Raw genomic sequence first — 53,601 nt, 5'->3', positions numbered from 1 at the left:
ATTGTGGTTACAATTACAGCGATGCCTCCACATGGCGTGCGGATTTCTTCGCTGTCGCCCCTGCGGTCGATGCTCATGTTGAAAACTCTTTCGCACCAGCACCTGATGACGATTCAGTTCCTTTAATTCAGCGTAAATAAAGATCAAGGGAATCTATACTTCAGCGCTGGACTGGGCAAGGCAACCTATTTAAGATCGCCTTCGTTTCGTACAAGTTCGTTGGGTTCTTAAAGTCGGCGTGAGAATCCGACTGTCTTTCCGGGAATGGCTCGCTCGGGTTCCCCTCGCTGCGCTTTATTTCCCTCCAAGAAAGTTGGATTCTTCGCCTACGCGACTCAGGATAATTTTATTTTTTCCGTGTTTCAAATTAACGTTTTTTTTTGCTGCTTTTACAGACAAAGTTAAACAATGCGCTTTGTTTCGCGATTTTTTTGAAAAAAAGTCTGCAGAGTCAGCGAAATAAAAACTTAGCACGGAGTTGAGAAGACTGGGCAAGATCTACCTTTTCAAGATCGTGAGAAACAGGATGTTTCGACCGAAGCCTACACGGATGTATTTACGGCGGTCTTGAAAAGGTTGTCTTGCCCAGTCCAACTCTTCAGATTTTCTTGAATTCTTCGATCTTTTTTGGTTTCGGCGAAAAGGCTGTCGGATTCTCGCGCCGATTATGAAAGCGGATTGAAAAATAAAAATTCTTTTTAATCAACGGATTACGAAGCGTCTTCTATAGTCACGCATGAGGATAAAAATCCATGGCCACAAAAGCCCCGTCGTAATCGACGGTATCCAAAACTGCCACGCCAAAGGCGCCTGCCCCATTAAACCCTGCATCCAAAACAACAACACCAAATAACACAACGACAACAAAACAATCACACCGACTTGCTGCCACATCGGAAACAACCTAATGCGCGTATACAACTTACTGATCACAAAAACCGCTACTGTCAAACCCAAGGCATTTTCACCCAACAATGTCCCCAACAAAACATCCAATAAAATTCCTACACACCACGCTGCCCCAATACTAAAACGCTCCGGCAATGCCAAAGCCCAATAAAAAACTACAGCCGGCACCCACAAGGGTCGGACCCACGCCGCCCAAAAGGGCAAAGGCAAAATCGTCAACATCATCGCAACGATAATCGACAAAATAATAAAAAACCAAGAACGAAAAATCATTGAATAACCCACTAAATTACCCACTCGGCCAGACTAACAAAACCTGACGACTACTATCCAAATGAGCACTCGGATAAACCGTAATCTGCGAAAAACGCTCCCCTGGTCTATGGACCACCTCAGAAACCACGCCTACAGGATAAGAAACAGGAAACCGATTTCCTAAACCCGAAGTCTCTAATGAATCCCCCACCTGAAAATCCGCCGTATCAGGCACAAACAACAACTGCAAATCATTACTCACACCCTGTCCTGCGGCAATTGCCCGACTGCCTGTTCGAGTGCTTTGCACAGGCACTGCGCTGCGAGAATCTGAAATCAACAACACCCGACTTGAATCATGATTGACCTCAATGACCTGCCCCATTACTCCGTAGGCATCCAATACCGCCTGGCCCACCACGACATGATCCTTTTGCCCTCTATTTAAAACTACCTGCCGAGTAAAAGGCGCTAAATCAACTGCTAACAATTCAGCGACCAGCATTTTACCACTGACTTTTTGCGAAGCACTCAGCAATGCGCGTAACTGATCATTCTCCTGCCGAAGCGCCCCCAACTTCTGAAGTTTTGCACGCAATATCAGCTGCTCTGTTTTCAAATGAATATTTTCAGCCGCATAATTTTGTTGCTCAGAAAAATTATTTCCAACCCAATTAATGAGACGTGCTGGAGCATCTACCATTGTCCGTATAGGTGAAATAAAAGAGGTTAAAACGGATCGAGATTGAGCAAGATATTGGTACTGATGATCAACTACCATCAGTACCAATGAGGCTATCACTAGAGCCACTAAGCGCACGCTAAGTAGCGAATCACGTTTGAATAAAACCTTAATGACGCTACTCCTTTTGTCTTACAGATCAATCGCTTGCAAGAAATCCTTCGCCCATTTTATCAATTAATTCTAGCGCTCTTCCACCCCCACGCGCAACGCAAGTAAGCGGATCTTCAGCGACGATGACAGGCAATCCAGTTTCTTCCATTAACAACCGATCAAGATCTTTCAGTAGAGCTCCACCACCGGTTAAGACCATACCCGTTTCTGCAATATCCGATGCTAATTCAGGAGGTGATTGCTCAAGAGCACTGCGCACTGCACCAATAATTCCCGACAAGGGTTCTTGTAAAGCTTCAAGTATTTCATTGCTATTCAACGTGAAACTTCGTGGCACACCTTCAGCCAAGTTTCGACCACGCACATCAATCTCACGCACTTCCGTACTAGGGAACGCAGCGCCTAATTCATGTTTAATTCGTTCTGCGGTTGCATCACCAATTAATGTTCCGTAATTACGACGAACATAATTTACGATGGCTTCATCAAATCGATCGCCACCAATTCGCACGGACGCAGAATACACAATACCGCTCAGCGATATGATAGCAACTTCAGTCGTACCACCGCCGATATCCACAACCATTGATCCGCGGGCTTCTTCCACAGGCAATCCAGCACCCATTGCTGCGGCCATTGGTTCTTCAATTAAAAAAACTTCTCTCGCCCCGGCGCCCATTGCTGATTCACGAATCGCACGACGTTCTACTTGAGTAGATCCGCAAGGCACACACACCAATACTCGAGGGCTCGGCTTTAAAAAGCGATTTTGATGCACTTTGCTAATAAAGTGCTGTAACATCTTCTCTGTAATATGAAAATCGGCAATCACACCATCTTTTAAAGGACGCGTTGCAGTAATATTTCCGGGGGTTCTGCCCAACATGCGTTTCGCTTCTAATCCTACAGCAACCACAACACTGCCCGAACCATTGCTACCATCTCCTCGACGAACCGCCACCACAGAAGGTTCATTCAGTACAATACCTTCGCCAGGTAAATAAATTAATGTATTGGCTGTACCTAAATCGATTGATAGGTCATTTGAGAATCTGCCACGTAATTTTTTCAACATTTTCGTACCTCTTTGTAAAACCCCGGTGTCCAGGCTGAGTGCAAACTCTAACGGAAAAAAAGCATAAAGAGAAGAGGAAAAGAAAGGGGTCACGTTTGAGCAAGGAGTCAGATCTAACCTTGAAACTAGCTTTCACTTCTGAATCTTATATCTCACATCTGAATGAACTGGTTTCAATGTTAGATCTTACCTAAGGAAAGCAAAGACCCGCCCCCTTCCCCTTCTTCCCAGGAAAATACTCACTGAATACGCTATAATAAAGTTATGAGAGGAAAAAATCATTAGCAAGCTGTAAACGCCCATAAATAGGGCTTTAGACAGGATACTTCTGACAAGTTATAGGTATATATAGTTGAGGAGATGTGTCATGAAAAGGTTAAGATTCCTTTGTTCCGTAGCGATCGCTATGCTTTGCATTCCGCCAATAACCTACGCCAAATCCATCGATTTACAAACACGCAGTTTCGATGATGGTCCGATAAATTCCTCGAACGTCGACAATCTGCAATTAAAATGGACTTACTTAACTGCTCCTGATACGGGCACCAACAACACCGCAATTGCCAGCATTTCATCTACACCTGCCATTAAAGGTAAGTTCATCTATTTTAATGATATGGCAGGAAATATTACCAAACTTAACCGCTTTACAGGCGCTGTCGTTTGGAAAAAAAATTACATAAATGATCTCTCAGTGCCAGGCTATGGAATTATCCAATCACGAAACACTCCGTACATTGTTGGTAACTTGGTAATCTCTGGCAGCAACTATTCATTACTCGCTCCATTATGCAAAGTTACCGGTGGCACACCTGTAGCAAACGGATGTCATACAGGTGATGGCGCAATCATAATTGCATTAGACAAAAATACGGGTAAGGTCGTTTGGCGAATAAAAGCCGATACTCACCCTGCTGGTAAAATTACAGGTTCGATCAGTGGTTATGGAAACACCATTTATGTTCCTGTTGGCAGCTGGGAAGAAGACTGGGCACGCGCCTATCCTAATATTTTCAAAAAAGATAAATATGGCAACATTGATCCTAAATCAAAATATCCGTGCTGTTCCGCAAGAGGTAGTTTGGTCGCCATCGATGTAACTAATCCAAAAATTCTTTGGAAAACCTATGTGGTACCAGGAGATGGAACATTCAATGATCCATTAGATAACAACCCAGCATTATCTTATAAAATGCAATCATTACTAACGCCAAGAGGATTCTTTGGAGCGTCCACCTACGGACATAACCCAACAATCGACGCTGATAGACAACAGGTGTATATCGCTACAGCACAAAATACCACGGCACCTAAAGTCGCTGAGGCTTGCGAAAAGTTTAGACGTGGAACGGGTTCATATCCATCATTACCTCCAGGCGTCACTTGCACTAATTTGAACGATCAATTACAAAATTACGCAAGTTCAGTGCTTGCTCTCGATATGAAAACGGGGATTATCAAATGGGTATTCCATAGTCGGCTTTATGACGCTTGGAATCACGCATGCGCTGCTCCAGACTTTTATGGATGGGGAACCGTTCCACCTTTTGTTTATCCAGTCCCATTAATTAATGCTAAAAACTGTTTTCAAGATCCTGTCGGTCCCGATATGGGATTTGGTAATCAACCAATTTTAGTTCAAGGTGTAAAATTATCTAATGGCATGACTGATGACGTTGTTATCGCTGGAAATAAAGATGGTCGATTATTTGGATTAGATCCTGATACCGGAGAACAACGTTGGGTCAGTAATGTGGATCCCGGTGGTATTTACGGTGGATTACAATTTGGACGAGCAACGGATGGAAAAAGAGTTTACTTCGGCACTACGAATTCATCGAATGTGAATCGTGATATTAATGTTCCTTTTAGATCTGCACAGACTTTCTTGGATTACAATGGGTTTAGTGCGCTAGGTGTACGGGTGGGTTTGTATAGTCAGGGCGATGCATCTCCCCTAGTTCATTACCCTGCACCTACAAGTCAAGTGATGCCATTCGTCGGACCTAATTTAGTGTTTGGAATTACTGACTACCCAGCAGATTATCCCACAACATTTCCTGATCCGAATGCGGGCCCACGAAGTCCTTTTCTCTCAGTACCTGCAAGTGGTCCACGAGAATTACGAACACTTATCAATCCACCAAGCGACGTGACTGCAGATGGAGTTACGGTGTTCAATGTTAGTGGAAAATTAAAAACGATTAACGGTACCGTCTCGGCTGTGGATGCAGGTACAGGCAAGATATTATGGCAAAGGCCTGCTAACGACGGGATTAAAGGCACATTAAACCCTGCCCAAGCCTTCGGCACGCTTACCGTGGGCAATGGTGTAGTTTACATCGGTTACTCGGACACTCGAGGTACGATGGTTGCACTGGATGCCGACACCGGGGTGAAACTCTTTCAATTTCAAAGCACTATCCCTGTAAACAACGTCATGACACCTGCCGGAGGTATTGAATCAGGCCCTCAAGTCGTGGGTCGACGGGTTTATTGGGGTATGGGCGCTGAAACTGCAGCAGATATACCCGATAAATTCGGTGAATTACACAATGGAGGTAACCGGTTATTTATGTTCATGTTACCTAATTGTTTAGATTCCCTCGAAGATTATTTGGATTTCTATACCAATTATTATGATTAACAGGGCGGGAAGGGGTCAGATCTAATGTTAGATCTGACCCCTTCCTTATAAAGCATGCCCCCCTTCCCTTGCTTCACCTAAATCCCTATACTCACTTTTTTATCAATGGAAATGGCCCATGGCTCTCACAGAATCCGATGTCAAACATGTTGCGCATCTCGCGCGAATTGCGCTGACCCCCGATGAAATTCCAGCGCACGTGAAAAATCTCTCTAAAATTCTTGAGCTCGTTGAACAAATGAATGCCGTCGACACCACAGGCATCGAGCCTATGGCACACCCCCAAGACATCACGCAGCCTCTTCGTGAAGACGTCGTCACCGAACCCAATCTCCGCGAAAAAATGCAACGCTGTGCACCGCTCACAGAAGCCGGACTTTATCTTGTTCCTAAAGTGATCGAAGATCGGATTGCTGAAACCATAGAATCTTAAGGATTATCATGAGCTTAGAAAACAAAACTCTAGCAGAACTTTCACATGATCTTGCAGCAAAAAAAGTTTCCAGCGTCGAAGTCACTCAATTTTATTTGGATCGAATTACTCAACACAATCCAACATTAAATGCCTTTATTACTGTATGCAATGAATCGGCATTAGCCTCAGCTAAAGAGGCCGATAAAAAAATCGCCAGCGGTCAAGCAAGCCCTCTCACGGGCGTACCTTACGCTCACAAAGATATTTTTTGCACGGACGGTATTAAAACATCGTGCGGATCAAAAATGCTCGATAATTTCATCGCCCCCTACGATGCAACCGTCACCACTAAATTCAAAGAAGCGGGCCTGGTCATGGTCGGCAAAACTAACATGGATGAATTTGCGATGGGTTCATCCAACGAAAATAGTTTTTACGGGCCCGTGAAAAATCCTTGGGATCTCAGCCGAATTCCTGGTGGATCGTCGGGAGGATCTGCCGCCGCAGTCGCAGCGCGATTAATTCCTGCAGCAACCGGGACAGACACCGGCGGCTCCATTCGTCAACCTGCGTCTATGTGCAACATTACGGGCATCAAACCAACCTACGGAAGAGTCTCCCGTTTTGGAATGATCGCTTTCGCATCCAGCCTTGACCAAGGCGGCCCTTTTGCTCAAACCGCTGAAGATGCCGCACTGCTTTTAAATGTTATGGCGGGTCACGATGAAAAAGATTCAACGAGTGTGAACCGTGATGTACCTGATTATACGGCTGATTTAAATAAACCCTTAACAGGCCTCACAGTGGGTTTCGCAAAAGAACATTTCGCCAGCGGACTTGAAAATGATGTTGCTGTTGTTATTCAAGAAGCCATCAACGAATTAAAAAAATTGGGCGCAACCGTAAAAGAAATTAGTTTACCTAATACACATCTAGCGGTTCCAGCCTATTATGTCATTGCACCTGCAGAATGCTCTTCTAATTTAGCGCGCTTTGATGGCGTCCGTTATGGTCACCGTTGCGAAAATCCCAAAAATCTCGAGGAACTGTATTGTCGCAGTCGCGGTGAAGGATTTGGTCAAGAAATTAAACGACGCATTATTGTCGGAACATACGCTTTATCTTCAGGTTATTACGATGCGTATTATTTAAGAGCGCAAAAAATTCGGCGGCTCATCTGCAATGATTACCAAAACGCCTTTAATTCTGTCGATATTATAGTAGGTCCAACAGCACCGTCCCCTGCTTTTAAACTGGGTGAAAAAGTGGATGATCCTGTGAGCATGTATCTTTCGGATATTTATACCATAGGTGTAAACCTTGCCGGATTACCCGGAATGTCGATCCCAGCAGGCTTCGTAAAAAGCTTACCTGTTGGTTTACAATTAATCGCTAACTACTTTGAAGAATATCGATTATTTAATGTCGCTCATCAGTTTCAACAAGCCACTGATTGGCACAGCAAAAGGGGTCAGATCTAATATTTATATATTCTTAGGCTTGCTGTCTGAAAAATAGAGATGTATCAGACATAGAATGTATTAATCTTAGATCTGACACCTTACTCCTAACATAGGGCATAGTTTATGGAATGGGAAACAGTTATTGGTTTAGAAGTGCACGTGCAATTATCTACGCACTCTAAAATTTTTTCTGGAGCAGCTACTGCCTACGGCGCTGATCCTAATACTCAAGCGTGCGCCATTGATTTAGGCATGCCCGGCGTACTGCCCGTTTTAAATAAAAAAACTGTTGAAAAAGCCATCATGTTAGGGCTCAGTATTGATGCTGAAATTGCTCACAAATCGGTTTTTGCACGAAAAAATTATTTTTATCCTGATTTGCCAAAAGGTTATCAAATTAGTCAATTTGAACTTCCTATAGTTGGCAAAGGTCATCTCGATGTTCAACTGGATGAAAATACTTCAAAACGAATCGGTATTACACGTGCGCATCTAGAAGAAGATGCGGGCAAATCACTGCACGAAGATTTTCACGGTCAATCCGGAATTGATTTAAATCGCGCGGGCACCCCTTTGCTCGAAATTGTGTCTGAACCTGATATGCGTTCGGCCAAAGAAGCAGTTGCTTATTTAAAAACCTTGCACAGTCTTGTGCGCTATTTGGATATCAGCGATGGCAATATGCAAGAGGGTTCCTTCCGCTGTGATGCGAATGTGTCGGTTCGCCCTAAAGGTGAAATAAAATTCGGCACTAGGGCCGAAATTAAAAATGTAAATTCATTTCGATTTGTAGAGCGCGCGATTAATTATGAAGTCGCTCGACAAATTGACTTGCTGGAAAACGGCGGAAAAGTTATTCAAGAAACGCGATTATACGATGCCGATCGAAACGAAACGCGATCGATGCGTGGAAAAGAAGAAGCCAACGATTATCGTTATTTTCCTGATCCGGATTTATTACCGCTGGTGTTGGATGATCAAACCATACAAGCCATTCGGACCACCCTTCCAGAGTTGCCTTGGCAGCGTCGTGAACGTTTTCAATCTGATTTCGGATTAAGTCATTATGATGCGCATAGCCTATCCATCTCTCGCGAAATGGCCGATTTTTTCGAATCCACCGTTAAAGCGACCAAGGCAACCCCTAAAATTACATCGAATTGGGTGCTGGGTGATTTCTCTGCTTTTTTGAATAAAGATCAAAAAGAAATTACTGAAAGTCCTTTGTCCGCTCAGCAACTAGCACAATTACTCGATAGAATCGCCGACAACACCATATCGGGCAAAATTGCTAAAACTGTTTTCGAAGCCATGTGGGCCGGTGAAGGCGATGCCGATAAAATCATTGCCGCTCAAGGACTTACTCAAATTACTGACACCAGTGCGATTGAAAAAATCATCGATGAGATTATCGCGAGCAATCCCGATCAATTAGCGCAATACCGTGCAGGTGCTGATAAATTGTTTGGGTATTTTGTGGGACAAGTGATGAAAGCCACCCAGGGTAAGGCGAATCCTCAACAAGTTAACGAATTACTTAAGAAAAAATTAGGGTGAGCGCCTTAAAATTCCTCTATTTTTTTGAACAACAGTTATCGGCCAAGGAAAATCATTTGAATTAAAGGTGTTACAAGACTTTCCTTACGCGATGAGGGGGTTTAGGGGAGAGAATCGTGATTCTCTCCCCTAAGTATATAAAAGGAAGCATCTCCCGGTTTTAAAATCAACCCTCATGGATACAGAAAATTGAGTGTCCAAAACACCTAAAATCCTTGACTGGGAGATGCTGTTATTTGAAAAAATCACTTTACCTCTTCAACTAGCCGTAATACAATGACGAACAATTTTTAACATAAATAGACAGGAGTCAATTATGTCCAAGCCACTAGTGGAACCAATATCCACTGCATCTTTGTCACCACTAACATGGGTGAGAAAACTATTTATACCTGATGCGATGACAGGTTATATCAGTCAAGAAGAGTTCGCAAAGTTCCAACAAGATATTTCTGAATCGGAAAAAATTGAACAAAGAAAAATCAAGAGAACAGCTGAAGACGGCAAAGAAGTAAAACTTGGTGAAGCCCCTAAGAAAGGCAGCAAAATTGAAGATGTATTTAATAGAAAGACCGATAATCCTGAAGTCTATCTCGCTTTCAGTTTTAAAGATCTTTTAAAAGCTGCAATACTTAAAGCCTATGGTTTTGATGGATATAATCGTGTAACGAATAAATATATCACTGCTAGAGGTGAAGAATACTCCTATAAAGATCACGCATTTAACAAATTACTGCATACTGTAGGATTTTTTGGCTTTCCGAATCGAGCTGACAACCGGGAGACCACCAAGAATAAAGCTAAGCTAGACAACGAAACTGAAGAAAAAGAATATCCCACCGCATTTAATTTTCCAAAACTCAGCGTTACCCAATTTTTGCTTAACTTCGTAGGTGGATGGCATCGAGATAGAATCATTATAGACGAAAATAAAAAGTTAAAAGGGATACGCGCAAACAAAGCGATCAAGTTAATACAAATACCAGCCTCATTCTTCAAGGTTGTTATATTTGCTCTTAAATGGGCGACATTCCCGTTTAAATTCGCACTTAATCTTGTTAAATTTATCACAGAGGTTTTTCCAACACTGATTTCGGATGCGACTGCTCAAGGCATTGGCTATCAAGTGAGACTAATTGATGAAAACAACAAAGCAGATGAAGACGCTAAAGGTTATATTATTGGTAATGTGGCCCTAATTGGTTTCTTAGGACTTATTTACCTCCCTTTTAAAATTGCAGCGATTGTCGGCACAGCCCTCACTTCTCCTGCGATCAGCGCCGAATTAGCTTTTGCTACCGGTCGATCATTTAAAATCGATAATAGGCCATGGGCTACTTCAATTCTTGGTATAACGTTCGGCAGCATTGGTATTGCTCTTAGTATTGGCTTAACCATAGCCTTATGGTCTTTAGGTATTCCGCTGGTAGTAGGTGGAGCAATGACTTTCGCTCCTGCGTTTTTCACTCCTATTGTCACCTGGTTCTTGCAACTCCCCTTGATAGGCACCACGATCGGGATGATTCATGGTTCTCTCATTCCTCTGAGCAGTGTCATTGGAGCGGCCTTCACTCCTTATATAACAGCCATAACAGGTTTAGCTGTAGGATTACAGATACCTGCTGAAGCTATTGCACTCGGTGCTACATTAGCGGTACTCGTTGCACCCTCAGCGTCCTTTTTAAGTTTTGTCGCTGGCAAACTCAGTGATTATTGGGCATTAGCCGGAAAATATGGAATGATTGGCGTGTTCAGACAGTACTATTTTCCTCCAGAAGGGTACAAACCACTGATAGAAGATGATAAACCTGATGGGGACACTGAATATCCGATGCTGAATTTATACGGTACTGAGAAAGACGGTGCTATTGCAAAAAATCCAACAACTGGGCTTTATGCTCCAAGCCCAGGTAAAGGTAAAGACAGATCTGGTCAACAAAAACAGGGCTCGCATTCAGCTAACGCGGGGTCTGGAACTCTTGAGATCTTTCCTGGTGCTGATGATGACAGACAGGCTTTCGAGTCTAGAACAATAACCGATGCAGAACTTCAAGAGGTTACAGAGGGTCTTCAACTAGACATCTCGCCTAGATCTCAAAAGGCAGCAGCACTTGCTCAACAAAGAAAAAGTAGCCTAGATGGCGCTGATGATGCTACCATCACTGCTGCGAACGCAGGTCGTGGAGCTTCTGTAGAACAGTCGGAACGTGCTACTAGTCCAACACGAGCCACCTCAGGTGGGCGCGGTAAAAACCTAACTGGCACTACCCCTTATATAGCCGGAGAAGTAGTTACTAATAAGTTTTAGTAGAATTTGTGCACAACTTATGATTCTGATTGAATTAAGGCTTTACTTTAACCTAAAGCCCATGTACAATGCCCCTTTAAATGTAAACACCGATAGGAGTGATATATGTCTATAATGAATTATTTACGCGCAGCTTCAATAGGAGGCTGGATAAAAGACTTAGTAATCGATAAATCAGCATCTTATACATACGCTATAAACAAAAGGTTAGATGCTAAGGCTAATGATCTTCAAACACTAGCCGGAGCGGTTCCATTAACAACACTTGGTTCAGAAACACTACCAGAATCTCCTACCCTTACTGCCGATGAGATAGCCGAAGTACAAGAATATGCTCGCCCTCCTCGTATAGACCCTGATCATATTTGGGCTGGTGCTTTCATAGAAACCTTTGGTTTCGATGGGTTCGATTTACCTTCTACAAAAGTAACCTATAGCACCGGTGATCATGATGTAAATGTTCGTACAGAAAAAGCTAGGTTCACTGGCAATAAGTTGTCTCCATTATTAGCTTTTATCATGTTTTTGGGCCTACCTTCTCGTGTTGTAGTCGTTAATAAAGAGGGAAATCCAAGGATTGACCCTAAACAATTACTAAGAAACTTGTTTGGTGGTTGGGATAATCCTGCGCGCAATCAAGATACGAGAAAAGCTGCCGCAAAGAAAAACTGGTGGAATCGAGCTTTTATCCCAGTTAAAATTATAATCGCTGTAGTTCACCTTGCTCTTTGGATTCCCAAATTAGCATTAAATGTTTTAAAAACCCCGTTCCTATTTTTCCCTCTAGTCATTACGAGCTATTTGGGTAAACTCAATGGTTATTTAGCGTATAGAACGGAAGCTAATTGGGTTAAACCTGGGGCACTCAATAATTTAGCTGCTGTTTTTATTCTAGCTCCAGCAACGGCTATTGTTGGCCTTCTTCATAACCCTTTTAGATTTGTCCCATTAATTACCCGAGCTTTTTTTGCTCCTGAACAAAGTGCGCGATTAGCGTGGACGTTTGGTAAGGCAATCAAAGGTCATCCTTATATAGGACTTATTGTAGGTACAATTGCTGTATTAATGAGTATCGCGTTATCAACCGCGCTATGGATCATTGCATTCCCAGTAATTATTACGCTGGCAGTTAAAGAAATACCTGCTCTTACTCCTTTACTGAATTCGATTGCTCAGCTACCTATTGTGGCTTCTAGCGTGACATTCATCAGTGGTAAGTTTGCGCTGGTTGTTGGTAGTTTACCTGCTGCATTCACTTCAGCTGCCGCATCACTCGCTAGTTTAGTAGGACTCACCTTAACAGCTCCTGCTGTTGCAGTGGGCGCTACAGTGGCTGCCGTATCTGCTCCTACTGCTATTATTGGTAGCCGATCTGCTGACGAACTCAGCAACTCTTTTGCGCGCTGGCAAAAAGGTGGGATCCTTGCTTGGGTCTACAGTGCGTTTACTAAGATTAACAACATGATTGTTGGTTCTAAAGGTAAGAAAGGATATGTTCCTCTACCAGATAATGACGACAACTCACCTAGAAAAGATGGCACTGATAAAGAAGACGGAAACAAAGGCACTGCTACTAATAAAGATGCAGAACCTGAAGTTGTATCTTCACCAGAGGCAAGAAGACGGGCTGCTGAATTAGCTAATGCTAAGAAAGATGCAGGCACTTCTGATGAAGAGGCTCTGAGGAAAGGAAAAACTGCAGCTGAGACACCTAATTCAGGCAGCAAATCTCCTGAAGCTGGTAAAAAATCTACCGCAGCAGAAGGCCACGAGGAAGAAGACCTTGTAAGCCGTGACTCTGCTAAAGGGCTTGGTAAAGAGTAACACTCTCCTCTAGAGACTACTGAAAAATATCCGTAGTTTCTAGATGCTCTCAAAATGGCGCGCTTTGACTAAATCAAACGCGCCATTTTTTTTGACAGCATCTCCCGGTTAAAGATTTTGGATGTTTTCCTCACTCAATGCCCTTTATTAGGAACTGTTGACTTTATAACCGGGAGATGCTTCCTTTAATATATTTAGGGGAGAGAATCACGATTCTCTCCCCTAAAACCCCTCATCGCGAAAGGAAAAGCTTTTACCCTAGATTTTACTTTACTTTTTCAATTAATAATCGTAAAATTCTCATAAATCCTTCACCGCTTTGGCTAGAATGGCTAAAACGTTTAGACTTTGTCCAGATTGTGTGAATAATTACAACGTGTGGAGCTAATTATTACATGCCTTTACTTATAGATCCCGCTAAACCCTACTCTAAAAGTCTTAGTGATTGGATTGCACAGTATTTCTTAGTTCCTACCCTTTGGTCTTCCGATAATGATACAACTCACATGTTGAATAATGTGGTGAACGGCGCTTTTCTGGTGACTTATGGGTTCGATGGATACGATCTCACGAAAAATGCCTACTACAACACTGAATCAAGTGAAATCATTGAGTATACATCACTCACATTAGATCCCTGGCTCGCCCTCGCTAGTTTCTTAGGCTTACCAACTCGTACCGATGTCGTTGAAGAAGAAGCCAATGAACAAAGTCAACTGACTGATACAACTCAGGATAATTCAATATCTGCTACTGTTGATTTCTTCACCGAATCTGCTCCTGTAGCGCCTACTAAAATTTCTTATCCCAAAATTTCCCTTACTCAATTTTTTCTGAAAAATTTTATTGGTGGATGGCAATGGTCGAACATGTCGACAGAGAAAAAAATAACGCAAATCATAGGGTTGTTGATAAAAGTTCCTGTTATTTTTCCTTTTAAAATCTTCACACTATTTCTTAAAATCCCGCTGAATATACTCAAATTTTTCACAGAATTTCTACCTTTAATACTGACCACTCTCACAATCGTTGCAGTGATATGGCTTGCTCTCAAAGTTTCTGAATACTCAGGGACGAAAGTTAAAAAGACTCATGGCAAGAAACCCTCGGAAGCGGATAAAAAACTGTCCGATCTTTGGAAAATTCCTGCTGTCTTTTTATCCATTATCACGGTCGCGCTGACCCTCATTTATCTTGCAATAAGAGTCTTTTATATTACCGGAAGAGCCCTAACTGCACCCTTACATAGCATGAGCATCGCTTTTGAATACGCTCAGGAACTCAAGGTTCCCTTTGTCAGTCAGCATACGAGTCAAAGGATTATGTTTTTCGTGGGCGGCCTCTTTGCTCTGGTCAGTCTTGCTTTTTCGGCCAGCCTCTGGGCCTTCGCTCTGCCCTTGTTATTCGGTTCGATTGTAGTGTATTTACCAAAAATTGCTCAACTCGCTACCACCGTATTGAATTGGCCATTTATGGCACATCTTATATCAAACCTATCAGTTGTTTTCACTGCTGTTGGTGGCGGGCTGAATGCAGTATTCGGCGCTCTACTCACGACTTCTTCTGGTTTGTTAGGCTTTCAACTCTCTACTACTTTTATAACGACCGGACTGACACTCGGTGCAATCGTTACTCCTATCGCCACGTTCTTAAGCCTAGCCGCTGATAAGCTCAGCGATAAATGGTTCACTTGGCATGAGGGAGGCTTTTTTACGTCTCTGCTATTTGCTCCCCCAGATTCAGAGGATACTTCTTATACTCCATTAATCGATCAAACCCCAAAACAAAGCCCGGTGACAGGGAATACTACTTCCCCTGGTGCGCAAGGTATCGTATCATCTGCTATAACTTCTGAATGGACTGCTCATGATGGACATATGGGTGCTGTGAAGTCTCAGAAACGCGCTGAGGGGCAAGAGGGCCTCACCACTTCAGGCACTGCTCCAACTAAAGGCTCAGGAGATCAGAACTCAGATAACCCTGACTATGGCCCCGATGGGCAACTACTTGCAGAGTTATAGCGTTTTTATTATGAGGATTTAACCATGTCTACACTAACGGTATTTGGAAATTACTCTAAAAAGCAACATCAAATGGCACGACTTGAAGATTATTCCCGTGCGATCGTTCATTTGGAAAATTCTATCGTGAAGGTAAAGGAAAATTACAAAAATGGTCTGGACTACATCAAAAAATTAGAAGCCGACAGAGAAATCACTACTGATGAATTACAACTACGACAAATAGACGTAGACATTAAATACCTTCGCGAACATTTTGACCCTACCGAAATGAATCAAAAAATTACCAACCTCGAAACCAAATTAAAAAATCATCGTATCCGCTTGAAAAAACTGTATGAAAAACACACGGTGAAAAAGCCAACTGAAACTGAAACTGCATAATCTCAAGCTAAGCAATAAACAGTTCTTTACATTCCTTCACTTCAAAAATACAATCACACAATATCAGACTTTTAGGTTAAGAATGCAGGGATAATACATTCACCCTAAATTCTGTTGTTGTTGCGTTGTAACCACTCACCACCTTGGCTAGAATGGCCAAAACGTTCAGATTTTGTCCAGGTTGGGTGAAAAAATTGATTTTAAAACCGGAGTTTACTCTTGATAAATGAGGATTTTAAAATCAATTTTTACGCACAAGATGGGCAAAATATGGACGTTTCCATCGTGTGGTGAATAGTTATGTTTAGTTATTTAAATAGGAAGGAACTCTGACATGGCCTTAGTCAAACCCTTAATGCTCAATAGCTTGTCCGTAAAACAATGGTTTCAACATATTTTTTTGTATGACCCCAAAAAATTCAATCAAGGATACTCTGCAATGCCTGAAGTCCACCAGGCGCTGCCCAAAAAAAGCATCCTTACTATTTTTAAACATCATCTCGATAGTACCTTCTTAGAGGTCTACGGCTTTGATGGTCTCGATGAAGTGACCAAAGAAATTACTACTGCCGAAGGTCAAATTAATAAAGAAACAGGTAAACATTATACTTACGACAGTGACAAACTTCCGTGGAAACTCGCTGTGATGTCATTTTTTGGCATTCCAAATCGAATCAAATATATCGAAGTTACTGATAAATCACTCGTTATCGATGGTAGACAAGTTGCAAAGAATTTTGTAGGCGGACTCAATGAAAAAGCCGGCGAAGAAAAATTGTTTTGGCAAAATCTTGCTTCCTTCACCATAAAGCCATTCATTTTTATCATCAAATCGGCTTTAATTTTCTTTAAAACACCCCTCAACATATTGAAATTACCAACAGAATTTTTGACCCTGTTAATTTGGCGTTTTTCTGAAGAAACCTTGAATCTTCTCGATCAAGAATTAGCACGTGAATGGGCAACTCCTCAAAAAGATACTGGCCCGTGGTTACTTAAAGGTATTAAGTTATTTGCAGAAGGTCTTGGATTAGCTTTATTAGGAGTTGCACTGGCCAGTTCACGAATTTTATCCATTGCAATCCGTGCCGTTTTATCACCTACACACAGTGCGAAAGCCGCCCTTGGATTTGGTCGTACGTTAGAGAATAAATGGTTAGGCTGGATAGTCGGTATTCTAGCCCTTGTAGCCAGCATTGCTTTCACACTAACTGTTTGGGCTATAGGACTGTCTCTGATAATCGGTGCGGTAACAACCTTAATTCCTGCGACAATTCCTCTACTCACTGCACTATCGAAATTACCTGTAATCGCAGCATCGATAGGCTTTATCAAGGGTAGCTTGGCCAGTATCTCTATTGGCATTGGCGCAGCCTTTGGCCCTTCTGCGACCGCTGTAGGCGCCTTGTTTGGATTAAAAATTTCAGTGAATGCTATTGCCGTGGGCGCTACTTTCGGTGTGATAGTGGCCCCTACCGCCACCTTCTTAAGCTGGGGTGCCGATAAGTTCAGTAACTCTTGGGCAGACTGGGTTGAAGGCGGACTTACTGACAATATCCTAAAAGCAATTGTATTATCGGGTGGTTATACTAAAGTAGCTGAACCTGATGAAATACCGTTACAAAAACAGCCGCAGCCTAAGCCTGGCGCCAATAACTCCACACCCACTACGCCCTCAGGTAAAGCACGAAGTGCAGTTAAGAAGAAAGACGGTGATGAAACGGTTGCCGGAAAAGCCTCTCATTTTGATTTCGACGATTCTACTGAACTAGGCTCCGGTAAAAAGAAAGCACCGACTCCTGTTAAACCTCATGTCAACTCTTTCAAGGACGATGATAGTGAGCTTGCCTATTAATAAGGCGTCGCGTTAACCCTGGATATTGCACAAACACTCTACTGCGAGCCCTTCAGGCGCAAGAAGTGACGCCCTTCAATGATTCACATTGATGATCTTTCATGATATAATGGCCCGTTTATAAATAAGAGTAGTGTAATGAGTACGATTAAAGAAGAAGCGCAAGATTCACCCCTTATTAAGCCGGGAAAGCCTGGGTCATTAACATTCAAACAATGGGCATCTAAACACATACACTCACTCTTCTGGGGAGATGCAGCTAGTTTTGAGAAATTAGTAAAGCAGTATCAAAATCCACACGACACGCCCGCAAACACCGATAATTTCAGTTTCTTTAGCTCAACATTCTTAATGGTGTACGGCATCGACGGATACGAGCCTACTACTCACATGATAACCCCGGCTCACCGTCATTCTGCTGGGGAGTTACAAGAAGCCTATGAATATAAGGGCGAAGCTTTATCGCCTTGGTTAATGCTAGCATCCTTTGTTGGTCTACCAACGCGAACAGGCTGTAGTGAATCTGCATCACCACCCTCATCGCCAAGCTATAAAAAACGTATAGAAGAAACTAGCCCACTCACTGAAGATGAAACACCTCCGACTGTGACTCTGTCCAAAATGCCAAAACTGACCGGTTTGGGAATTCTTAAAAATATGATCGGTGGTTGGGACACATTACCTGACGAAGATAAATATCAAGAAAAAAAAATATGGCAATGGGTTGTTTTATTTCCCGTTAAATTACCGATTATTTTTCCAATCAAATTTATTTCTATTTTTTTCAAGCTACCCCTTAATATCATCAAAACATTTACCGAATTACTTCCCTCTTTTGCAACTTACGGTCTACATATTGCGATGGCAAAAATTTATGCAAAAATCGCTACACTTGATGAAGCCGACGACGCAGACGAAGTGTGGAAAATCCCTAAAATATTGGCTTTATCAATCCTATCAGTTTGCTTAGCTCTGCTGCATATGAGCTTCAAAGTACTTACCATAATCGGCAGAGCACTCTTCTCTCCCCATAAAAGCTCTAACTTGGCGAGCGCGTATGGTGGTGAAGTGAACAAAAAATTAGGCTTTCTTGTCTATTATTTAAACAAACTTATTACGGGACTTTTTTGGGCTACTGCTATTCCTTTAGCACTTGGCGCTGCAATTATTTATTTCCCGAACATCGTTGTCCCTATCATCACTTGGTTTGGAAATCTTCCACCCGTTGCAATAGCACTTCATGCAATGAACGGAGCCTTAGTTTCGTTCACTACTGAATTTTTTGCTTACGATATTACACCTACCGTTGCTGCTCTGGCCACATTACTTCATATTCCAGTTCCTGAAACTATAGCTCTTATCGGTGCCACGCTCGGTTTTTTTGGTTCTACCATCATCGTGATTATAATGACCTGGTTTGCCACGCCATTCAGTGACAAATGGGCAGCATGGCATGAAGGCGGACCTTTTACCACGTGGTTACCGTCAAAATGGAATGCGATCACCACTTATCTATCGCCTTTAGTTAATAGTCCTGCCCCAAAAGAAGAGACTGAACTTAAAATAGTCACCTCAGGAAAACCAGACGGTTCTGGAGCTGATCCTAGCAAAAAAGCTACAACACTCGTAGACAATAAAACTAAGCTTCACGGTGCCGCAAATGATGGATCAACATCGGCTGATGGAATGATTGCTCGAGTGGAAGGTGAACCACTTTTAAGTCCGCGACTGGGTCGACCTCAGCATACTTCAGCGCCATCGTCACTCACTTCAACAAATGATACTGTTATCGATTTTGGTTTCGATAACAAATAAGAGACTTACAAGAAGTATTATTGCTAGAGTATTTATATAGAGAGTGCTCTGTTAAGAAGTTTATAGTTTTTAGATTAATTTAGACTGTTAAGATTTTGGATACATCTACCAGTCATACTGTTGTGAGGAATGCGATATGAAACATCATGGTGAATTAGAGAAAAAGCCCAAAGTTGAAGAAAAAAAAATCAGCTTTCTAACACGTTATAAGCAAAAGTTTACAACTCTATTTAAATCAAATTTTTTTCCTGATGGCTATGATGAAATAAAAGGGAAATACACTTACCCAAACATCCCCACTGAAATAAAAAATGATACTTCAGAATTTTGGATGTACTTCGTCGCTTTTTTGGGACTCCCTTCAAGACCTAAAGCATTTTTAAATAGAGAAAGAAAAGTCGTTCATCAACTCACGTGGGGACAGTTCTTAAAAAATCTTATTGGTGGTTTGGATTTTGCAAAAGATACCAGTTCAACCAAAAAATACTTACAATTAATAGGGATATTTCCGATTCCAATAAAGATTGGAGTAATTTTACTATTTAAACTTGTGACATTCCCCTTTAAGTTTCTTTTGAATATTGTAAAACTCATGATATTAGTTCTCGTACCTATATTATTAGATATTCTCGATGAAATTGGTGGCTCATTTATAGGAATATTCGATTACCTTGCAGAAAAATTACCTTTGCCGCTTAATTATATACTTACGTTGATTAGTTTTATCTTAACGTTAGTCCTTTTTTTGGTATTATTACCATTATACGTAGCGTCCTTTACCTTGAGCCTCGTTGCTGGAATTGCTTTAGCTCCACTTTCATGGACAAGAACTGTTTATAATTATTTTAGTTATACTATAATTGCTAGTATTTTCGCGCTATTTACTCTGGCTGTTGCAGCCACGGTTTGGGCAATTGCATTACCCTTCGTGATTACCGGCATCCTCGCACTATTCCCTTCTTTAATGGGCGTCGTCACTTTTGTTACTCACATTCCTGTTATTGCGTCAGTGTTAGCTGCTTACACTGCAACGTTTTTAGGCGTAAGCGCCTCAATTGGTACACTTTTTCTCCCTTATATCACAGCACTCACTGGTCTGTTCGGAATAACACTGTCTACTGCAGTCGTTTCCATCGCTAGCGCAGCAACTATCGGCATTATGGCTGCTTTAATTGCAGTTCCAGCCTGTTATATCGCGGACACGCTGAGCGATCGATGGGCAGATTGGCATACTGGCGGACTTTTATATGCAATTTTAGCTGCAAAAGCTCCAAAAACTACAAGAATCACTTACACTAGACATTATTCAGACACTGAATTCGTTGAATTAGTTGAAACTGGATCCAAGAAAACCCAACAGTGGCAACAAATTCCTGTTCCTTCGGAATCAGAAGAAGCTGTAAATCTTAAGCGCGCTCAGCAGCGCGGATTTGGAAAAGCAAATGGTGCTGATACCGGAGCCTCAAAAACTTGGCAAAGATACGACACTGGTGATTTCGAAACTGGCGATACAGAATTTGATGCGATGGCTAACCATTTTCTATCCGGACAAACTGGCAAAGCGCCAATGGGCCAGAGGGTCGAAGTACTCGATGAAGACGCAGCACAAGCTAATGATTTTAACTAACCTTGTGATTCTGTATTTTTTCACTTGACAGGAGTAGCTTGACCAACACCCAGGCTAATTACACACGTTGATTTGATCGTGTGACGAAATTAGCACCGCAATCAATTCATCACCTGAATAAATCAGCGGAACGCGATCTCGGCGCCAAGGTAAAACACTCCATTCTTGAAATAACTTTTTCAATTCATGTCTGCCTTCGCGCCCTGGAAGTTTCATCACTTCTCCACCCTGCCTAAATCGAACTATCGCTGGCCCTTCAATAGACGATAATGATCTTCCTATTATTCGGTCATCATTTATTTCGATCACACCTAAATCGGCAGGTAATTTTAAAGACGCTTGCCTATCCCAAACGATTTCCACACTGGAATCAAAATCCGATACTGGCGGCATCGCAAATAAAAACCCCTTAAATCGCCGCACTTCTGCACCAGGCCATTGCACACAAGGAATTTTATCATCGGCAGCGTGCACTCCTTCACGCAATAAACAATCTAAATGCACCGTTGAAGGCAAGGGTAATTTTTGCTTTTCAATCCAATAACGCAGCACATTTTTTTGTCGTTGAATAGAGTGTTGTAATAATTTTTCAATATTCATGGCGTGATATTTTTGATCTAATACGTTATCTAAATCTTCATGCGCTAATTCATCAAGCATATCACTCGCACTTGCACAATGCTCAGCACTTCGTGATAGTGTTTTTTCGATACTGGGCCAGCGATCAGCTAACAAAGGAAAAATCGTTTGACGCAGAAAGTTACGATCAAAATGTGTATTTTCATTGCTAGGATCTTCGATCCATTTCAAGTGAAAAACATTAGCGTAGTTTACAATCATCGCACGAGAAATTTCTAAAAAAGGTCTATATAAAATCCCTTGATTAAAATCGGCATTCAGAGGCATCGCAGCTAATCCTTTAACACCCGCACCTCGAATTAATTGTAATACTATTGTTTCGGCTTGATCGTTTTGATTGTGCGCAGTGACTAACACATCACCTGGCTCAATTATCTCAGAAAATGCGGTATATCGCGCTTCTCGAGCAGCAGCTTCAGGGCTTTGACCTTTTGCCGGTTTTGCATTGACGTGTTTAATTTCTAGAGAAACATTAAGAATCTGAGCTTGGCGAATACAATGCTCACGCCATGCGTCTGCCTGAGTTTGCAATCCATGATGAACATGAATAGCACTAATGTCGTGCGAAGAATTTTTATGGTGAACTAAAGCATGCAGCAGTACATGCGAATCTACTCCACCACTGTACGCCACCCAGATTTTTTTTTGCTCTTCACATTTTGCAAAGAATTTTTTAATGACATCATCAACAATCTTTACAATGTCATTCATACTATTTTCCGGAACGACCCACTGCCATTAATCGTTGATAACGCTGCTCAACTAATTTTTCAATAGACATCGATTGTAATTGTTTTAATTGACGTGCTAACACTGATTTAAGTGTTTGAGACATGGCTTCCATGTCACGGTGTGCACCGCCGAGTGGCTCAGGCACTATTTCATCGATGAGTCCAAGTTTGAATAATCGATCAGGTGTTACTCCCATCGCTTCAGCAGCTTCATCGGCTTTATCAGCGCTCTTCCATAAAATTGAAGCACAACCTTCAGGTGAAATAACAGCGTAAATACTGTACTGCAACATAATGACTCTATCGCCAACACCAATTGCCAAAGCACCACCCGAACTTCCTTCCCCAATTACCGTACAAATAATAGGTGTTCGTAATGAGGACATTTCAAATAAATTTCGAGCGATTGCTTCACTTTGGTTTCGTTCTTCCGCATCGATACCCGGATAAGCACCCGGTGTATCGATAAAGGTAAAAATGGGCAATTGAAATCGCTCTGCTAATTGCATTAACCGTAGCGCTTTTCGAAAATCTTCAGGTCTTGGCATTCCAAAATTGCGTTGTACTTTTTCTTTAGTTGTACGCCCTTTTTGTTGGCCGATAATCATAACGGGTTGATCGTTAAATCGCGCAATGCCACCAACAATTACTGCACCGTTAGAAAAATGGCGATCGCCATGAAGTTCATCAAAATCGGTAAAAATGTGTTCGATATAATCGAGTGTATAGGGTCTTAATGGATGTCGAGCCATCTTAACCACTTGCTGAGAGGTTAATGAGCTAAAAATCGATTTGGTGAGATCGCGACTTTTAGCATCCAGCTTTTCAATTTCTTCGATTAAGTTGAGCTCAGTATCGGTGCCTACTCGACGTAATTCGTCAATTTTGGCCTCGAGCTCTGCGATAGGCTTCTCAAAATCAAGATGTGTCATATTCATTGGATTACCTTAGTTGAATCTATGGCTATTCTACCAATAAAGGGGTCAGATCTCAATTTGTCGAATTAGGTAAAGGTCAGGATGGGTCAAGTCTTGCCCCCCCTTCACACCCAGATGGCCACAACCCCCATCGATCCAATGCCCGTGATAAGAGCCATAAGCTCTGCAAAACGGTCTAGGAGCGGTTTTGGATGAAAGTGGTTATCGATTACATTGAGGGTCCCAATGTAGAGGAAAGATCCGGCTGCAAAGGCATTGAATACAGCCTCGGCAAGGGTGCCTGACCCGCTCTGTAAAAAACTACTGACCAAGGCCGCTAAAATAACGCCTATCGGTGACATTAAGGAAAACCCAATCAACATCATCGTCGCTCTAACATACGAAGAATAACCTCTTACAATCGTCACACCCAACGCAAAAGCTGCGGTACTTTTATGAGCCATAATCGCAATAAAAATCACTAAGGCGTTATTGAATAAACTGTTGATACCTAAAGCCGCACCTTCGATCAGTGAATGCAACGATAACATCACCAGTAATAATAAAGCGGTTAAACGGTGTGCGTGCATCCGATCTGCATGAGAATTCACCACACGTTCGATGAGGAGTAAAAATAAAAAACCCACCACACAAAACAAAATAGCATACGGATACGAAGCTAAATTTTGTGCTTTAAACGAAAGTTGCGCGGCCGGTAGCATGTGAAATAATGCAGCACCTAAAAAAACACCTGCAGCAACCGCTTCAAATAAACAGAGGGCGCGAGGGTGACGATCTCCCACCAGCAATGGAATAATACCTGCGATAATCGCAGCGAAAAAAAGTGCAATTGCACAAATAATTTTAAACGTCAATAATTCCATACTTGTTTCTTCTAAAACTAATCAGAAATTAATCCCAATTCTTTGACCGTATCTCTCTCACTTCGTAATTCGTTGAGCGTTGCTAACAATTTTGTTTGAGCAAAATCATTATGCTGAATTCCATCAATTACTTCTAATTTCCCACCCACAGTTCTGCATGGGAAAGAATAAATTAATCCCTCTTCAACACCATAGTGTCCCTGAGATGCAAGTGCCATTGAAAATGATTCGTTGGCAGGTGTGTCGTGTACTAAATTGTAAACACTATCAATAATTCCGTTCGAAGCTGAAGCAGCTGAAGAAGCACCTCGTGCTTCAATCACAGCAGCACCTCTTTTTTGAACTGTGCTGATAAAATCATTTTTCAACCAATTTTCATCTGAGATGACTTCATTCACGGATTTTCCATTAATATACGCATGATAAAAATCAGGATATTGGGTTGCAGAGTGATTTCCCCAGATATTCATTTTTGTGACGGCCGTGATAGGAACATTGGCTTTAATTGCAAGCTGAGCGCGCGCACGATTTTCATCGAGCATCGTCATCGCATAGAATCGATCTCGAGGAACATCAGGGGCATTGTGCATGGCAATTAAACAGTTCGTATTGCAAGGATTTCCTACTACTAATACTCGCACATCCTTTGCCGCATTATTATTAATCGCTTGACCTTGCCCTGTAAAAATTTTGCCGTTAATACCGAGTAAATCGCCTCGCTCCATACCCGCTTTGCGAGGTACAGCGCCGACTAAAATTGCCCAATTGATGTCACGCATTCCTTCATTTAAATCGGTAGTGCAAACAACATTTTTCAAAAGAGGAAATGCACAATCTTCCAATTCCATTACGATACCACGTAAGGCAGCTATAGATGCAGGCAATTCAATTAAATGCAAATCAACGGTGGTGTCTTGACCAAACATATCACCACTTGCAATTCTGAATAACAGCGCATAACAAATTTGACCACCAGCACCTGTGATCGCTACTCGTACATGTTTCATAATTTCCCCTGTATTAGATGAAGGTATTTTAACAAACTATCTAAATCGCCGGTTGCAAAAAAGCCCGGATTCACCATATCTTCCTTGGTGTTGTAACGTAATGCAAGTCCCTGCAAATCCACAACTGCCCCACCGGCTCCCGTGAGTATACATTGCCCTGCGGCGGTATCCCACTCACTGGTTGGCCCTAGACGAGGATACAAATCCGCTTTTTGCTCTGCAATTGCGCAAAATTTCAAGGAGCTGCCCATTGTCAGCACTGAATAATCGCCAATCTGACTCATTAACTCTGCCATTCGTTCGGCGTTATGACGTCGACTTGTCGCAAGAGAGAGCCGATGATTCGGCAACCACTTCCGCGTCGTCAACGATTTCACATTCCCTTTTGCATCTTTAAAAAAAGCCCCTGATTCAACACTTGCATAATACGCTGTCTGACGACAAGGAGAAACAATCACTCCTAAAATCGGCTCATGATTTTGTATCAATGCAATATTCACAGAAAATTCATCAGTGTGGGCAATAAACTCTTTGGTTCCATCCAATGGATCCACTAACCAAAAAAGTGGCCATCCTTTTCTTTCTTCAAATGAAGGAGAAAATCCTTCTTCAGAAATGAGTGGAATATCTGGCGTTAATTTTGATAAATCTTCCTCAATAACCTCATGAGCCAAAATATCTGCCTGTGTAACAGGTGATGCATCATTCTTCGTTTGAATAGCATACGATTCTTGCTGATAAATTTTTAATATTGCATCACCCGCAGAAAACGCAATTTGCATCACTCGAGGTAACAATGTATCGAAAGCAGAACTCATTGTGATTCAGGTGTCTTCGGTTTTTCAATAGGTTTTAAATATTGTTTTTCATAATCTTCAGATTGTTTTTGAATTGCCTCAAAAACACCACCCATTGTTGAAGCAGAACTTCCCATTACTTTCGCCTGATCTCCTGCGCGCTGAGAAATATTTCCGTAACCTACCGTTTTAGGCGCTAAAACATTCGTATTTTTTATTTGTGCGCCGCGTTTTACAAAGGCTAATCGCTTTGTAACAAGTGAGGTAATTTGAGAATCAATCATATCCATATTAGCTTGAATACAATCCAAATCGTTGCATTGCTTGGCTAACCAATCATATCCTTCAGCAACATTCGACGTTTGTGCAGATACGAACATCGGAAATAGAAATAATAAAACCAGAATAAAATAACGCATAGTAGACTCCTTTCAATTTTTAACAAGCAATAGATCCCACACTCCATGCCCCAACTTTTGTCCACGCCGCTCAAATTTTGTGACCGGCCGACTGTCAGGTCGTGGGATAAATTGACCAACTCCCCCCTTATTATCAAGCTGATGACAGTTTGATGCAACCTGCAACATGTGCTCTGCGTAATTTTCCCAATCTGTCGCCATATGAAAGTACCCGCCTCTTACTAACTTACTGGCCACACAGTTTACAAATTCGGGTTGAACCAAACGACGTTTGTGATGGCGTAATTTGGGCCACGGATCTGGAAAAAACAGCAAAACACCGGCCAAAGATTCTGGAGGTATGTGTTTTTCCAAGACGTCTTTTGCATCAAACATCATTATACGAACATTACTGACAGCGTGCTCAGCCAAATCAGCTAATAAGGCTCCTATGCCTGGTTTGTGGACTTCTATACCCAAATAATTAATCTGCGGATTTTGCTTAGCTAACGTCAGCAAGGATTGCCCCATCCCAAACCCTATTTCAACAACCACGGGAGCCTCTCGTCCAAATAGGGCCGCCAAATCAAGCTCTCCCGGCGGAACCTCGACCCCAAATTCTGCCCAAAGAGCTTCCAAAGCGTGCTTTTGACGTGGCGTCATTCGTCCTTCGCGTCGTACGAAGCTACGAATAGTTCGCAGATAGGTTTTCTCAGGCTGTTGCTCAATCACGGTACCGGCTCTCAAGTTTGTTAGACGTAAACACCATTCGAAGTCTATAATAGCAGAGGAGGATATCCAATATATATGATAGAAGGATCTAGTTTATGAAAGCAGTGCTTAAAGTAGTTGTAGGATTAATGAGCTTATTGCTCTTAATTGCGATCACAACCGCAGTTCTATTTACGACGATGGTAAATAGCGACGTGATAAAAAATCAAATTAGTCAGTACGTTAAAACTTCTACGGGCCGCGATCTCATTATCAAAGGACCTCTACATGCTTCATTCTGGCCACGACTGGGAATTACTGTTGATGATGTCAGTTTGAGCAATCCGGCTGGATTTAAAGATGACACTTTTCTTTTTGCACATAAATTAACCATATCAGCAGAGCTCGCCCCACTGCTACACCGACAACTTGCAATTAATCGAGCTTCATTGACCGATGCCATTATTAATTTGCAAAAAAATGCGCAAGGACAAACCAATTGGAATTTTAGTAGTGCTGAACAAAAAAAATCTGACTCAACAGGTGAAACAAAGGCACACGAATCGATGGAATTTAATATTGCCGCTTTATCACTTAGTCGTACTACTTTTCATTATTCGGATGCCAAAACTCAGCAGCATTATTCTCTTGAGAAGGTCAATATGACTGCTGATAAGCTATCATCCGGCCATTCTTTTCCATTAAAAGGAAGTTTTACTTATATCAGTAATTCTTTATCCAAAACCACAATTAACTTTAACACATTAGCAAACTATGACTCAACTAATTCAAAATTATCTCTAGAAAACAGTGATATCCGCTTAAAACCTGAAAATTCACCTGAAATCGCTATTAAAGGTAATATTAAAGCCGATTTAAATTTATCTCTGATAAAATTTTTACCCCTCAACATGCAAATGGGCGATCTAATTATTGAAGGTGATTTGTCAGGCACTTATAGCTCAAATAATTTTGGTTTTGACGGACACATTACGAGTAATTCCTTTAATTTAAAACGTTTGTTATCGTCATCGAGCAAAGCATTTCAATTAAGCAATTCAAATTCACTCTCTAACGTCATGTTTACTGCTGACCTTCAAATAAACTCTCAAAAAATAAGATTAAAAGACCTCCACGGTAATGTTGATGGCCACCCTATCAGCGGTCAATTAGAATATTCCACATCACGATCACATCTTGGATTCGCTTTGTCTTCCGATCAACTCATACTTGAAGATTATTTACCTGGTAGTAGCTCATCAAAATCAGACGAAAAAAATACAACGGGAAAAACTTCTTCAGGCTCACTCGTGATCGATGGCACCATTGAACTGGGACACCTCAGTTATGATGTTTATCAGTTTTCACACTTGAAAACAAATCTGAAATACGCGTCGAAGAGACTCGATTTACCGAATTTTTCTGCAAGTATTTTCGGTGGAAGCACGAACGGGTTAATTAGCATTAATTTTTCAGGCAGCTCCCCTATCTTTAGCATTAGACAAAGAATGTCAGGAGTTTCTGCAGAGAAAATGCTAAGAACTTTGACAGGTTCCTCTAAACTCAATGGTATTGCAAACCTCAATATCAATGTAAATGCCTCTGGAAAATCAGGCAATGCAATTAAACAATCGCTTTCAGGCTCTATTAATTTTATAGTAAATAATGGCGCGATCTACGGCACCGATATTGATTATAAAGTCGAACAAGCCGTATCAAAAATTTCTCAACAGAATACTACAACCACGGACCGAGGCAACACACCGTTTACTCATCTCGCAGGCACGGCTTCTTTTAGTCAAGGCAATTGCTCTAACCCCGACTTAGAACTTTTGACACCAACTCTTAAAATACAAGCCAAAGGTAACTACAATTTGCTCAGCAGTAATATTAACTACAAACTTACCTGTCGTTTATTACAACCGCATCCCATCAAAACCGAATATAGCGGGACAAAAATAGATGCCGATTTGTCTAACTATGATTTCCCTACAACAGTAGGATGTACTCTACAAAATCCATGCGTTTCTGTAGACCTTGGGGGAGTTCTGAAAATATTGGCTGTAGAAGGTGTAAAAGCTGTTGCAAAAACTGCCATTAAAAAAGAACTTCTGAAAAATGTCGATGAAAATCTCGGCAACGTCATCAATAAACTATTAGAACCCTAAAATTATGGAACACACAATTAACTCATCACAATTTCAGCAACGCGTTTTACAGTGGTACGATCAAGAAGGTCGAAAAGATTTACCCTGGCAACAAAATATCACGCCCTATCGAGTATGGGTGTCTGAAATCATGTTGCAACAAACGCAAGTGAATACTGTAATTCCCTACTTTAATCGTTTTATGCAAAAATTTCCGCAAGTTGATGATTTAGCGAAAGCAAAATTAGATGAAGTGCTTCATTTATGGACAGGACTCGGTTACTACGCTCGCGCAAGAAATCTGCATAAAACGGCCAATATAGTTGTTGCTAATTTTAATGGCGAATTTCCAAAAAATGTTGAAGAACTTTCACAATTGCCCGGAATTGGACGATCTACTGCGGGTGCAATCCTTAGCATTTCTCACGATCAATTCGCCCCTATTTTAGATGGTAATGTAAAACGTGTTTTGAGCCGAGTTTTTGCTGTTCCAGGTTGGCCTGGTGATATATCTGTTGCAAAAAAACTCTGGAGTATAGCTGAACACTATACGCCTCAAAATCGTTGTAGGGATTACACCCAAGCTATGATGGATTTAGGCGCCCTACTTTGTACTCGAACAAAACCGTCTTGTACAATTTGCCCTTTGGAAAATTTCTGCCAGGCCTTTGCAACGAAAAACCCTCAAGATTATCCTGGAAAAAAACCACGTAAATCTCTTCCTGTTCGAGTAAAACAATTTTTAATTCTCATACATAATAATAAAGTTCTTTTAGAAAATAGACCTCAGAGCGGAATTTGGGGAGGATTATGGAGCCTACCAGAATGCGAACAAAATACTCAACCTAAAGAATATTGCGAAAGTCTGTACTCTTGCAAAATTAAATCCATTAAAACCTTGCCTGTTACTCGACATACTTTTAGTCACTTTCACCTCGATATTAATCCCGTTATACTGAACGTTCAACGATGGCCATCTCACATTAAGGAGAACGATCCGTACTGCTGGATTGATACAAACGGGACTATTGAATTAGGATTAGCCGCACCCGTTAAACAGTTATTGCAACAACTTACCGATACTATTTCATCACTCTAAGGACGCCTCTATGACACGTAAAATATTTTGTCTGAAATTGCAAAAAGAAGCTCACGGCCTCACTCACCCCCCCTACCCTGGCGATATCGGCCAAGAAATTTATGACCATATCAGCACTGAAGCTTGGCAGCTTTGGCTAGATCATCAAACCATGCTGATCAACGAGAACCGCCTCGTCCTTACTGATACAGCAGCTAAAGAATTTTTAAAAAGTGAAATGGTTAAATTTTTATTCAAGGGTGGATCCGATAAACCAGCGGGCTATGTACCCCCAGATAAATAATAGATGGGGTAGCAGGCCATTAAAGAAAGCACCTCAATAATCCTGGATTCCAACTGCAGAATCTAGGATAATCCCCTCTTAAACTAGAAATCACTTGACTCGCAACTGCAGTCCCGGTTTAATTTACTCGGCGGCCAGATAGCTCAGTCGGTAGAGCAAGGGATTGAAAATCCCTGTGTCGGTGGTTCGATTCCACCTCTGGCCACCACTCTCCTGTAGTCTCCCTACTTTGAGGTTTTAGCATGGTAAAATTCATTGCAGTAATCCTTACGGCATTTTTCTTGCCTGCGATGGCTTACGCCTCAGAGAATACGGATAATTGGTTCGACAATTATCGTACCAATACAAGCAATGCAATTTCCCAAGCACTTGAAAAAAATCTAGGTAAAGATCAATCTTTTGAAAGTGGTGTGAGAGCACTATCAACTGAAGATTATGCGAACGCGTTCAAGTTACTCTTGGAACGAGCAGAAGATGGTTATCCTCCCGCTCAACTTCTCATCGCGCGACTGTATTTTTCTGGCAAAGGTGTCAATAAAGATATTAAACAGGCTTTGCAATGGTACCAAAAAGCTGCGGAGCAGAAACTTGGAGACGCTCAAGTCGATCTTGGTGTCATTTACACACTTGGAAAAAGCGTTGAAAAAGATGAAAAATTAGGCCGAAGCTGGTTTGAAAAAGCAGCCGCTCAAGGACTTCCTGATGCGCAATTTTTTCTCGCTGCATGCTATTACGAAGGTGTAGGCGGTCCTCGCGATGATAAAAAAGCTTTTCAAAATCTTCAAGCAGCAGCTCAGCAAAATTTACCGGTTGCTCAATATTATTTATCGTCTCTTTATTTTCATGGTGAAGGCACCAAAAAAGATGATGAACGCTCATTTTATTGGATGAAAGCTGCGGCAGATAACGATTACACCCCTGCCTTAAATGATCTTGCCATTTACTATGCTCGAGGTACTGGCACGAAAAAAAATGAAGCCAAAGCTTATGAATTGTACAATTATGCGGCGGGTCTTGGTGATAGCGCAGCCATGTATAATGTCGGTTATGTTCTGCTTAAAGGTCAAGGTGTCAAACAAGACCCTACACGAGCAATCAAATGGTTAGAGCTATCCGCTCAAAATCATGTTCCTTGCGCTGCCCTAGACTTAGGCGTCGTTTATACCGAAGGAAAATATGTTAAACAAGATTCGACTGCAGCAAAAGAATGGTTCCGAAATGCGATTAAGTACGCAACTAATTCTGAAACATTTACATTGAATTTACCATTTACTCCCGAATCTTCTAAGATCGGTCCCGTGGCTGATCAATTTGCGGAATTTATGGTTAATAAAACCTTAAATGCTTCTACTCCTCCAACGACCTCTGATGCACAAAAATTAATGCAAGATATTGCAAAACAATTTTCTGATAAGTGTTGGCAGTAATCACGAGGCGTCAGATCTAAGATTTATACATTCATAACCAGGATATTAGCCAATTACTAGCCAGAGAATATAGCAATCTTAGATCTGACCCCTTGCAATGATTTTTTTCAAAATCGATGAATCCGAATCAAATTTAGTACATTCCTTACTCAATTTTTGTCGCCACACTCGTGCTCCATCAACTCCGTGAAATAACCCCACCATGTGACGGGTAATTTGATGTAATCGACCCCCATTTTCTAAATGCTTATCAATATAGGGTAACATTGCTTCTACAATTTGCAGACGAGTTGGTATTGTTGATTTATCAGAATAAAAATCTTGATCGACACGCGATAACAAATAAGGATTATGATACGCAGCACGTCCTAACATAACAGCATCGACGTGCTGCAGATGTTCATCGACTGCTTCCAAAGTTTCAATGCCACCATTAATGACGATCGTAAGATCAGGGAAATCTTTTTTGAGTTTATAAACAACATCATATCTTAAAGGTGGTACTTCACGATTTTGACGTGGGCTCAAACCTTTTAACCACGCTTTGCGTGCATGAATAACAAAGATATTGATCCCACTTTCTATGAGAGTATGAACAAACTCTTTTAGTGCCTCATAAGAATCTTGTTCATCAACTCCAATGCGAGTTTTTATTGTCACAGGAATTTTTACTGCTTCTTTCATCGCTGATAAACATTCTTTTACTAACTCAGGCTCCTTCATCAAGCAAGCACCAAATCGACCAGCTTGAACTCGATCACTCGGGCAACCTACATTTAAATTAATTTCGTCATAACCCCACTGCTCTCCTATTCGAGCACATTCTGCTAATTTAAGTGGGTCACTTCCGCCAATTTGTAACGCAATAGGTTTTTCAATTGGATCGAAGTCTAAAAGTTTTTCTCGATGTCCGTGTATGATGGCATCTTGAGTCACCATTTCTGTGTACAACAATGTATGATGTGTTATTAATCGCGCAAAATAACGATAATGACGGTCAGTACAATCCATCATAGGCGCAATGGAAATAGTACGGTTCAAAAGATTATTGTCCACCATTAATGGCTTCCACATGTTCTATAATTAATTGTACCTGGCGTCTTTCTTGCCATTCATTAATATCGAGTCTATAAGCTACGTGTATTTGATCGCAGTGATGATTTGGCCATTTGGTATTATCAATATTAAAGGCAATAGCATCTATAAAATTATTATCGGTCGTTTTTAGCGTAAATTTAAGATGTTTTTCTTTTAATAGTCGCTGTTGTACCACTTCGAATGCTCCGTCAAAAATAGGTTCAGGGAAACCTTGCCCCCACGGACCCGCGTCACGCAATAATTCAGCTGTACGCAAGTTTAATTGAATGGCAGTTAATTCACCATCTGATAAAATTTGTCCGCATAAATCGGTCTCATTAAGATGTTTTCGCACTTCACTATCGAAAGCTGCTGCAAATGCGGTGAAATTTTCACGAGGAAGTGTCAATCCCGCGGCCATTGCATGGCCACCAAATTTTGTCACTAGTCCAGGGTGCTGACTCGCGATGGCATCTAAAACATCACGGATATGTAGTCCAGTGACAGAGCGCGCAGATCCTTTTATTTCGTCCTTCCCGCTCACTGCAAAGGCAATTACTGGTCTATGATGCATTTCTTTAATTCTAGATGCGAGAATGCCTATCACGCCTTGATGCCAATTTTCGTCAAAAATACACAATCCTACAGGCAAATTCTTTTCCATTTTAATTTGTTTTAAATTTTGAATAGCTTGCTCACGCATATCCCATTCTATTTCTTTTCTTTCTCGATTTAGAGTGTCTAATTCCTGAGCTAAACTTCGTGCCACTAAAATATCAGTAGATAATAAACACGCAATACCTTTTGACATATCGGATAATCGACCCGCAGCATTTAATCGTGGCCCTACAACAAAACCTAAATCACTCGCCGTTAATTTTGCTGGTTTTTTTCCGGCTATTTCTAATAATGCCAAAATTCCAGGACGTGCCATTCCTCCACGGATGCGCGATAGTCCTTGATGAATTAATATTCGATTATTTTGATCTAATGGCACCACATCAGCGACGGTACCTAATGCAACTAAATCCAATAACTCTGCCATATTCGGTTCTGAGATTCCCTCGCGTTCAAACCATTTTTGTTCACGACAATAGCTACGCAGAGCCAACATCACATAAAAAATCACACCGACGCCAGCCAAGGCTTTACTCTGGAAAAGATCATCTCGAAGATTGGGATTCACGATGGCATCAGCATCGGGTAATTGAGCACCGGGTAAATGGTGATCCGTGACTACCACTTGCCATCCTTTCGATTTAGCGCTAGCGACACCTTCGTTACTAGAAATTCCATTATCGACCGTGACTAATACATCAGGATTCTGTTGTGCAGCAAACTCTACTATTTCAGGCGTTAAACCATATCCGTACTCAAACCGATTAGGCACTATATAGGAAACTTTTTGGGCCCCAAAATTTTGCAATGCGGTAACCGCAAGTGCAGTACTCGTTGCACCGTCCGCATCAAAATCGCCTACGATCAAAATATGCTTCTTCTGTTCCAAGGCCTGAAACAACACAGTCACGGCTTGTTCTATGCCGCCTAAATCTTTAAAGGGCAATAATGCTCGTAAATCTCGCTCCAATTCTTGTAGCGATGTAATACCGCGCGTAGCGAATATTTGAGCTAATAGGGGGTCCAAGCCCTCACTCTGAGCTAAAACTCGATTTTTCCTTCTCACTATGACTTTGTTCACGTAACCTCCTAACAGATTAGAGTAACGAATATCCCTCCATTCTTCCACCATAAAGTCTGTGTTATAGTAATCATTTTGATGAGCTATAGGTTTAAATGACATGATTGAAATAAGACAAGACCCATCAGGCGGTACCTACCGCATTCGAGGATATCAAAACAATAAGGTTCAGATTAATGAGTCCTCCTACGAACACAGCCTCATCGTCTGTAGCCACACTTTGATAGAAAACTGGCGCCCACGAAATATCGACGATTTACAACCTTCGGATTGGGAAGCTGTAATAGCCTTACAACCCAAACTCGTTTTACTAGGCACTGGATCAGTGTTACGATTTCCAGCAGATCATATTATGGCGCCGTTGATCGAGAAAAAAATTGGGTATGAAATAATGGATACTGCTGCAGCGTGTCGTACTTTTACAATTCTCATTGCAGAAGATCGAGAAGTTGTTGCAGCTCTAATAACCTGAAAATTCCTTGAGGTACACAATGTCAAATTCTTTAACTATTGTCATGGCTCAATTAAATTTTTTCGTCGGCGATATTGAAGGCAACACTTCAAAAATAATTGCCCATGTTCAACGTGCACGCGATGAACTCAAGGGCGATGTTGTTGTATTTCCAGAATTAGCTATTACTGGCTACCCCCCAGAAGATTTATTATTACGTCCTGGCTTATATTCACGAGTCAATGCAGCTTTACAAAAATTAACAGCTACCGTTAAAGGAATTGATGTTATCGTAGGATTTCCGTGGCGTGATGAAAATAATAATCGCTATAATGCATTGGCCCATATTCAAAATCAAAAAATTATCACACTATATTATAAAAAAGCATTACCTAATTACAGCGTATTCGATGAAGAACGGTATTTTACTGCTGGAGAAAAAGTGGGTATAACCACTATTAAAAATATTCGAGTTGCGTTATCTATCTGTGAAGATCTTTGGGTTCCCGAAGTTATGGCTGCAGCTAAATCAGAAAAAGCACAACTGATGATTTCAATTAATGCTTCACCATTTGATATGCATAAACGCGAAATTCGCGAAGAAACCATGGCTAAACGCGCTCAAGAAGGCAACATGCCAATCATTTATGTCAACACCGTTGGTGGTCAAGATGAATTAGTTTTTGATGGTGGATCAATGGCAATAAATTCCGATGGTAATGTTGAACACCACGCTCCTTTTTATGAAGAAATTTTGGAAGTTGTACAGATTTCAGGTGAACAAACCTTGAAAATTACTTCCGCGCGATTAGCACCACCTATGTCACTTGAGGCCAGAATTTATCACGCACTCGTTTTAGGTGTGCGAGATTATATTATAAAAAATGGATTTGATTCAGTAGTCATAGGATTATCGGGCGGTATTGATTCTGCATTAACTCTAGTTCTAGCAGTTGATGCCATCGGAGCCAATCATGTTGAAGCACTGCTCATGCCTTCACGTTACACGGCTGAAATCAGTATAACGGCTGCCCAAGAGCTCGCCGATATTGTGGGCGTAAAAAATCACATAATTTCAATTGAGCCGATGTTTCAAGCAGCCTTAGAAAGTCTTGCAACACAATTTGCAGGCCTACCACCTGATAGTACTGAAGAAAATATTCAAGCTCGTGTGCGCGGCACTTTACTCATGGCAGTTTCTAACAAGAGTCACGCTATTGTAATTTCAACGGGTAATAAAAGTGAACTATCCGTTGGTTACTGCACACTTTACGGCGATATGGTTGGCGGTTTCGCCGCATTAAAAGATATTCCAAAAACCTGGGTATATCGATTATCACATTACCGAAATTCATTAAGCAAAGTAATTCCACAAATTATCATTGACCGCCCACCTACTGCAGAATTAGCTAAAAATCAATTCGATCAAGATACGTTGCCGCCTTATGATATTCTTGACGAAATTTTAGAATTGTACATCGAGCAAGATGAAACATGGGAAAATATTGTTGCAAAAGGATTTGATAAAGAAACGGTTCTAAAAGTCATTCGCATGATTGATCGTAATGAATATAAACGTCGACAAGCACCTGTAGGTGTTCGGGTAACCCAAAAAGCCTTTGGTCGAGATAGGCGCTACCCTATCACCTCAGGTTTTACGAGAAGTCAGATCTGACCTCTCAAAAGTTCCAATAATTTCAGATAATCTTCAGGGATAGGTGCTTCCCATGACATTTCTTCTTGACTCATCGGATGCGTAAGCGTTAATTGAATAGCGTGTAGAGCTTGTCTTCGAAAATGAAGTAAATATTCACGTAAGTTTTCCGAACAATTTGCAGGAATTTTTAATCGTCCTCCGTAAACAGGATCACCTAAAACTGAATGATGAATATGCGACATATGTACTCGAATTTGATGAGTTCTTCCTGTTTCAAGTTTTACCGCTAATCGAGTAAATTGTAGAAATCGTTCTTTAATTCGATAATGGGTTACAGCCGATTTTCCCGATGCCACAATCGCCATTTTCGTTCTCTGAAGATGATGACGTCCGATGGGCATATCAATAGTTCCACCTGAAATCAATTCGCCTTGTACGACCGTATCGTATTCACGAATAATCGTGCGATTTTGAAGCTGTGTAATCAAGGAAGTATGCGCAGGTAACGTTCGAGCAACCACCATAATTCCCGAAGTATTTTTATCTAAGCGATGAACAATCCCTGCCCGGGGTAATGCTGCTAACTGAGGATCATGATGCAGCAAAGCATTGAGTAAAGTACCTTCCATATTACCTGCTCCGGGATGCACAACCAACCCAACTGGTTTGTTTAGCACGATAATAGCTTCATCTTCGTAAATAATGTCTAAGGCGATAGATTCTGGAAGAAAACGGGTGTCATTGGTCAATTCTGCGTTGATCTCAATTTTCTGTCCTTCAAGCACCTTATCACGCGGCCGCAGTACTTTTCCGTCCACGAGCACGACCTTATCCAATATCCACTGTTTGAAACTCTCTCTGGAATACTCGGGAAATGTCTTAGATAACACCTGATCGAGGCGTTGATCCGACATCTCTGCGGTCACTTCAGTCACTAAATGAATCGTTTTCATACCCACTTTTTCCTTGCCTTGAACTAATATAATCAGTAAGTTACAATATTTTTATGAACAATACCATTCACAATCCACTTCAAGTTTGGAATATCCCACTTTCAGTAGAAGAATCTGCACTAGAGCCTATGCTGAAAATTTTAACAGAAGAAGAGAAAAAAAACGCCGCTCAATTTAAATTCGACAAACATCGCCGTCGATACATTATATCACATGCCGTGATGCGAACTATCCTAGCGGATCAACTCCAAATTCCCATAGAAAAGCTCGTAATTTCTACGCTAGAAAAAGGTAAGCCTTTTATTCCTCATAATACTTTATTTTTTAATCTCTCTCATTCCGAAGATCTGGCTGTACTCGCTGTCTCCTGGCAAGGTAATGTGGGCATCGATGTTGAATATATGAAAAACGATCTTAGCACTCTCGATATCGGACGTCGTTTTTTTCATCCCTTAGAATATGATCAATTGAAAAACGCTTCTCCAGAACAACAACATGAATTTTTTTATCGTTGTTGGACAGGTAAAGAAGCTTTTCTCAAAACAAAAGGCCATGGTGTAGCCAATCATTTGCAATCTTTTGCTTTAGATTTTCAAGACTCTAAAAATACTCATATCATATTTGCATCCGACGAATTAAAAGAATTTAATGACTGGCATGTTTACACGTACAATCCATCTGATCATTTTTTATCTACAATTGTCAGCACAACGCCACAACCCGATATCCTCATTCGAAGTTGGAATTCGTAAACCGAAATACATATCGCATCCAAAGTCGGCGCGAGAATCCGACTGTCTTTCCGGGAATGGCTCGCTCGGGTCCCCCTCGCTGCGCTTTATTTCCCTCCAAGAAAGTTGGATTCTTCGCCTACGCGACTCAGGATAATTTACAATATTGCCTCGAGGTAAACTGAAGATATGTGAGAGCTTCATTTTTCTTAGGAAGTCTCCAGAGCTAAAGAAATAAAAATTTAGCACGGAGTTTAGGAGACTGGGCAAGATCTACCTTTTCAAGATCGTGAGAAACAGGATGTTTCGACCGAAGCCTCCAGGGACGGATTCACGGCGTTCTTGAAAAGGTTGTCTTGCCCAGTCCAACTCCTTAGATTTTCTTAAATTCTTTTCATTAGGCGGAAAGACAGTCGGATTCTCACGCCGACTTGAAGAACGCCTCGCTCTTATCTTTATGTTGCTTTGTGGCGACGCTTTTATTACCCTGTTGAAAATCGAACAACAGGGCTAAACATGCTAAACAACGTATATAAAAAAATCACAATCATACTCGGCATAGTGCCTTGCCTGATACTCTCATCGATCGTCACCGCCACCCCAGAACCGATCGTCATGAGTTATTGGGAAAATTGGGCCACTTACCAACATTTTCCGATGCCCAACAATGCCCATGGCAGTAAAAACGCTGTCTTAAGCGACCAAATCAAAAACATCAACGCACTAGCTTACACCTTCTTAATCGTAGGGAATGACGGCAGCCTACAATTTTCAGATACTTGGAGTGACCTTGACCCCAACAGCGAGCAAGACAAAAATTTCTGTCGTGCCTCACCATCAAGCTGCATCGACTTTCCGCAGAAAGCTGGGCTGGGAAATTTTAACGCCTTCACAAAAACAGGCATAAAACATCACTTCATCTCTGTTGGGGGTGCTGGTCAGGATAGAGCTTTTGAGAAGGCGTTAGAGCACCCTGAAAAATTTGTCGCCTCACTCAAGGCCTTGGTTGAAATTTACCCTATTGATGCGGTAGACATTGATTATGAGCCTGAAAAAGGTGTGCCACCTGCTTACGTTAAACGCTTCATAGCATTGACCGATCAAATCAAAGCGGCACTGCCATCCATTACTTTGTCATATGCAATTATCGCCAACAAACGTAATATTGAAAAATTTGGTTCCGAGAACTGGAAAAAATTAGGGATCAACCTGAACTACATCAGCATCATGGGCTATGATATGCATGGCGCCTTCGAGCGCGACAACCCCCACACTGCACTACACTCGGCTTTGATGACACAGGATGAGGGGCATAGTATCGAAAGCACCCTCCAGGCATTGAATAAAGTCGGTATTAGCAATGACAAAATTATTTTGGGTATGCCACTCTATGGCCGCGCGGTGGGCGGAGTAACCAGCGATGGTATTGGTCAGGTCTTCACACAAGGAGTGAAAGGCGATATGGATCCTGACAACTGCAGCATCCAACTCAATGCAACAAATCTTTGTGGCGGCAACTTTCAATACAAAACATTAGTCAATCAATCCTATACGCCTATACCTGTCACTATAGGTCACCAAATTACTGGTGCGTATGCCTACAATGCCAATACAAAAGTATTTGTTTCGTTCGACAGCCCCGAATCTGCTGCTGCGAAAGCACAATATGCTATAGACAATCAGTTAGCCGGTGTGATGTTTTGGGCATTACGATTCGACAAACCAGTCAATGATCCACAATCCATACTCGCAGCAGTAACAAAAGTATACGGACAACACAATCTCAGCAGTTAAAGCTTGCCTCATAAGATTATTTCAACATAAACTAGCCCACTGAGGAGCATACGGAGCATGCGAATTAATGAAAAAAACCAATCTGAAGCCCATTTTTTACGATATCAGTAAAAAACGTTGGCCACGCGTAAAATACGGATCAATTGCTGTTTTGCTTTCCCTATTCCTTTTTTTCAGCGCATTTATAGTCTCGCTTTTAATAGACGGATATTCAAACAGGGCTCCAATATTTCCAGCACTTCACCCATTGCATGCTTTTGAGCCAGAAAGAATCGCCCCCACAAACACAATAAGCTCTGAATTGGAAGAACCTCTTCCTCCCTTCTCACCAAGCGATACTACCGATGTGTCGAGCTTAATTGAGCAAAATCTATTAGAGCATCATACGAAAAAAATGGCCTTCCTCCCCCATCATGATACTGCCTCTATGAATTCATTTAGACAAAACCTCTCTAAATTAGATACCATTTTTGTAGGCGGAGCTCATCTAAAAACAGCTGCTGGCGACATTATCGATGAAGAGCCTTACACACTTCGTGATATCGCCAATGAAATACATCGGAAACAACCGGAAGTTAAAGCTATTTTAGTATTAGACAATACCTGGTTCGATAAGACATCGGATTTTTTATCTAATCCATCATCACGTCAAAATGCGATTCAATACGAATTGGCATTTTTAAAACAACATCATTTTGACGGAATTCACATTAATTTTGAAAATCTTACAACACAAAATCGCGATGACTTAAATCAGTTTATGGAAGAATTATCTAACGAATGTCATGCCCACAATTTTTCTGTATCAATCAATGTCGATGGGGAAAATCCAGCGTATGATTATAAATGCATCGCTAACAATGTCGATTTTGAAGTGCTATTAGCATTTAATGAACATTCCACTCACGACGCTGCAGGTCCACTCGCAAGTTTACCTTGGTTCCGAAAAAATTTAAAATCAACACTGGAAGAAATCTCGCCCGAAAAATTAGTGCTGGGATTGGCTAACTATGGATTTGACTGGAAAGAAAATGAAAATGTCGGACAACCCCTAACTTTTCCTCAAGCTATGATGTTGGCCAAATCAACGAACGCAAAAATTACTCTAGACCCACAATCGGGAAATCCTTTTTTTAATTATAAAGATGATGAAGATACGTTGCATACTGTGTGGTTCCTTGACGCCGTGACACTGTTTAATCAATCCGCTTTGGCCGAAACAAAACACCTTCATGGACTCGCCTTGTGGCAGCTAGGGTCCGAAGATCCCAGCTCATGGCTCACCTATAATCAGAACGACCATAATAAAAATACCGCCCTTAAGCTCGAAAAAATTAATACAAAAAAATCGTTAAGTTCATCTGGAAATACAGAAAGTGATGTTTTTGCCATCACTGAAAAACCACAAATGGGTGAAAGAGAAATCGATTTTGACGAAGCATCAGGACTAATTCGAGCGGAACATTATAAAAAGTTTCCAACATCTTATAATATTCATGGTTATGCATCGTTAAATAGAAAAAAAATTGCACTAATATTTGACGATGGCCCCGATCCAAAATATACCCTCCAAATATTAAATACGCTAAAAGCGACACATACCCCTGCAACATTTTTCGTCATAGGTAGGAATGCATTAAAATACCCACAAATTATGAAACGTGAAATTGCTGAAGGTCATGATATCGGTAATCACACTTACACACACCCTAATATTGCTCAAATCAGCAAGTTAGAACTTTCTATGGAATTGGCAAGTACAAAACGCTTATTGGAAAGTAGTACGGGTAGAAGCACGTTACTTTTCAGAGCTCCCTATGGTGTTGACAGCCCACCAAAAAATTTAGAAGAGGCCAAGCGTATTTCTGCAATAACAAACATGGGCTATTATACAGTTCGAACGAGCGTTGATTCTGAAGATTGGAAAAAGCCCGGCGCAGACATCATCGCCAACACTGTGATTAAAAAAGTACGTGAGAGCGAAGGTGGCGTAATAGCCTTTCATGATGGCGGCGGTATGCGACAACAAACCGTTAATGCACTACCAAAAATTATTTCAACGCTCACGGAGGAAGGTTATCAATTTGCCTCCATTTCACAGCTAATGAATCTCAACCAAGACATTCTAATGCCAATACAAACGTCTTCTTGGCATTTATTACTCAGTCAGATCAATTTTAAAGTTCTACATATTAGCAGTTATTTTTTCCCGGTCATTTATTTCCTAGGGATTGTCATCGTGATGCTGCGACTTTTTGTATTAACCTCTTTGAGTCTATACCAAAAAATACGTACAAAATTCACAAAAGAAATTTTGGCTGACAATGATAAATTCTCTTTAGCCGTTATTGTTCCGGGATACAATGAATCAGCCAATATCGTTAAAACAATTCAATCATTACTCTCTGCAAAACGTCCAAAACAATTTGAGATTATCGTAGTCAATGACGGCTCAACAGATAATACTTTGCAAATTTTGAAAGAGAATTTTAGCGACCACCCCCTCATTAAAATTTTATCTCAGAGGAATTCAGGTAAAGGCATCGCATTAAATTATGGGCTTAGTAAAACTACAGCTGACTTAGTCACTATTATCGATGCAGACACTATAATAAAACCTGACACACTCATACGTTTAATGTATCCGCTGCACAATCCCAAGGTCGGTGCCGTGGCAGGTACAGTCAAAGTCGCCAATCAATCAACGATTATGGCCAAATGGCAAATTTTGGAATATGCCACAGGTCAGAGTTTAGATAGACGTGCGCTCAGTGTATTAGATGCTGTGGTAGTCGTACCTGGTGCTTTAGGATGTTGGCGCAGAAAAGCATTGCTTGAGGCCGGTGGGTTTACCACAGACACTTTGGCTGAAGATGCCGACATGACACTAAAAATTAAAAAACTAGGATATCGTATTGCTGTTGCTGAGGGAGCTAATGCGTATACTGAAGTACCAGAAACAGTGAAAATATTTTTACGCCAACGTTTTCGTTGGATGTATGGCACATATCAAGTCATTTGGAAACATAAAGGCGTATTTTTTAGACCTCGTTTCGGCACTTTAGGATTCATCGCTTTACCGAATTTGTTTTTAGTGCATGTCATTTTACCTCTCATTGCTCCTTTAACAGATTTAGGTCTTATAGTGACATTACTATTCTTTGGCTTAAAAGCTTGTTTAGGTCATGGCATAACCGGAGATGATATACACTATTTAAAATCAATAGGAATATATTACAGCTTATTTACAGGGATGGATCTTTTAACCACATTACTAGCCTTTCTCTTAGAAGGTAAAGAGAAAAAGCGCAATTTATTCTGGTTAATTCCACAGCGTTTTTTTTATAAACAGTTAATTTACATTATGGCTTATCGTAGTAGTGTTGCAGTTTTGCATGGCAGAGAAGTATGGTGGGGAAGAATGACTCGAAAGCAAACAGTAGGAATGGAACAGTGTATCGAATACGATTAATCATAGGTCTTATGCTATTCAGCAGTGTGAGCTTTGCCAACACGACCACTTTTGTCGAGTACTTTCGCAAACAAGGATCTCTTGCAATGCAAGCGGGCAACGCCTCAGCTATAGAACAGCATTACAAACATATTTTAAAATCAAACCCCAATGATGAAGAAGCTGCTTATAATGTTGCCTTGGCTCAATCTTGGCAACCTAGCAAAATGGACATTGCATCTTCAAATTTTGAAATATTTATTAAAAAATATCCTGCTCATAAAGAAGCTTGGATTGCTTATTCCAATCTTGAAAGCTGGAAGAAAAATTATTGCAAAGCATTCGCTCTCTTAGAAAATTACAAAACCCATTTTGGAGAATCAAAAGAATATTTAATTGCGCACGCTCGATTATTGACATCAATCGGTCATTGCAATCAAGCATTAGCTATCGTGACTCCTCTACTACACGACAGTCCTAACGATAATGAATTAGTGTATACCCATACCAATGCATTATATAAAGCCAACCGATTTAATGAAGCAAGAACCGAATTACAGAAATTAAAAAAAATTCAACCTAATAATAATGATACCAAAGAATTAGAAAAAACCTTTCAAAAACTTGTTGAATCCCTACTCTCAGGCGGCATCTATTATTACCATGATAGTCAAACGATCAACAACTATACAATTCCGATTTCTTTTGATTGGGCTTTCAATGATAACACTCATTTTATTTTCCAAGGAATACATGAAGTACTAACAGCAGGAAAAAAATCGGGATCAACCACGATTAAAGGAGAAACTTCTATCTACGACAACAGCATTATGGCTGGGGTTAATTGGCGTGTAGTACCCACCATTTCCATTCTGGGCATGATCGGTGATTTAAAAATCGAGAACTTATCCAGTAAATTTATCTATTTGATCGGTGCTCATTTTAGCGCAGAAACGGCTAACATTGATCTCGTGCATTTACACAATCTATATAGGCCGTATTTTTATCCCACTTCGCCTAGAGCAGTTTCGTTGGGGATAGTTGAAGATTTAAATAATCTGAAACTTTCTTTTCAACCCTTCTTACAAACAAATATTAATATGCTCGTAGGTTATTCTACCCTATCCGATGGCAATCATTATACGCATATGGATTTCACACCAACACGGCAAATTGCCCTCAACTCTAAGTTAGATTTGAATCTGGGTGCAGATCTGGAATTATTATCGTTCAGAAAACAGTTGCATAATGGCTATTATAATCCACACTTCCATCAAAATTATTTAGCCACCGCAGGTTTAAATTACAATCCAATCTCTCATTTTAGTTGTGGTATTTCCCTGGGTGCAGGCTCACACAAAGATCAATCTACCGAAGGATTTCGAGGCGCTGCTCATACCTATGCCAGCGCAGTCTATAGTTATTCAAGTTGGGAATTTGCAGCCAGCTACGACTATACCTATCAAGGAGCTGCGCCACATTTGCAAGCTTATCAAGGCTCTTCTTTGGAAGCCCGCGTAAGCACGCATTTCTAATTCGTTGCGTTCTTAAAGTCGGCGTTACAATCCGACTGTCTTTTCACCAAAATCAAAAAATTCGAAGGAGTTGGACTGGGCAAGACGACCTTTTCAAGACCGCCGTAAATACATCCATGTAGGCTTCGTTCGGACATCCATGTCCTCAACGATCTTGAAAAAGTAGATCTTGCCCAGTCTTCTCAACTCCGTGCTAAATTCTTATTTGGCTGACTCTGAAAAGTTTTCTTAAAAAAAACGAACGAACTCCATTAACTTTTCTGGTGGCAATAGTATTTAATTATCCTGAGTCGCGTAGGCGAAGAATCCGACTGTCTTTCCGGGAATGGCTCGCTCGGGTCCCCCTCGCCGCGCTTTATTTTTCTCCAAGAATGTCGGACTCTTCGCCTAGATATCACAAGATAGTTAAATTTTGGTTACGCATGCAAAGAAACTTGTTTCAAGGATGCTTCACATCAAGCTATAACACAAATGACAAAATTACTAAAATCTAGCAATGTTTACTGTCCTGCGAAAGGGGCACTAAGACAAACCGAATTCATGCGTTACCTAATGTGAACAAATTCCTTGTTGCATACAATTTCGTTGTTTTATATTGATTTTATTACCATATTGTGATAAGATTCCTATCCGGTAACTGTGATTTAAGAGAAGAATTATGCAAGATTTCCCAGAAGATGTCATGACGTTAATTGCAGACCAATTATCACTCCAAGACGTGAAGCATGCGCGTGGGACATCAGCTTTTTTTGCACGTAATTTCTTTCAGAGCTATCTAAAAAAAACACTGCTGTTTATTCAGCAAAAAACTGTGCAGCAAGTAGCACAAGGGAATGGTTTTGAACTCATTCTACTGAAAGATGGGTCAGTATACAGTCGAGGGAAAAATGAATATGGAGCCTTAGGCCACGGAGAAGTACTTGAAGTTAAAAACTTTACACAAATCAAAGGGCTTCCGCGAATAATTCAAACTCTCGCAAACGTTGACTCCGCTTACTATCTTTCGGACTCAGGCAATGTTTATATAACGGGTCAAGATCGTCTACACTTAATAACCGGTCAACATAGAGTTGATTTACTTGACAATGCAAAGAAAGTTTATTGCCGCACTCCATATATAGTGCCAAAACTGAATAAAATTATCACAATGAGCACCAGTACGAAAACCAGTTTTTTTGTTAGTGAATCTGGGAAAGTATTCGGCTGTGGGACGAATGATTCTGGTCAAGTGCTGCCCGGATGTCGGGGCGTAATGCAAGAGCTTGTGGAAATTCCCCATGTGAAAAATGCAAAAAATGTGGTTGCAAGTTCATTCCACACGATCATCCAGTGCGATGATTATTTCAATTCATTTGGAGAGAATGGTTCTGGTCAACTATGTTTGGGACACTGCCTAGGGATTCCAAGTATACATTCCTTTAAATTAGATTTTAAACCAGAAAATATTCGTGTCACAACAGATGCTACATATTTCCTAAGAAATTGTGATCAACTATATCTCTGTGGTAAAGTCGCTAAGAATGGCAATAATTCAACAAAACGATACAAAAAAGTAGAATGTGTTGGTGCAGCAAAAGATTGGCCAAATTTTATATCCCTGTTGAAAACACCTGAAGTTGACGTTCCACATGCATCATTAATTCCTGAAATTGAAAAGCTATGTAACCACTCTATAACTGCGAGTAAACAACCGAAAGTTTTACCTCTTGAGTTAATTACAAAACTAAACCAATTTTCACAATTGCTTAAAACGACGATAACAGACACAGGCAAAATAACACATAACAAAGATGATTGCGCCTCAAGAGTTTGTGTTAGTAACTGATGATATCTTAATTATAATTTTGAATCATTCTAATTTTTTAACAGTCCCTTCTTTTGTTTCCCCAGTTGTTCTTCGAATATACTTGTCACAATCCCCCTGCCGCTGCAGTTTCACTTCACTGTCGATCAGAAATTCTTTATTCTCTTTAAAGTCTTCCATACTTTTAAATTCACGTGCATTATGGCTCACTCTCTGAATATTCAATGGGTCAAACCTATCTTCGCAATAGGGTCTTACGCCAGTTGTCATATACTCTTCTGCAGTATGAAATGGTTCGAGTCTAATAGGAATTGGGGTCTCAGGATGATAGTTTGTTCCCCCTAGGAACGACCACATATGGCCGAGTTCATGCATGACTGTGACATAATTCTCGCTTAAATAATATAAATGCTTGCCTTCTGTGTCCGCAGTATCTAAAAATACAATATTTTGCGCTGGAATATACTGCAGAATGACACATGCAAGTGCACCTGGTTTCCCATATATTGTTTCATCAAGCAAGTATCTAACGTACTCTCTTGGGGATTGATCTGCTACTTTGCTATCATCTAAATTTGCAGTTGCCATTGCTTCACTGTCTTGCCGATTATCTTTGATTTTAATCGTAGCTAAGTTACTCGTTCCAGGAACAACCTGGACATCAACTTTACATACTCTAGCTGAAATAATAGTTTGATCAAGTAGTGAACGACCTTTTTGGTTATGATACCCCCGGAATAGATCTCCCAAAACGTAAGATCTCGCTGGTTCATCAAGAAAATTACTACTGAATTTTTCAAGAACTTTGTCAAAGTTTTTCGCAACCTGCACGGGATCTTGAACCTTCTGCATTTCCCAATAGTGTATTTTCTCAGGCAGTTCTAGTTTTAGATAAATAGACGAAATTTCATAAAAATTTCTTTGGATATGATGATAACATTCCAGCATCTCTATTATTTTTTCCCAGTGGGATTCTTGTTCATTTGACTTATCTGCAACTAACGCCCCTTCTTCTTTTTTATAGACTTTACCATCAATAGAAGTAAAATGATTAGCAAAGGTATTTAATGTGCTGTTTATCAGTTGACGAACCTCGTTCGAATTTTCCGATAATAGCTTAAAATTTGTCGCAAGAACATTCACAAGTTCTGAGGCCTGCTTTTCCTTCTTCTCAAACACATTCTCACAAAGGATGTGTAATTCATTGCTCTGATCAGTTAATGCGGATCTCAAACTGGAGATGTTTGGTGGGAATTCTCGTCCAAGAAACGACCTTCTCATTTTAGAATCTCCAACTTAATTAATGAGTACTCAATAAGAGTAATCAATCAATAATGTTATACATTGAGTATAGCATATTTTACATATACCCCTATTTCTTTAATATGTTTCCTAGGACTATTAATACAAATATATTCAGGTTAAAACGAAAATGAAATATCTTTACGATCACTGTGACAGTTGAAATTTATTGGAATAATCGGATTAGAGCGTGAGAATCCGACTGTCTTTCCGAAAATGGCCTATATCCTTGCGCTGGTCCCCCTCGCTGCGCTTTATTTCCCTCCAAGAAAGTCGGATTCTTCGCCTACGCGACTCAGGATAACTAATTGCTTCCGCCAAAGTAAAACCAACCTAGAATCTATCGCCATGCAGAATTATATTTTGTTCTAGGAAAAGCCCTTGAAAAGGTTTATTCTTCACTCAAATTATCATTATATATAGATTTTATGATAATTTGAGTGTATAATATACTTATAGGAGGTGTTTTATGCACACAAAATATAATCTATCTAAAACTCTAGGGCCATTAGCTGCCCGATTACTTGTGACACTATACAGTCACAATCGCCCGGTATTTCATTTTAGGGAAGCGGAAGAAATTTTAACTAACCGCGCACCCGCCTCTAAGGCGCTGTCTCAGTTAATACGTCATGGTGTAGTGACACGACTAAAACCAGGTATATTTCGTATCGTCCCATTCGAGTTAGGTTTTGAGAGCGAGTATCTTGGCAATCCTTATGTTGTTGGGCGCGAATTAGTATCGGCTGGCCATAAAAAATCTGAAGCCACTTATTATCTCTCATATGGTTCAGCGTTCGATCTGCATCAAATGGTTACTCAACCACAATTTGTGATTTATGTAAGCTCACCTAAAATGATTCCTTCTCGCACTATACAAGGGACTGAATTTCGCTTTGTGCGTTGCAAAGAAAAAGATGTTTTTGGAATTGCAGAAATGTGGATTGACAAAAACGAGAAAGTTCGCGTGAGCGATTTAGAGCGTACCCTAATAGATGGTCTAAAAGAACCTAGCTATTGTGGTGGTTTTTCTGAAGTAGCAAAAGCTTTTTTGATCAAACGTCAAGCCATTGATCCACAAAAGCTAATCGATTATGCCATGAAGCTGGGAGTGGGAGCGGTTATCAGAAGGCTTGGATTTCTCATGGAGCTTTACAAAATCGGTTCACGAATTCATTGGGAATTTCTGCAAACAAAACTTACCAACACTTATCAATTGCTAGACCCAGAACTTCCTCCACAAGGCCCTTATATTGCAAAATGGCGATTAAAGGTGAATATTACCCAAGAAGAACTACTAACAATAGGAGAAACTTAATCATGATACCTCAAAGTCAAATTTCGAAATTATCTAATCGTTTATTGAAAGAAAATGGTGATAGACGCATACCAGAGGATGTTTTGGAGCGTGATTATTGTATTGCTTGGCTTCTAGTTGGACTGTCGCGAGTTCCGCTCAAAAATAAAATTATTTTTAAAGGAGGAACGGCTTTGCGGCGATGCCATTTTTCTGAGTATCGATTTTCAGAAGATCTCGATTTTACACTATTACAGCCTCTATCTTTTGATGAGATAAATAAAGAGCTCGAATTGATTTACAAGGAAGTTAAAAATTCATCAAACATAAGATTCCAATTTTCTCGTCTTGACTCAACAACTCACAGAAACAGCCATACATTTTTACCTTACGTATGAAGGACCTCTTCCTGTAACATCTACTCCAAAAGAAATAAAAGTAGATATCACAATAAATGAAATAGTTTATTATTCACCAGAGGAGCTTGCTGTAATTAAAACTTGTGATGAATTTTCAGATCTTCCAGAGCATGAGAAAATACTAGTCTATTCGCTTAGTGAAATAGCCTCTGAAAAAACAGTAGCATTGCTTGACCGAGCGAGAACAGAACCGCGTGATCTATATGATCTTTGGTATCTCACTGTACACAGTGGATCAGTGAAACTTATTGATTGCTTAGAAGCAATTAATGCGAAACTTACCCATCGTGGCAAGACAATAGATGAAGTCAGCAGTGAATTTCATGTAAAAGAAGCTCGCCTCAAAAAAACTTGGACAACTCGACTATCTCCGCAAATGGCAACGCTGCCAGAGTTTGATGATATATACAGAGCAGTGAAGAGGGTGCTACGGCAAGCAGAGATTACGTGAGTCGAACTGAACATATTAGCGACTATAAGCCATTTAATCTTGGGGTGGTCAGGGTCAGCGGTTAGGCTCATTTGCTATTATCGTAGTCACAATTTCATATGATTTATAGGCTAATACAGACCAGGCCCTGTAAGCAACAGATTAACTATACACCAAGCAAAGATCTGACCCCTAACCTTTTTTAAATTTAATTGCTACAATATATATTATTATATTTAAGCTTCTCTATATGAAGGAGTGACCATGGAAGGGGAAATACTAGTTAAACTGAATCGTCTAGGATGGCCAATAACACAAGACCAGGTTGATGGCATTCTAAATCCAATTACTGAAAAAGATAAAGAAGCACTAAAATGGGTAAGACATTTTTTTAAATTAGAAGATAGGCATCTTTATCGCGATTTATTGGCGAGATATGCTAAAGCTTGTGACCACATGTTCAGCATCAGTGTGGGTACAATTAATAACGAAATTGATGATAAGTTGATACAAAGCATTGTAAGCGCTAAAAAATGCTATTCTTACAATGAAGTAATTGCTTGCATTCAAATGTGTGCATTATTTTCTGAAATGTTTTGCCAATTTTTGAGCATAGTGAATAAAGAAAAATTAACACCTCTATTAACTGAAAATAAACACAATGCGACATGTAAAAAAATAAAAAAAAATAATGAAAATTTTAAAGATATACTTGATAAATTAAATCAGCGAGATAGGATAAAGCACTTGAAATTAGCTGGCGTAATAAACGATAAAGAAGATAAATTTTTAACCTATGCTCATGAAGCTAGAATAAAATATTACCATAAGTGGACATCTTCCTTGGATGACGCAGATGAAATTGCATTACAATGCCTGGAAAGAATATCTAAATTGGCAAATAATCATCTTGATCTCTTAGATAATACAGAAAATATCAAAAAAATAAAGATTTATTTCAAAAATTCTTAAACAGCAAGTGTAATGTGAGCTCAATTAAAAGTGTGTGGTTTAAGTTTGATGTGAGAATTACCCGGTTTTTTAGTCACTCACTGTAGGTCAGGGTCAGATATTTGAATGGCTCATTTATAATGAGTTATAGTTTATTATAACAAATGCCCTCTATAATGGTTATTTTGCACTCAAATTATCACATCCTGTAGATGTTATGATATTATTAGAGTGTTCAGATCAGTGCCTCTAATAATTCCAACAAACGATGTGCGCTATCTTTATGGTTTCAACATGATGACGGGTATTTTTTCATCTTCACTTAAAGCTGCATTTTGAATGATTGCTGTAGAGCTCGCTTCAACTCCTAAAATGACTGGGTTGGGTCCGTACACTCCACGTCTCATTAAAATTCCATCGAGCATATAGCTCGAAAGAATTCTTTGTATCATTTTTTCTTTCCATTCTGTCGGTACGTCAGGATGATACATCTCATCCACATGAAGGTGTTCATTTCTTTCTTGTTCAATCGTTTCTTGAATATATTTTGCATAAGTTTCGTATTGTTCATCGCAAATCTTTTCTAATTCTGCAATGGCGTTATATTTTTCCCAGATTGCTTTATTTGATAAAATTTCAAAATTGTCAAGTTTGGGCACTTCGGGGGCTTGGGGATATATACTTGAGCAAGCATAAACATCACTGTCTCCCATAAGAAACTTAACACATGAGTTACTTAATATAACTGAGCCACCGTTATTCCAAAAATTTCTAACACGATCTATTTTGGACTGCGAACCTTTCGTAATGCCTTGTCGATATCCAGTAGTAATTCCGATAACTTCACCTTGTTCATCTCGAACTGCAGAATAGGGTTTGTAGCGGAAAGGACACAGAAAAGGAAGTAAAGTAAACCCATCTTCTGGAACTTTGTCATGGATAAAGTGATTCACGTCTTGAACAAAATCAAGATCCTGAAGAAGTTCTCTGAAGGATTTTTTTGATTGCATAATTTTCGACTAATTGACGATATTTGAAGATTTTACCATAGAACCAACTTTTAATAAAAGCCAAAAGGGGCAAATATTGACCCCTGAACTTCTTACCGACTTTTTAGTCTAATTTCTAAATCGTAGGTATGTTCCTTGTTATTATCAAAATCTTCAGGGTTGATTCCATAACGACATTTCCAAAAAGAACCATGATATTCTGCTACTCGATTCTCATTGGTTAGAGAGTCAAAATAATTTGTAAATAAATTCCAAGCTTCGTCTAAGCTACTAACATGGCGCACAGTAAATTCAAAAACCCATTTTTCATTTGTGTTAAAACTATCAGTGACTTCTATACTTCCATAACAGTAATTAATACCTCCCATAGCACCCCAGTTTTTACAATCGTAATTCATCAGACTCTTATTGTATAATCGATGCCTCAAATCTGCTGCGGTCGGACAATAATGTTGACCGGCTTGTGCTAGTGTCGCAAAACTCAGACAAAGCAATAAGAAGAGACCAAGCATTTTTGTTTGTAATTTCATAAGAATTCTCTCTTATTGTTTAAATCACGTTAGGTTAGCATCATTAATATCATATGTCAATAAAAATATGTGCGATCTGTAGCTTATTTTAAGAAAACGAGCAAATCCATTAGCTTTACTTGTGGCAATAAAATGTAATTATCCTGAGTCGCGTAGGCGAAGAATCCGACTTTCTTGAAGGCAAATAAAGCGCAGCGAGGGGGACCCGAGCGAGCCATTGCCGGAAAGACAGTCGGATTGTAACGCCGACTTTAAGAACCCAGCGAATTTGTACAAAAAGCAACGTGTTCTTGAAAAGGTCGTCTTGCCCAGTCCAACTCCTCATCCTCTATCCTCTTAAATATTCTCTTACATAAAATAGCCTTCAATATCCTGACAATTTCAGTTATTATCAACGTTGCGAAGGAAGGCTACAATCATGAACCAGGATCAGCCATTGATAAGTGCCCTCGCATTGGA

The 53,601-nt window shown here is 40.5% G+C and carries 42 protein-coding genes and 1 tRNA gene; 27 read left to right on the top strand and 16 right to left on the bottom strand.

From position 1 onward, the window contains the following. Positions 1-702: 702 nt before the first annotated feature. From mreD to K2X50_05425, 3 genes are all read right to left on the bottom strand, one after another. Positions 703-1,182: a rod shape-determining protein MreD gene (gene mreD, locus K2X50_05435; GenBank protein ID MBX9586683.1), complete on the bottom strand. Its 480-nt coding sequence runs from the start codon at positions 1,180-1,182 to the stop codon at positions 703-705. 16 nt (positions 1,183-1,198) lie between these two features. Next, complete coding sequence (mreC, locus tag K2X50_05430; GenBank protein ID MBX9586682.1) at positions 1,199-1,975, bottom strand: rod shape-determining protein MreC; 777 nt, start codon at positions 1,973-1,975, stop codon at positions 1,199-1,201. 70 nt (positions 1,976-2,045) lie between these two features. After that, positions 2,046-3,095, bottom strand: coding sequence for a rod shape-determining protein (locus K2X50_05425; protein ID MBX9586681.1), 1,050 nt, complete (start codon positions 3,093-3,095; stop codon positions 2,046-2,048). Positions 3,096-3,462: 367 nt separating this feature from the next. Between K2X50_05425 and K2X50_05420 the strand changes: the two genes are divergently transcribed. The 11 genes from K2X50_05420 (at position 3,463) to K2X50_05370 (ending at position 21,011) form a co-directional block, all read left to right on the top strand. Further along, on the top strand, positions 3,463-5,742 hold the full coding sequence (locus K2X50_05420; protein MBX9586680.1) for a PQQ-binding-like beta-propeller repeat protein: 2,280 nt from the start codon (positions 3,463-3,465) through the stop codon (positions 5,740-5,742). Positions 5,743-5,860: 118 nt separating this feature from the next. After that, the gene (gene gatC / locus K2X50_05415) at positions 5,861-6,175 is read left to right on the top strand and encodes an Asp-tRNA(Asn)/Glu-tRNA(Gln) amidotransferase subunit GatC (GenBank protein ID MBX9586679.1); all 315 of its coding nucleotides are present in this window, start codon (positions 5,861-5,863) and stop codon (positions 6,173-6,175) included. Positions 6,176-6,183: 8 nt separating this feature from the next. Next, positions 6,184-7,638: an Asp-tRNA(Asn)/Glu-tRNA(Gln) amidotransferase subunit GatA gene (gene gatA, locus K2X50_05410; protein MBX9586678.1), complete on the top strand. Its 1,455-nt coding sequence runs from the start codon at positions 6,184-6,186 to the stop codon at positions 7,636-7,638. Positions 7,639-7,743: 105 nt separating this feature from the next. Next, a complete protein-coding gene (gene gatB, locus K2X50_05405) occupies positions 7,744-9,177 on the top strand; it encodes an Asp-tRNA(Asn)/Glu-tRNA(Gln) amidotransferase subunit GatB (protein ID MBX9586677.1) in 1,434 nt (477 codons plus the stop codon). Positions 9,178-9,493: 316 nt separating this feature from the next. Further along, positions 9,494-11,485: a hypothetical protein gene (locus tag K2X50_05400; protein MBX9586676.1), complete on the top strand. Its 1,992-nt coding sequence runs from the start codon at positions 9,494-9,496 to the stop codon at positions 11,483-11,485. 105 nt (positions 11,486-11,590) lie between these two features. Next, positions 11,591-13,309 carry a hypothetical protein gene (locus tag K2X50_05395; GenBank protein ID MBX9586675.1) on the top strand — a complete coding sequence of 573 codons (1,719 nt, stop codon included), beginning with the start codon at positions 11,591-11,593 and terminating at the stop codon, positions 13,307-13,309. A gap of 506 nt (positions 13,310-13,815) precedes the next feature. After that, entirely contained in the window at positions 13,816-15,330 is a 1,515-nt protein-coding gene (locus K2X50_05390) for a hypothetical protein (protein ID MBX9586674.1), read from the top strand. A 24-nt stretch (positions 15,331-15,354) separates the two neighbouring features. Then, a complete protein-coding gene (locus K2X50_05385; GenBank protein MBX9586673.1) occupies positions 15,355-15,714 on the top strand; it encodes a hypothetical protein in 360 nt (119 codons plus the stop codon). A gap of 334 nt (positions 15,715-16,048) precedes the next feature. Further along, positions 16,049-17,569 carry a hypothetical protein gene (locus K2X50_05380; GenBank protein ID MBX9586672.1) on the top strand — a complete coding sequence of 507 codons (1,521 nt, stop codon included), beginning with the start codon at positions 16,049-16,051 and terminating at the stop codon, positions 17,567-17,569. Positions 17,570-17,707: 138 nt separating this feature from the next. Beyond that, a complete protein-coding gene (locus K2X50_05375) occupies positions 17,708-19,384 on the top strand; it encodes an inorganic phosphate transporter (GenBank protein ID MBX9586671.1) in 1,677 nt (558 codons plus the stop codon). Positions 19,385-19,520: 136 nt separating this feature from the next. Further along, entirely contained in the window at positions 19,521-21,011 is a 1,491-nt protein-coding gene (locus tag K2X50_05370; protein MBX9586670.1) for a hypothetical protein, read from the top strand. A gap of 54 nt (positions 21,012-21,065) precedes the next feature. Here the strand turns inward: K2X50_05370 and tilS are convergent, their stop codons facing one another. From tilS to trmB, 7 genes are all read right to left on the bottom strand, one after another. Beyond that, the gene (tilS, locus tag K2X50_05365; GenBank protein ID MBX9586669.1) at positions 21,066-22,361 is read right to left on the bottom strand and encodes a tRNA lysidine(34) synthetase TilS; all 1,296 of its coding nucleotides are present in this window, start codon (positions 22,359-22,361) and stop codon (positions 21,066-21,068) included. A gap of 1 nt (position 22,362) precedes the next feature. After that, complete coding sequence (locus K2X50_05360) at positions 22,363-23,319, bottom strand: acetyl-CoA carboxylase carboxyltransferase subunit alpha (protein ID MBX9586668.1); 957 nt, start codon at positions 23,317-23,319, stop codon at positions 22,363-22,365. 104 nt (positions 23,320-23,423) lie between these two features. Continuing rightward, on the bottom strand, positions 23,424-24,182 hold the full coding sequence (locus K2X50_05355) for a ZIP family metal transporter (GenBank protein MBX9586667.1): 759 nt from the start codon (positions 24,180-24,182) through the stop codon (positions 23,424-23,426). A 17-nt stretch (positions 24,183-24,199) separates the two neighbouring features. Then, entirely contained in the window at positions 24,200-25,189 is a 990-nt protein-coding gene (locus K2X50_05350) for a malate dehydrogenase (GenBank protein ID MBX9586666.1), read from the bottom strand. Next, positions 25,186-26,007, bottom strand: a complete 822-nt coding sequence (gene cysQ, locus K2X50_05345) for a 3'(2'),5'-bisphosphate nucleotidase CysQ (GenBank protein MBX9586665.1) — start codon at positions 26,005-26,007, stop codon at positions 25,186-25,188. Before cysQ ends, K2X50_05350 begins: the two co-directional genes overlap by 4 nt. Beyond that, positions 26,004-26,405: a hypothetical protein gene (locus K2X50_05340; protein MBX9586664.1), complete on the bottom strand. Its 402-nt coding sequence runs from the start codon at positions 26,403-26,405 to the stop codon at positions 26,004-26,006. The genes cysQ and K2X50_05340 overlap by 4 nt, the downstream gene beginning before the upstream one ends. Positions 26,406-26,417: 12 nt before the next feature. Continuing rightward, positions 26,418-27,047 (bottom strand): tRNA (guanosine(46)-N7)-methyltransferase TrmB, encoded by a 630-nt coding sequence (gene trmB / locus K2X50_05335; GenBank protein MBX9586663.1) that lies wholly within the window; start codon positions 27,045-27,047, stop codon positions 26,418-26,420. A 164-nt stretch (positions 27,048-27,211) separates the two neighbouring features. Between trmB and K2X50_05330 the strand changes: the two genes are divergently transcribed. The 5 genes from K2X50_05330 (at position 27,212) to K2X50_05310 (ending at position 32,051) form a co-directional block, all read left to right on the top strand. Beyond that, on the top strand, positions 27,212-29,263 hold the full coding sequence (locus K2X50_05330) for an AsmA family protein (GenBank protein ID MBX9586662.1): 2,052 nt from the start codon (positions 27,212-27,214) through the stop codon (positions 29,261-29,263). 4 nt (positions 29,264-29,267) lie between these two features. Then, a complete protein-coding gene (gene mutY / locus K2X50_05325; GenBank protein MBX9586661.1) occupies positions 29,268-30,341 on the top strand; it encodes an A/G-specific adenine glycosylase in 1,074 nt (357 codons plus the stop codon). A 10-nt stretch (positions 30,342-30,351) separates the two neighbouring features. Beyond that, positions 30,352-30,624 (top strand): oxidative damage protection protein, encoded by a 273-nt coding sequence (locus K2X50_05320; protein MBX9586660.1) that lies wholly within the window; start codon positions 30,352-30,354, stop codon positions 30,622-30,624. Between the two features lie 132 nt (positions 30,625-30,756). Next, a tRNA-Phe gene (locus tag K2X50_05315) sits at positions 30,757-30,832 on the top strand. 34 nt (positions 30,833-30,866) lie between these two features. Further along, positions 30,867-32,051: an SEL1-like repeat protein gene (locus K2X50_05310; protein ID MBX9586659.1), complete on the top strand. Its 1,185-nt coding sequence runs from the start codon at positions 30,867-30,869 to the stop codon at positions 32,049-32,051. 78 nt (positions 32,052-32,129) lie between these two features. Here K2X50_05310 and dusA read toward each other — a convergent pair whose 3' ends face one another. Together dusA and recJ are read right to left on the bottom strand one after the other, a co-directional pair. After that, positions 32,130-33,110 carry a tRNA dihydrouridine(20/20a) synthase DusA gene (dusA, locus tag K2X50_05305; GenBank protein ID MBX9586658.1) on the bottom strand — a complete coding sequence of 327 codons (981 nt, stop codon included), beginning with the start codon at positions 33,108-33,110 and terminating at the stop codon, positions 32,130-32,132. Further along, positions 33,097-34,878 carry a single-stranded-DNA-specific exonuclease RecJ gene (gene recJ, locus K2X50_05300; protein ID MBX9586657.1) on the bottom strand — a complete coding sequence of 594 codons (1,782 nt, stop codon included), beginning with the start codon at positions 34,876-34,878 and terminating at the stop codon, positions 33,097-33,099. The genes dusA and recJ overlap by 14 nt, the downstream gene beginning before the upstream one ends. Positions 34,879-34,927: 49 nt before the next feature. Between recJ and K2X50_05295 the strand changes: the two genes are divergently transcribed. Then, positions 34,928-35,299, top strand: coding sequence for an Mth938-like domain-containing protein (locus K2X50_05295; GenBank protein ID MBX9586656.1), 372 nt, complete (start codon positions 34,928-34,930; stop codon positions 35,297-35,299). Between the two features lie 19 nt (positions 35,300-35,318). Beyond that, positions 35,319-36,953: an NAD+ synthase gene (locus tag K2X50_05290; protein ID MBX9586655.1), complete on the top strand. Its 1,635-nt coding sequence runs from the start codon at positions 35,319-35,321 to the stop codon at positions 36,951-36,953. Here the strand turns inward: K2X50_05290 and rluD are convergent. After that, entirely contained in the window at positions 36,944-37,888 is a 945-nt protein-coding gene (gene rluD / locus K2X50_05285) for a 23S rRNA pseudouridine(1911/1915/1917) synthase RluD (protein ID MBX9586654.1), read from the bottom strand. The genes K2X50_05290 and rluD overlap by 10 nt on opposite strands. 53 nt (positions 37,889-37,941) lie before the next feature. On the opposite strand from rluD, the gene K2X50_05280 reads away from it, so the two are divergent. The 5 genes from K2X50_05280 (at position 37,942) to K2X50_05260 (ending at position 47,224) form a co-directional block, all read left to right on the top strand. Next, the gene (locus K2X50_05280; protein MBX9586653.1) at positions 37,942-38,640 is read left to right on the top strand and encodes a 4'-phosphopantetheinyl transferase superfamily protein; all 699 of its coding nucleotides are present in this window, start codon (positions 37,942-37,944) and stop codon (positions 38,638-38,640) included. Positions 38,641-39,135: 495 nt separating this feature from the next. Next, positions 39,136-40,413, top strand: coding sequence for a glycoside hydrolase family 18 protein (locus K2X50_05275; protein ID MBX9586652.1), 1,278 nt, complete (start codon positions 39,136-39,138; stop codon positions 40,411-40,413). Between the two features lie 67 nt (positions 40,414-40,480). Next, the gene (locus tag K2X50_05270; GenBank protein ID MBX9586651.1) at positions 40,481-43,885 is read left to right on the top strand and encodes a glycosyltransferase; all 3,405 of its coding nucleotides are present in this window, start codon (positions 40,481-40,483) and stop codon (positions 43,883-43,885) included. Then, complete coding sequence (locus K2X50_05265; protein MBX9586650.1) at positions 43,867-45,399, top strand: tetratricopeptide repeat protein; 1,533 nt, start codon at positions 43,867-43,869, stop codon at positions 45,397-45,399. The genes K2X50_05270 and K2X50_05265 overlap by 19 nt, the downstream gene beginning before the upstream one ends. Positions 45,400-46,057: 658 nt before the next feature. After that, positions 46,058-47,224, top strand: a complete 1,167-nt coding sequence (locus K2X50_05260) for a hypothetical protein (protein MBX9586649.1) — start codon at positions 46,058-46,060, stop codon at positions 47,222-47,224. Between the two features lie 24 nt (positions 47,225-47,248). Here the strand turns inward: K2X50_05260 and K2X50_05255 are convergent, their stop codons facing one another. Next, the gene (locus K2X50_05255; GenBank protein MBX9586648.1) at positions 47,249-48,382 is read right to left on the bottom strand and encodes a hypothetical protein; all 1,134 of its coding nucleotides are present in this window, start codon (positions 48,380-48,382) and stop codon (positions 47,249-47,251) included. A 592-nt stretch (positions 48,383-48,974) separates the two neighbouring features. Here K2X50_05255 and K2X50_05250 point away from each other — a divergent pair. The 4 genes from K2X50_05250 (at position 48,975) to K2X50_05235 (ending at position 51,623) form a co-directional block, all read left to right on the top strand. Then, positions 48,975-49,823, top strand: a complete 849-nt coding sequence (locus K2X50_05250; GenBank protein ID MBX9586647.1) for a transcriptional regulator — start codon at positions 48,975-48,977, stop codon at positions 49,821-49,823. A 2-nt stretch (positions 49,824-49,825) separates the two neighbouring features. Beyond that, entirely contained in the window at positions 49,826-50,200 is a 375-nt protein-coding gene (locus tag K2X50_05245) for a nucleotidyl transferase AbiEii/AbiGii toxin family protein (protein MBX9586646.1), read from the top strand. After that, positions 50,151-50,672, top strand: a complete 522-nt coding sequence (locus tag K2X50_05240; GenBank protein ID MBX9586645.1) for a nucleotidyl transferase AbiEii/AbiGii toxin family protein — start codon at positions 50,151-50,153, stop codon at positions 50,670-50,672. The genes K2X50_05245 and K2X50_05240 overlap by 50 nt, the downstream gene beginning before the upstream one ends. Positions 50,673-50,915: 243 nt before the next feature. After that, on the top strand, positions 50,916-51,623 hold the full coding sequence (locus tag K2X50_05235; GenBank protein MBX9586644.1) for a hypothetical protein: 708 nt from the start codon (positions 50,916-50,918) through the stop codon (positions 51,621-51,623). 260 nt (positions 51,624-51,883) lie between these two features. Here K2X50_05235 and K2X50_05230 read toward each other — a convergent pair whose 3' ends face one another. Beyond that, positions 51,884-52,612: a hypothetical protein gene (locus K2X50_05230; protein ID MBX9586643.1), complete on the bottom strand. Its 729-nt coding sequence runs from the start codon at positions 52,610-52,612 to the stop codon at positions 51,884-51,886. 92 nt (positions 52,613-52,704) lie between these two features. Then, entirely contained in the window at positions 52,705-53,142 is a 438-nt protein-coding gene (locus K2X50_05225; GenBank protein MBX9586642.1) for a hypothetical protein, read from the bottom strand. Positions 53,143-53,601: the final 459 nt, after the last annotated feature.

The sequence above is a fragment of the Gammaproteobacteria bacterium genome, assembly GCA_019748175.1.
GTDB lineage: Bacteria > Pseudomonadota > Gammaproteobacteria > JAIEPX01 > JAIEPX01 > JAIEPX01.
The sequence above is the reverse complement of the archived record's forward strand: the minus strand, read 5'-3'. Positions and strand labels throughout refer to the sequence as shown.

Coding starts and splice junctions, on each gene's coding strand:
- mreD (MBX9586683.1), bottom strand. CDS start 1,182: ATGATTTTTCGTTCTTGGTTTTTTATTATTTTGTCGATTATCGTTGCG.
- K2X50_05425 (MBX9586681.1), bottom strand. CDS start 3,095: ATGTTGAAAAAATTACGTGGCAGATTCTCAAATGACCTATCAATCGAT.
- K2X50_05420 (MBX9586680.1), top strand. CDS start 3,463: ATGAAAAGGTTAAGATTCCTTTGTTCCGTAGCGATCGCTATGCTTTGC.
- gatC (MBX9586679.1), top strand. CDS start 5,861: ATGGCTCTCACAGAATCCGATGTCAAACATGTTGCGCATCTCGCGCGA.
- gatA (MBX9586678.1), top strand. CDS start 6,184: ATGAGCTTAGAAAACAAAACTCTAGCAGAACTTTCACATGATCTTGCA.
- gatB (MBX9586677.1), top strand. CDS start 7,744: ATGGAATGGGAAACAGTTATTGGTTTAGAAGTGCACGTGCAATTATCT.
- K2X50_05400 (MBX9586676.1), top strand. CDS start 9,494: ATGTCCAAGCCACTAGTGGAACCAATATCCACTGCATCTTTGTCACCA.
- K2X50_05395 (MBX9586675.1), top strand. CDS start 11,591: ATGTCTATAATGAATTATTTACGCGCAGCTTCAATAGGAGGCTGGATA.
- K2X50_05390 (MBX9586674.1), top strand. CDS start 13,816: ATGTTGAATAATGTGGTGAACGGCGCTTTTCTGGTGACTTATGGGTTC.
- K2X50_05385 (MBX9586673.1), top strand. CDS start 15,355: ATGTCTACACTAACGGTATTTGGAAATTACTCTAAAAAGCAACATCAA.
- K2X50_05380 (MBX9586672.1), top strand. CDS start 16,049: ATGGCCTTAGTCAAACCCTTAATGCTCAATAGCTTGTCCGTAAAACAA.
- K2X50_05375 (MBX9586671.1), top strand. CDS start 17,708: ATGAGTACGATTAAAGAAGAAGCGCAAGATTCACCCCTTATTAAGCCG.
- K2X50_05370 (MBX9586670.1), top strand. CDS start 19,521: ATGAAACATCATGGTGAATTAGAGAAAAAGCCCAAAGTTGAAGAAAAA.
- tilS (MBX9586669.1), bottom strand. CDS start 22,361: ATGAATGACATTGTAAAGATTGTTGATGATGTCATTAAAAAATTCTTT.
- K2X50_05360 (MBX9586668.1), bottom strand. CDS start 23,319: ATGAATATGACACATCTTGATTTTGAGAAGCCTATCGCAGAGCTCGAG.
- K2X50_05355 (MBX9586667.1), bottom strand. CDS start 24,182: ATGGAATTATTGACGTTTAAAATTATTTGTGCAATTGCACTTTTTTTC.
- K2X50_05350 (MBX9586666.1), bottom strand. CDS start 25,189: ATGAAACATGTACGAGTAGCGATCACAGGTGCTGGTGGTCAAATTTGT.
- cysQ (MBX9586665.1), bottom strand. CDS start 26,007: ATGAGTTCTGCTTTCGATACATTGTTACCTCGAGTGATGCAAATTGCG.
- K2X50_05340 (MBX9586664.1), bottom strand. CDS start 26,405: ATGCGTTATTTTATTCTGGTTTTATTATTTCTATTTCCGATGTTCGTA.
- trmB (MBX9586663.1), bottom strand. CDS start 27,047: ATGACGCCACGTCAAAAGCACGCTTTGGAAGCTCTTTGGGCAGAATTT.
- K2X50_05330 (MBX9586662.1), top strand. CDS start 27,212: ATGAAAGCAGTGCTTAAAGTAGTTGTAGGATTAATGAGCTTATTGCTC.
- mutY (MBX9586661.1), top strand. CDS start 29,268: ATGGAACACACAATTAACTCATCACAATTTCAGCAACGCGTTTTACAG.
- K2X50_05320 (MBX9586660.1), top strand. CDS start 30,352: ATGACACGTAAAATATTTTGTCTGAAATTGCAAAAAGAAGCTCACGGC.
- K2X50_05310 (MBX9586659.1), top strand. CDS start 30,867: ATGGTAAAATTCATTGCAGTAATCCTTACGGCATTTTTCTTGCCTGCG.
- dusA (MBX9586658.1), bottom strand. CDS start 33,110: ATGGTGGACAATAATCTTTTGAACCGTACTATTTCCATTGCGCCTATG.
- recJ (MBX9586657.1), bottom strand. CDS start 34,878: ATGGTGGAAGAATGGAGGGATATTCGTTACTCTAATCTGTTAGGAGGT.
- K2X50_05295 (MBX9586656.1), top strand. CDS start 34,928: ATGATTGAAATAAGACAAGACCCATCAGGCGGTACCTACCGCATTCGA.
- K2X50_05290 (MBX9586655.1), top strand. CDS start 35,319: ATGTCAAATTCTTTAACTATTGTCATGGCTCAATTAAATTTTTTCGTC.
- rluD (MBX9586654.1), bottom strand. CDS start 37,888: ATGAAAACGATTCATTTAGTGACTGAAGTGACCGCAGAGATGTCGGAT.
- K2X50_05280 (MBX9586653.1), top strand. CDS start 37,942: ATGAACAATACCATTCACAATCCACTTCAAGTTTGGAATATCCCACTT.
- K2X50_05275 (MBX9586652.1), top strand. CDS start 39,136: ATGCTAAACAACGTATATAAAAAAATCACAATCATACTCGGCATAGTG.
- K2X50_05270 (MBX9586651.1), top strand. CDS start 40,481: ATGAAAAAAACCAATCTGAAGCCCATTTTTTACGATATCAGTAAAAAA.
- K2X50_05260 (MBX9586649.1), top strand. CDS start 46,058: ATGCAAGATTTCCCAGAAGATGTCATGACGTTAATTGCAGACCAATTA.
- K2X50_05250 (MBX9586647.1), top strand. CDS start 48,975: ATGCACACAAAATATAATCTATCTAAAACTCTAGGGCCATTAGCTGCC.
- K2X50_05245 (MBX9586646.1), top strand. CDS start 49,826: ATGATACCTCAAAGTCAAATTTCGAAATTATCTAATCGTTTATTGAAA.
- K2X50_05235 (MBX9586644.1), top strand. CDS start 50,916: ATGGAAGGGGAAATACTAGTTAAACTGAATCGTCTAGGATGGCCAATA.
- K2X50_05230 (MBX9586643.1), bottom strand. CDS start 52,612: ATGCAATCAAAAAAATCCTTCAGAGAACTTCTTCAGGATCTTGATTTT.
- K2X50_05225 (MBX9586642.1), bottom strand. CDS start 53,142: ATGAAATTACAAACAAAAATGCTTGGTCTCTTCTTATTGCTTTGTCTG.